At 70.0% G+C, this 54,125-nt stretch carries 61 protein-coding genes and 1 tRNA gene (2 of these 62 only partly in view); 41 read left to right on the forward strand and 21 right to left on the reverse strand.

Annotation, left to right across the window (positions count from 1 at the left end):
* The 11 genes from ACWD3O_RS09145 to ACWD3O_RS09195 all read right to left on the reverse strand — a co-directional run.
* A protein-coding gene (locus ACWD3O_RS09145; RefSeq protein ID WP_451415379.1) for a hypothetical protein crosses the window boundary here: on the reverse strand, positions 1 to 703 show its 5' portion. Its footprint begins 56 nt before the window's first position; only the first 703 of its 759 coding nucleotides appear in the window; it begins with the start codon at positions 701 to 703; its stop codon lies beyond the left edge, outside the window.
* Positions 704 to 940: 237 nt separating this feature from the next.
* A complete protein-coding gene (locus tag ACWD3O_RS09150; RefSeq protein ID WP_451415380.1) occupies positions 941 to 1,306 on the reverse strand; it encodes a hypothetical protein in 366 nt (121 codons plus the stop codon).
* Positions 1,307 to 1,336: 30 nt separating this feature from the next.
* Positions 1,337 to 1,624 (reverse strand): hypothetical protein, encoded by a 288-nt coding sequence (locus tag ACWD3O_RS09155; RefSeq protein ID WP_325747127.1) that lies wholly within the window; start codon positions 1,622 to 1,624, stop codon positions 1,337 to 1,339.
* Between the two features lie 77 nt (positions 1,625 to 1,701).
* Positions 1,702 to 1,827 (reverse strand): hypothetical protein, encoded by a 126-nt coding sequence (locus tag ACWD3O_RS09160; protein ID WP_451415381.1) that lies wholly within the window; start codon positions 1,825 to 1,827, stop codon positions 1,702 to 1,704.
* 82 nt (positions 1,828 to 1,909) lie between these two features.
* On the reverse strand, positions 1,910 to 2,266 hold the full coding sequence (locus tag ACWD3O_RS09165; protein WP_451415382.1) for a hypothetical protein: 357 nt from the start codon (positions 2,264 to 2,266) through the stop codon (positions 1,910 to 1,912).
* Between the two features lie 263 nt (positions 2,267 to 2,529).
* Entirely contained in the window at positions 2,530 to 3,273 is a 744-nt protein-coding gene (locus ACWD3O_RS09170; RefSeq protein WP_451415383.1) for a hypothetical protein, read from the reverse strand.
* A complete protein-coding gene (locus tag ACWD3O_RS09175) occupies positions 3,270 to 3,488 on the reverse strand; it encodes a hypothetical protein (protein ID WP_451415384.1) in 219 nt (72 codons plus the stop codon). The genes ACWD3O_RS09170 and ACWD3O_RS09175 overlap by 4 nt, the downstream gene beginning before the upstream one ends.
* A 574-nt stretch (positions 3,489 to 4,062) precedes the next feature.
* On the reverse strand, positions 4,063 to 4,860 hold the full coding sequence (locus ACWD3O_RS09180; RefSeq protein ID WP_451415385.1) for a hypothetical protein: 798 nt from the start codon (positions 4,858 to 4,860) through the stop codon (positions 4,063 to 4,065).
* Positions 4,861 to 4,868: 8 nt separating this feature from the next.
* Positions 4,869 to 6,389, reverse strand: a complete 1,521-nt coding sequence (locus ACWD3O_RS09185) for a hypothetical protein (protein ID WP_451415386.1) — start codon at positions 6,387 to 6,389, stop codon at positions 4,869 to 4,871.
* The gene (locus ACWD3O_RS09190; protein WP_451415387.1) at positions 6,382 to 7,140 is read right to left on the reverse strand and encodes an AAA family ATPase; all 759 of its coding nucleotides are present in this window, start codon (positions 7,138 to 7,140) and stop codon (positions 6,382 to 6,384) included. Before ACWD3O_RS09190 ends, ACWD3O_RS09185 begins: the two co-directional genes overlap by 8 nt.
* 2 nt (positions 7,141 to 7,142) lie before the next feature.
* The gene (locus ACWD3O_RS09195) at positions 7,143 to 8,717 is read right to left on the reverse strand and encodes a Mu transposase C-terminal domain-containing protein (RefSeq protein ID WP_451415388.1); all 1,575 of its coding nucleotides are present in this window, start codon (positions 8,715 to 8,717) and stop codon (positions 7,143 to 7,145) included.
* 152 nt (positions 8,718 to 8,869) lie between these two features.
* Between ACWD3O_RS09195 and ACWD3O_RS09200 the strand changes: the two genes are divergently transcribed.
* From ACWD3O_RS09200 to ACWD3O_RS09310, 23 genes are all read left to right on the forward strand, one after another.
* Positions 8,870 to 9,367, forward strand: a complete 498-nt coding sequence (locus ACWD3O_RS09200; protein ID WP_451415389.1) for a hypothetical protein — start codon at positions 8,870 to 8,872, stop codon at positions 9,365 to 9,367.
* Between the two features lie 194 nt (positions 9,368 to 9,561).
* Complete coding sequence (locus ACWD3O_RS09205) at positions 9,562 to 10,425, forward strand: recombinase family protein (RefSeq protein WP_451415390.1); 864 nt, start codon at positions 9,562 to 9,564, stop codon at positions 10,423 to 10,425.
* Between the two features lie 8 nt (positions 10,426 to 10,433).
* Positions 10,434 to 10,886, forward strand: coding sequence for a hypothetical protein (locus ACWD3O_RS09210; RefSeq protein WP_451415391.1), 453 nt, complete (start codon positions 10,434 to 10,436; stop codon positions 10,884 to 10,886).
* Positions 10,877 to 11,047: a hypothetical protein gene (locus tag ACWD3O_RS09215; RefSeq protein WP_451415392.1), complete on the forward strand. Its 171-nt coding sequence runs from the start codon at positions 10,877 to 10,879 to the stop codon at positions 11,045 to 11,047. The genes ACWD3O_RS09210 and ACWD3O_RS09215 overlap by 10 nt, the downstream gene beginning before the upstream one ends.
* Positions 11,044 to 11,277, forward strand: coding sequence for a hypothetical protein (locus ACWD3O_RS09220; RefSeq protein WP_451415393.1), 234 nt, complete (start codon positions 11,044 to 11,046; stop codon positions 11,275 to 11,277). The genes ACWD3O_RS09215 and ACWD3O_RS09220 overlap by 4 nt, the downstream gene beginning before the upstream one ends.
* Complete coding sequence (locus ACWD3O_RS09225; RefSeq protein ID WP_451415394.1) at positions 11,270 to 11,503, forward strand: hypothetical protein; 234 nt, start codon at positions 11,270 to 11,272, stop codon at positions 11,501 to 11,503. Before ACWD3O_RS09220 ends, ACWD3O_RS09225 begins: the two co-directional genes overlap by 8 nt.
* 409 nt (positions 11,504 to 11,912) lie before the next feature.
* Positions 11,913 to 12,305: a hypothetical protein gene (locus ACWD3O_RS09230; RefSeq protein WP_451415395.1), complete on the forward strand. Its 393-nt coding sequence runs from the start codon at positions 11,913 to 11,915 to the stop codon at positions 12,303 to 12,305.
* A gap of 360 nt (positions 12,306 to 12,665) precedes the next feature.
* Complete coding sequence (locus tag ACWD3O_RS09235; protein WP_451415396.1) at positions 12,666 to 13,016, forward strand: hypothetical protein; 351 nt, start codon at positions 12,666 to 12,668, stop codon at positions 13,014 to 13,016.
* Positions 13,017 to 13,142: 126 nt separating this feature from the next.
* Entirely contained in the window at positions 13,143 to 13,619 is a 477-nt protein-coding gene (locus tag ACWD3O_RS09240; protein ID WP_451415397.1) for a hypothetical protein, read from the forward strand.
* A gap of 164 nt (positions 13,620 to 13,783) precedes the next feature.
* Positions 13,784 to 14,203, forward strand: coding sequence for a hypothetical protein (locus ACWD3O_RS09245; protein ID WP_451415398.1), 420 nt, complete (start codon positions 13,784 to 13,786; stop codon positions 14,201 to 14,203).
* A 1,041-nt stretch (positions 14,204 to 15,244) separates the two neighbouring features.
* The gene (locus ACWD3O_RS09250) at positions 15,245 to 15,895 is read left to right on the forward strand and encodes a hypothetical protein (RefSeq protein ID WP_451415399.1); all 651 of its coding nucleotides are present in this window, start codon (positions 15,245 to 15,247) and stop codon (positions 15,893 to 15,895) included.
* A gap of 103 nt (positions 15,896 to 15,998) precedes the next feature.
* Complete coding sequence (locus tag ACWD3O_RS09255) at positions 15,999 to 16,994, forward strand: hypothetical protein (protein WP_451415400.1); 996 nt, start codon at positions 15,999 to 16,001, stop codon at positions 16,992 to 16,994.
* Positions 16,995 to 17,390: 396 nt separating this feature from the next.
* Positions 17,391 to 22,664, forward strand: coding sequence for a hypothetical protein (locus tag ACWD3O_RS09260; protein WP_451415401.1), 5,274 nt, complete (start codon positions 17,391 to 17,393; stop codon positions 22,662 to 22,664).
* A 407-nt stretch (positions 22,665 to 23,071) separates the two neighbouring features.
* Complete coding sequence (locus ACWD3O_RS09265) at positions 23,072 to 23,593, forward strand: hypothetical protein (RefSeq protein WP_451415402.1); 522 nt, start codon at positions 23,072 to 23,074, stop codon at positions 23,591 to 23,593.
* 323 nt (positions 23,594 to 23,916) lie between these two features.
* Positions 23,917 to 24,555: a hypothetical protein gene (locus tag ACWD3O_RS09270; protein WP_396318526.1), complete on the forward strand. Its 639-nt coding sequence runs from the start codon at positions 23,917 to 23,919 to the stop codon at positions 24,553 to 24,555.
* A gap of 167 nt (positions 24,556 to 24,722) precedes the next feature.
* The gene (locus ACWD3O_RS09275; RefSeq protein WP_451415403.1) at positions 24,723 to 25,544 is read left to right on the forward strand and encodes a hypothetical protein; all 822 of its coding nucleotides are present in this window, start codon (positions 24,723 to 24,725) and stop codon (positions 25,542 to 25,544) included.
* On the forward strand, positions 25,541 to 25,822 hold the full coding sequence (locus ACWD3O_RS09280; protein WP_451415404.1) for a hypothetical protein: 282 nt from the start codon (positions 25,541 to 25,543) through the stop codon (positions 25,820 to 25,822). The genes ACWD3O_RS09275 and ACWD3O_RS09280 overlap by 4 nt, the downstream gene beginning before the upstream one ends.
* Before the next feature lie 310 nt (positions 25,823 to 26,132).
* Positions 26,133 to 26,525, forward strand: a complete 393-nt coding sequence (locus ACWD3O_RS09285; protein WP_450916225.1) for a hypothetical protein — start codon at positions 26,133 to 26,135, stop codon at positions 26,523 to 26,525.
* 371 nt (positions 26,526 to 26,896) lie between these two features.
* On the forward strand, positions 26,897 to 27,922 hold the full coding sequence (locus ACWD3O_RS09290) for a hypothetical protein (protein WP_451415405.1): 1,026 nt from the start codon (positions 26,897 to 26,899) through the stop codon (positions 27,920 to 27,922).
* A gap of 35 nt (positions 27,923 to 27,957) precedes the next feature.
* Positions 27,958 to 28,389, forward strand: coding sequence for a hypothetical protein (locus tag ACWD3O_RS09295; protein WP_451415406.1), 432 nt, complete (start codon positions 27,958 to 27,960; stop codon positions 28,387 to 28,389).
* 135 nt (positions 28,390 to 28,524) lie between these two features.
* Positions 28,525 to 28,842: a hypothetical protein gene (locus ACWD3O_RS09300; protein ID WP_376620758.1), complete on the forward strand. Its 318-nt coding sequence runs from the start codon at positions 28,525 to 28,527 to the stop codon at positions 28,840 to 28,842.
* A gap of 724 nt (positions 28,843 to 29,566) precedes the next feature.
* Complete coding sequence (locus tag ACWD3O_RS09305; protein ID WP_351867204.1) at positions 29,567 to 29,965, forward strand: hypothetical protein; 399 nt, start codon at positions 29,567 to 29,569, stop codon at positions 29,963 to 29,965.
* Between the two features lie 86 nt (positions 29,966 to 30,051).
* Positions 30,052 to 30,282 carry a hypothetical protein gene (locus ACWD3O_RS09310; RefSeq protein ID WP_451415407.1) on the forward strand — a complete coding sequence of 77 codons (231 nt, stop codon included), beginning with the start codon at positions 30,052 to 30,054 and terminating at the stop codon, positions 30,280 to 30,282.
* 804 nt (positions 30,283 to 31,086) lie between these two features.
* Here the strand turns inward: ACWD3O_RS09310 and ACWD3O_RS09315 are convergent.
* Positions 31,087 to 31,761, reverse strand: coding sequence for an IclR family transcriptional regulator (locus tag ACWD3O_RS09315; protein ID WP_351867210.1), 675 nt, complete (start codon positions 31,759 to 31,761; stop codon positions 31,087 to 31,089).
* 391 nt (positions 31,762 to 32,152) lie between these two features.
* Here ACWD3O_RS09315 and ACWD3O_RS09320 point away from each other — a divergent pair, with 391 nt between their 5' ends.
* Positions 32,153 to 32,560, forward strand: coding sequence for a hypothetical protein (locus ACWD3O_RS09320; protein ID WP_351867212.1), 408 nt, complete (start codon positions 32,153 to 32,155; stop codon positions 32,558 to 32,560).
* A 92-nt stretch (positions 32,561 to 32,652) separates the two neighbouring features.
* Here ACWD3O_RS09320 and ACWD3O_RS09325 read toward each other — a convergent pair whose 3' ends face one another.
* Complete coding sequence (locus ACWD3O_RS09325; protein WP_351867215.1) at positions 32,653 to 33,033, reverse strand: hypothetical protein; 381 nt, start codon at positions 33,031 to 33,033, stop codon at positions 32,653 to 32,655.
* A 105-nt stretch (positions 33,034 to 33,138) separates the two neighbouring features.
* Here ACWD3O_RS09325 and ACWD3O_RS09330 point away from each other — a divergent pair, with 105 nt between their 5' ends.
* The 3 genes from ACWD3O_RS09330 (at position 33,139) to ACWD3O_RS09340 (ending at position 35,166) form a co-directional block, all read left to right on the forward strand.
* The gene (locus ACWD3O_RS09330; protein WP_351867218.1) at positions 33,139 to 33,603 is read left to right on the forward strand and encodes a DUF3592 domain-containing protein; all 465 of its coding nucleotides are present in this window, start codon (positions 33,139 to 33,141) and stop codon (positions 33,601 to 33,603) included.
* Positions 33,604 to 33,769: 166 nt separating this feature from the next.
* Positions 33,770 to 34,228, forward strand: a complete 459-nt coding sequence (locus ACWD3O_RS09335) for a hypothetical protein (protein WP_451415408.1) — start codon at positions 33,770 to 33,772, stop codon at positions 34,226 to 34,228.
* A 212-nt stretch (positions 34,229 to 34,440) separates the two neighbouring features.
* Positions 34,441 to 35,166 (forward strand): hypothetical protein, encoded by a 726-nt coding sequence (locus ACWD3O_RS09340; protein ID WP_451415409.1) that lies wholly within the window; start codon positions 34,441 to 34,443, stop codon positions 35,164 to 35,166.
* Positions 35,167 to 35,303: 137 nt separating this feature from the next.
* On the opposite strand, the gene ACWD3O_RS09345 is transcribed toward ACWD3O_RS09340, so the two are convergent.
* Entirely contained in the window at positions 35,304 to 35,906 is a 603-nt protein-coding gene (locus ACWD3O_RS09345) for a hypothetical protein (protein ID WP_451415410.1), read from the reverse strand.
* Positions 35,907 to 36,173: 267 nt separating this feature from the next.
* Between ACWD3O_RS09345 and ACWD3O_RS09350 the strand changes: the two genes are divergently transcribed.
* From ACWD3O_RS09350 to ACWD3O_RS09360, 3 genes are all read left to right on the forward strand, one after another.
* The gene (locus ACWD3O_RS09350) at positions 36,174 to 36,695 is read left to right on the forward strand and encodes a hypothetical protein (RefSeq protein ID WP_376620767.1); all 522 of its coding nucleotides are present in this window, start codon (positions 36,174 to 36,176) and stop codon (positions 36,693 to 36,695) included.
* 128 nt (positions 36,696 to 36,823) lie between these two features.
* Positions 36,824 to 37,615, forward strand: coding sequence for a hypothetical protein (locus ACWD3O_RS09355; RefSeq protein WP_451415411.1), 792 nt, complete (start codon positions 36,824 to 36,826; stop codon positions 37,613 to 37,615).
* A 28-nt stretch (positions 37,616 to 37,643) separates the two neighbouring features.
* Positions 37,644 to 37,826, forward strand: coding sequence for a hypothetical protein (locus ACWD3O_RS09360; RefSeq protein WP_351867234.1), 183 nt, complete (start codon positions 37,644 to 37,646; stop codon positions 37,824 to 37,826).
* 123 nt (positions 37,827 to 37,949) lie between these two features.
* Here ACWD3O_RS09360 and ACWD3O_RS09365 read toward each other — a convergent pair whose 3' ends face one another.
* A complete protein-coding gene (locus ACWD3O_RS09365) occupies positions 37,950 to 38,654 on the reverse strand; it encodes a RapZ C-terminal domain-containing protein (protein WP_351867237.1) in 705 nt (234 codons plus the stop codon).
* A 483-nt stretch (positions 38,655 to 39,137) separates the two neighbouring features.
* On the opposite strand from ACWD3O_RS09365, the gene ACWD3O_RS09370 reads away from it, so the two are divergent.
* Positions 39,138 to 39,494 (forward strand): hypothetical protein, encoded by a 357-nt coding sequence (locus ACWD3O_RS09370; protein ID WP_451415412.1) that lies wholly within the window; start codon positions 39,138 to 39,140, stop codon positions 39,492 to 39,494.
* 125 nt (positions 39,495 to 39,619) lie between these two features.
* Positions 39,620 to 39,820 (forward strand): helix-turn-helix domain-containing protein, encoded by a 201-nt coding sequence (locus tag ACWD3O_RS09375; RefSeq protein ID WP_351867241.1) that lies wholly within the window; start codon positions 39,620 to 39,622, stop codon positions 39,818 to 39,820.
* A 294-nt stretch (positions 39,821 to 40,114) separates the two neighbouring features.
* On the opposite strand, the gene ACWD3O_RS09380 is transcribed toward ACWD3O_RS09375, so the two are convergent.
* The 3 genes from ACWD3O_RS09380 to ACWD3O_RS09390 all read right to left on the reverse strand — a co-directional run bounded on the left by ACWD3O_RS09380 (position 40,115) and on the right by ACWD3O_RS09390 (position 42,113).
* On the reverse strand, positions 40,115 to 40,396 hold the full coding sequence (locus ACWD3O_RS09380) for an HU family DNA-binding protein (RefSeq protein ID WP_332758400.1): 282 nt from the start codon (positions 40,394 to 40,396) through the stop codon (positions 40,115 to 40,117).
* Between the two features lie 256 nt (positions 40,397 to 40,652).
* Positions 40,653 to 41,144: a hypothetical protein gene (locus ACWD3O_RS09385; protein WP_332758401.1), complete on the reverse strand. Its 492-nt coding sequence runs from the start codon at positions 41,142 to 41,144 to the stop codon at positions 40,653 to 40,655.
* A gap of 138 nt (positions 41,145 to 41,282) precedes the next feature.
* Positions 41,283 to 42,113 carry an SDR family oxidoreductase gene (locus tag ACWD3O_RS09390; protein ID WP_451415413.1) on the reverse strand — a complete coding sequence of 277 codons (831 nt, stop codon included), beginning with the start codon at positions 42,111 to 42,113 and terminating at the stop codon, positions 41,283 to 41,285.
* 284 nt (positions 42,114 to 42,397) lie between these two features.
* On the opposite strand from ACWD3O_RS09390, the gene lexA reads away from it, so the two are divergent.
* On the forward strand, positions 42,398 to 43,129 hold the full coding sequence (gene lexA / locus ACWD3O_RS09395; protein WP_451415414.1) for a transcriptional repressor LexA: 732 nt from the start codon (positions 42,398 to 42,400) through the stop codon (positions 43,127 to 43,129).
* An 818-nt stretch (positions 43,130 to 43,947) separates the two neighbouring features.
* Here the strand turns inward: lexA and ACWD3O_RS09400 are convergent.
* Entirely contained in the window at positions 43,948 to 44,304 is a 357-nt protein-coding gene (locus tag ACWD3O_RS09400; RefSeq protein ID WP_451415415.1) for a WhiB family transcriptional regulator, read from the reverse strand.
* Between the two features lie 237 nt (positions 44,305 to 44,541).
* On the opposite strand from ACWD3O_RS09400, the gene ACWD3O_RS09405 reads away from it, so the two are divergent.
* From ACWD3O_RS09405 to ACWD3O_RS09415, 3 genes are all read left to right on the forward strand, one after another.
* On the forward strand, positions 44,542 to 45,102 hold the full coding sequence (locus ACWD3O_RS09405; protein ID WP_451415416.1) for a hypothetical protein: 561 nt from the start codon (positions 44,542 to 44,544) through the stop codon (positions 45,100 to 45,102).
* A gap of 396 nt (positions 45,103 to 45,498) precedes the next feature.
* Complete coding sequence (locus ACWD3O_RS09410; protein ID WP_451415417.1) at positions 45,499 to 47,280, forward strand: hypothetical protein; 1,782 nt, start codon at positions 45,499 to 45,501, stop codon at positions 47,278 to 47,280.
* Between the two features lie 227 nt (positions 47,281 to 47,507).
* Positions 47,508 to 47,828, forward strand: a complete 321-nt coding sequence (locus ACWD3O_RS09415) for a DUF6087 family protein (RefSeq protein WP_451415418.1) — start codon at positions 47,508 to 47,510, stop codon at positions 47,826 to 47,828.
* 1,109 nt (positions 47,829 to 48,937) lie between these two features.
* Here ACWD3O_RS09415 and ACWD3O_RS09420 read toward each other — a convergent pair.
* Positions 48,938 to 50,134, reverse strand: coding sequence for a hypothetical protein (locus ACWD3O_RS09420; RefSeq protein ID WP_451415419.1), 1,197 nt, complete (start codon positions 50,132 to 50,134; stop codon positions 48,938 to 48,940).
* A 475-nt stretch (positions 50,135 to 50,609) separates the two neighbouring features.
* Here ACWD3O_RS09420 and ACWD3O_RS09425 point away from each other — a divergent pair, with 475 nt between their 5' ends.
* The 4 genes from ACWD3O_RS09425 to ACWD3O_RS09440 all read left to right on the forward strand — a co-directional run bounded on the left by ACWD3O_RS09425 (position 50,610) and on the right by ACWD3O_RS09440 (position 53,170).
* Complete coding sequence (locus ACWD3O_RS09425) at positions 50,610 to 51,440, forward strand: hypothetical protein (RefSeq protein WP_376620778.1); 831 nt, start codon at positions 50,610 to 50,612, stop codon at positions 51,438 to 51,440.
* Positions 51,441 to 51,587: 147 nt separating this feature from the next.
* Complete coding sequence (locus ACWD3O_RS09430; RefSeq protein WP_451415420.1) at positions 51,588 to 52,172, forward strand: DUF6245 family protein; 585 nt, start codon at positions 51,588 to 51,590, stop codon at positions 52,170 to 52,172.
* A 151-nt stretch (positions 52,173 to 52,323) separates the two neighbouring features.
* Complete coding sequence (locus ACWD3O_RS09435) at positions 52,324 to 52,602, forward strand: hypothetical protein (protein WP_332758412.1); 279 nt, start codon at positions 52,324 to 52,326, stop codon at positions 52,600 to 52,602.
* A 37-nt stretch (positions 52,603 to 52,639) separates the two neighbouring features.
* Positions 52,640 to 53,170, forward strand: coding sequence for a hypothetical protein (locus ACWD3O_RS09440; RefSeq protein ID WP_451415421.1), 531 nt, complete (start codon positions 52,640 to 52,642; stop codon positions 53,168 to 53,170).
* A gap of 82 nt (positions 53,171 to 53,252) precedes the next feature.
* Here the strand turns inward: ACWD3O_RS09440 and ACWD3O_RS09445 are convergent.
* Positions 53,253 to 53,329 (reverse strand) — tRNA-Met (locus tag ACWD3O_RS09445).
* Between the two features lie 165 nt (positions 53,330 to 53,494).
* On the opposite strand from ACWD3O_RS09445, the gene ACWD3O_RS09450 reads away from it, so the two are divergent.
* Positions 53,495 to 54,125 carry the 5' portion of a hypothetical protein gene (locus tag ACWD3O_RS09450; protein ID WP_451415422.1) on the forward strand. 83 nt of this gene lie beyond the right edge of the window, so 631 of the gene's 714 nt are visible here — the first part of the coding sequence; it begins with the start codon at positions 53,495 to 53,497; its stop codon lies beyond the right edge, outside the window.

The following is a 54,125-nucleotide window of genomic DNA, read 5'->3' on the forward strand; positions in this document are numbered from 1 at the left end:
GCTCCTGCAGGTTGTCGATGATCTTGCCGAGTTTGCGTTCCCGCTTGGAGCCGGCGCCGCTCTGGTGGGGGTCGATGTTCGTCTTGGCGAGGAAGCCGGCGAGGCGCCGGAGGGCCTCGGTGCCGAGCTTGAGGTGGCTGAGCGGTGCGAGGTCCTTCTCGGCGACGGGGCCGGTGAGGGTGGGGTAGCTGTCAGAGCGTCGTTCGATCACCCGGGTCTCGTCGAGGCGCAGCAGGGCGGCGAGGGCGCGGGCGATGTGGGTGCTCTGCGGCGGGACGGCGGCCGCGCCTGCGCTGGCGTGGGTGGGCGGGGTGTCGCCGGGGTAGCCGAGGACGCCGGGGCCGAGGAGGTCCAGGATCTGTTCGGTGCACCGGCGGGTGCGGGTGCGGTCGTGGTCGTCGAGGGTGAGCTGGTCGAAGATGTCCTCTCCGTTGATGGCGGGACCGGACCAGGCGGGGAAGTGGCGTATGACGGTCGTGTGCGGGCCGAAGCCGACGAGGACCGCGCGGAACAGGTACTCGGTGTTGGTGAGGAGTCGCGTGCCGAGGTCGGTGGCGATGACGAGGGGGCCGGGGTGGTCGCGGGTGGGCCAGACGCGCAGGCGTACGTGACGGCGACCGCCGGCGGACACGAGGAAGGGCCAGGCGTGGTCGTCGCGCACCGGGGCGGTGCGTGCGGGGGTGGGCAGGTGGGGCTCTGTCATCGGGTTCCTAATGTGTGGGCCGCCGACGGTAGGCGCGGTTGCGGACAGATGCCCGTCGTAAGGGGCGGCGCCCGGGCTGTCGGGCGACACGGGCGTGTCAGTGGTCGGCGACATGCGGTGTCAGTACGTACGGACGCCCCCGGCACGGGATTGCGCCGGGGGCGGTGTGTGACTACGTGTGGCAGTCTGCCGTGCGAAGCGGACACCGCGGTGCCCGCGTGCTGGACGGTCCGGCCGTCAGCTGCCCGAGGCGGCCGGCTGCTCCGGGTGGGTCGTTACCCAGCAGCGCACCAGGCGCATACGCGGGCGCATCAACGGCCATCGCTGCTGCTTACGCAGCTGCCGGAGTGCGGTCTCGCGTTCGTGGTCGGGCAGGTCTTCCAGGCTCAGGATGTCGCGGGAGACGCTGTCGAAGAGGCTGTCCTCTCCCCAGTTCACGCGGTGCTGGCGTTCCCGCCAGGCGCGGCCCTCCAGGTCCATGGCCGCCCGCCCGAGCACGTGATCAGGCACCTCGTGCCCGCTGACCTCACGCTTCGGAGCCCACTGGTAGGAGACGAGGACGTCGTCCCGGGTGTAGTCGGGCCCTGCGACGCTCAGGCTCATGTGCGCGTTCCTCTCGTGGTTGAGGGGCATTCAGTCGTCGCGGCCGTCGAGGATCTCGTGGGCGTTGTGCCTCAGAACCTCGGCGAGGTCGCGAAGGCCGGCCAGTCCGGCGTACTCGTCGCGGGCTCCGGCGTCGGGCACGTCGGCCTTGGTCTTCTCCCACAGGCCGTCGACGAAGTCGTACAGCTCGTCGCGGGCGGCGGCCTGTTCCCGCAGGTGTGCGGTACTCAGGGCCTCCAGTCCGGCCTTGTCGTGGGTGCTGATGTCGTCGCCCAGTTCCTGGGCGGCTTCCTGCAACGACTCGAACTCGACTGCCATGGTGGTGGTTCCTCCCCTTGGTGAAGCGGACGTGGTGCGGTTCATCGTGCCTGTCAGGTAGGACAGGCAGGGAGCGGTCAGGAGTGGGCGGCGGTGTTGCCGACGATCATCTCCAGGACCCAGGTCTCCGGGACCGTCGATGCGGCCCAGCGCCAGGCGCTCGAAGATGTCGGCTGCCACGAGAACGTCAGCTGCTCTGCCATGGGCAGTGTCAGTGCGCGGACAGGGGTGAGGGCGGGGGCCGTCACGCTCCCCGCCCTCACGTACGTGTCACCGGTTCCCCGGTTACGGCTCCAGCGGTTTCGCGGTGGCCAGCGGTTCGTGAAGGTCGTCGGGGAGCTCGGGGTGATCGCGCCAGCCGACGCACAGGCCGAGGATGTCGTCCCACCCCTGCCGCAGGATGTCCGGGTTCCCGTCGGGCCATTCGAGCTGCCGCAGGAGCGTCTTCTCGTAGTAGCCGATGGCCTGGATCAGGGCCTCGGGCACGCGCAGGATCAGTGCGGCGTCGGCGGGCTTCTCCACTCCGTCGGCGAGTTCCGGGACGCGCCGTTTGAGGGTGTCGGTGGTCTCCTGCACGCGGGCGGTGGCGAACGCGGCGAGGGCGCGGACCTGCTCGATGGTGGGCGGGGCGGTGGTGGTCATGACTCTGGAGCGTAGAGGCGGGTGGCCGGCGGGTTCAGCTGGATTGGTGAAGTGCTCGTACGGCCCGGTCGGCGCCTGCGCGGTCGACGACGTCGGCGAGGACCGTACGGGGTGCGACCGCTCGGCCGGCCTGTCGCCTTCTACTCCGGTGTCCGAGCCGTACGGCCCGAAGGGCCCGCTCTGTCCGGGCCGGTTGGCACCCAGGGCGAGGGCGCCGCCCTCCCTCCGGTGCGGGGCGGGGATCACGCGTCCTCCCCGGTCGCCTATGCGGGGAGGACGACGGTGTCGGCGGGGCGGAACTTGGCCAGGCACAGCCCGCACAGCACTGGCCCCTGCTCGTAGAAATACGGGGTGACTTGCTGGCGCCGGGGGACGGGGGTGCACTCGCAGACGATCGCGAACCGGGCGCCAGCGCGTCCGCCGCGCGGTGAGGCGACGGCCTGCACAGTGGCTTCGAGCTGGACGGCGGCCGCGGCGTCGAGTGCGGCGATCACCTCGGCCCACCGCTCGGCTTGGGCGTCGGACAGCGGGCAGCGGCCCGTGCCGATCGCGCGGGCGGCCCGGGCCGGCGGGGTGAGCCCGACTTCGCGGGCGAGCCGGCCGTAGCGCTTGTTGTGCCAGCGCCGGTCACCGTCGCTGACGTCGACGATGTCGCGGGTGAGGGCCAGGCCGTGCGCGGCGTGGTGCAGCAGGCCCTCCATCAGGGGCCGCCCGCCCAGGCCGAGGGTGCCGGAGGAGACCTGGAGCTCCATGGTCAGGTGCCCGTCGCGTTCGAAATGGCGCCCGGTGCGCAGGGCGGTGCAGTTGGTGGGGTCCAGGGCGCCGGCCGTGGGCGGCACAGTGAGGGAGATGTCGGGGACGTCGGTGTAGCGGCGTCGGATCTCGCGCCACGCGGTTTCCACCGCGCTGATGATGACCGCGCCGTGCACGACGGGCGCGGTCACCCCGGCCGCTGGCGGTGCCGCGGCGGGCGAGTTCGTGTCGGTGAAGAGGGTCAGGTCGGTCACGAGGCGCTGCCTTGGAGCTGAGCGGGGGTGCGGGGGGCCCGCAGCAACTGCTCGCGGACGGCGGTGGGCCGGCCGCCGACGCGGCCGCGGGCCAGGGCTGCGGCCAGGCCCGCGGCCGACATCCGGGCGTAGCCGATGCGGATCTCGCTCGGCCGCGCGGGGAAGGCGGCCAGGAGGTCGTCCTCCGTGTCGAACACGTCGGTCAGGGTCGTCACGTACGGCAGTGTGCCGTCAACTAGCCATCTTTTGGTGAGGAACGCCCCGAGACCCCTCGAACCGACCACGTCGCGTACAGCCTGCGGATGCTCTCCGAGCCGTCGCCTACTGACACGCTTCATGTCGCCGACCCACTGACGTACGTCGTTCGACACGGCACGCGCTCCGTCTCACGGGGGGCCGGTGTCCGCTCCCCCGCGTACGGTGCGCTCGTGCCTCACCGAACCGCCTCCCCCGTGTCTACGACCAGCGAAGGAACCCATAACGGCAAGAAGCGCTCCGCCCTCCTTTTAGCCCGCCTGCCCCACCCGCACCGTGCCCACCCGGCCGTGACGACTCGTCACGGGTCGTCACGTGTCGTTCCGAATCGTCACGTCCGAGCCCCCAAGAGGGCCGGGGGCCGGACAGCCACCCGTAGAGGAGGACTCCAGGCTTCTTGCCGTTATGGATTCGTGGGCTGGTCGCAGGCACAGGTGCTGTCCTCTCTCGTGAGCAGTGCCCGCACCGTACGGACCAGACCGGACAGCACCATGAGTGTCGTGCGCAGAGTGGATGTCAGTGGGATGCGCAGGGTTATGACAGCGGGATCGCAGAGTCCGTGTCAGTAGACGGTGGCGGCTCGGAGAGCATCCGCAGGCTGTAGAGCACGTTGTCGTGGAAGCGGTCGATTATGTCGCCGCGCGTGACCATGTCGGCGGCGGCGAGGTCTTCGAGGGCTTGACGCTGGGCGGCGTCGCCGGTGTCGATGCCACCGTCGACCCAGACGCGCAGGAGCACCTCGGCCTCGGCGGGCTGGATGGGGCCGCGGATGTCGGGGCGGGGGTTCTTCCGTCCTGAGAGCGCGTCGACCTGGTGCTGGGCGAGGACGTCGAGGCGCGGGGTGGCGGTGTACGCCTCAGGTGGGACGTGGCGGAGGGCGAGCGCGCCGCCGGCGTCGGGGTGGGTGCGGGCGTGGTCGAGGGCGGCGTCGGTGCGGTGGCGGGTCCAGGACAGAGCAGCGGCGAGGCCGTCGGCGGTGAGGGGACCGTCCGCGTACGCGAGGGCGGTGACGACGGTGCGCGCGTCGTGGTCGGCGCCGGCCGGGCGCCGGTCGAGGACTTGGCGCTGGCGGGGCAGCTCGAAGAGGTCGTCGGCGCCGGTCATCAGGTCGGCGGGGTGCATGTCGAGGCGGCGGGCGAGTTCGAGCAGGACGCGGACGGGCAGGTCGGGGAGTTCGTCGAGGTCGATCTGGTGCTCGTGGACGCCGAGGAGGTCGGCGAGCTGCCAGCCGGTCATGCCCGCGGCCAGGAGCCGGCGCTTGATGACGTGGGAGCGCTGTACCGATTCGCGGCGCCGCTGGGGGCCCTCGCGGCGAGGGGGCCGGTTGGACATCGCGGAGGTCACAGGCGGCTGCGGATGTCGTCGCTGAGCGGGACGAGGTCCAGGCCGCGGTAGTGCATCCACCCGGCGGCCGCCGCGTCGTGGCTGCCTTCGTCGCCGTGGCGGCAGTGGGAGCGGTGGAGCCAGGCCGGGTTGAAGTGGATGCGGTGGCAGGTGCGGATAACCGCCTCGCGCAGGTGGAGCTCCGGGCTCTTGTTGCCCGGGTCCTTGTCGTGGATGAACAGGGGGTCGGCGTCGGTGGCGCCCTGGCTGCGCCGGTAGGCGAGGTGGGCGGCCAGGAGCGGGGCGGCGTGCGCCGGCAGGAGCACGGGGTCGTCGGATTCGAGGTGGAGGACCTGGAGGGCGTTGAGCTCGTGCGGCAGGTGGTGGTGGGACTTCCACCGCCAGGGGGCGCGGAGGTAGCGGGCCTCCGGAGCTTCGTAGGGGCTGCCGGTGACGGGGAGGCGGACGCTGCTGCCGTCGGGGGCCGTGTTGCCGCAGGTGATCAGGCCGAATCCGGTGGGCCCGTGGGAGAGGTGGACGGACAGGGCGGTCGCCGCGGCGGCTTCGGGCGGAGCGACGGTACGGATCTTGTGGCAGAGGCGTTCGGTGAGCTGGGAGAGCAGGCGGGTGGTGGGTGCGGTACCGAGGGTCTCCATCTGCCAGCGCAGGAGGTAGCCGCGCAGGAACAGGGCGACCTGGACGGCGCGGAGCCGTACGAGGGCGTGGGCCTGATCGGAGGCAGGGCCGATGCGGTGGTCGCGCAGGTAGAAGGTGAGGCGGGCGCCGAAGGCGCGGGTGTGCCGGACGCTACCGGGCGGGTGGTGGTGTCCGGCGAGGCCGCGGCGGGTCAGCCACTGGTCGGCCAAGTGGATCTCGCGGCCGTAGACCTCGTTCAGCGCGGTGAAGGTGTTGCCCGGGAGCTTCGCGCGGCAGTGGGCCAGGAAGACGGGGAAGTCCTGCATGGGCAGGACGGGGCCGACGCCTTCGGCCCACGGGGTGGCCGCATCGGCGCGCAGGGGGCTGGTGAGGGAGCGGGGCGAGGGCGGCAGTTCGCGGGCGAAGGCGGTCAGGTCGATCGTCTGGAAGCGGTAGCCGGCGTGGTGGAAGGCGTGGACGGGCGGCTTCAGGTAGGCGTCGTTGTCGGTGTCGGGCCAGATGAGCCACACGGTGGCGTCCGCGCGGGTGCCGAGTTCGGCGAGCAGGTTGAGGGCGCCGTCGGGGAGCCGGTGGGCGCGGTCGACGACGAGGTGGCGTATCTGGTCGGTGGCGAGCCAGGCGGCGGCCTGGCGCCACGCGTCGGGGGCCGGGGTGCGGTCGGCGAGGAGGGTGGTGGGGCTGCGGCCGGTGGCGGTGAGGATGTCGAGGGCCAGATCGCTGGTGCGGCCGGCGGGGGTGGGGCGGACGACGAGCCGTCCGGGCCCTTCGACGGCGGCCAGGCGGCGCACGATGCGGTGGTCGTCGCCGGGGTTGCGGACCATCACCAGGCGGGGGCCGGGCGGCAGGTCGCGGTTGAGGACCGTAGGCGCGGGATCAGGCATACACGCCGCCGCCGAGGAGGGTCAGGGCGTTGTCGATGACCTCGATGTCGATGCGGTCCCGGCCGGCGGCCTGGCACAGTCCGGCGGCGGTGTGGGTGAAGGCGGCCCAGTCGCGCATGGTGCCCTGCCCGTACAGCTCGTCGATCTGCCGCAGCAGGGCGTCGTCCGCGCCCGCGTAGATGGGGTGGTAGTCGCGCATCAGGGCGGGGATCTCGTCGGTGGCCAGCGGGCGGAAGGGCAGACGCCGGAAGACCCGGGAGCGGAGCATCGGTTCGCGGGAGAGGACTTCCCAGCAGCCGTCACCGCCGACGTAGAGCAGGGCGAACTTCGTCTTCGGCTCGTCGTGCAGGTGCCGCAGCAGTTCGATGCAGTCGCTGTTGAGGCGCTGGGCCTCGTCCACGACGACCAGGCGCTTGGGGTGGGAGAGCAGGTCCAGGAGCCGGTTGGTGATGTGGAACCGGTTGCGGGACTTGGGGGCGACGGTGCCGGTGAGCGCGGCCAGGAGGTGGTCGGCGACCAGGCGCATGGTGGGGCGGGCGGTGAAGGACAGGGAGCAGACGGCGGGCCCGCCGCGGGTGGCCTGGTCCTCCAGGGCGGCCTCGACCGCGTACGTCTTGCCGGTGCCGGCCGGGCCGTGGATGACGCCGGTGGCGTTGTTCTTCACGAGGTCGTCCACGACGCGGTGGGCGAGCTGGAAGGTGCCGGTCGGCAGCGTCGCGGCGCCGGTCAGGTCGGCGAAGTGCCGGGGCATCGTCAGTTCTCCTCGTTCGTGGTGATCGGGGTGATGCCGAGCAGGGAGGTGGAGGCGCGGGCACGCAGGGCGGCGTCGAGCTGCTGGCGGGTGGAATCGCGGCCGACCTTGTCAGTGACGAGCCGGGATTCGGCGGCCGGGCTGTCGCCGGTCATCGGTGCGAGCTCGCGGCGGGCCCGCCGGGATGCCTTGCGGCGTTCGCGGCCGAGCCGGGCTGCCTCGTCGCGCTGCTGGAGGCGGAAGGCGTCGGTCTGTTCGGCGGTGAGCGTTCCGGTCGGCAGTGCGGTGCACAGGTGCTTGCCGCCCAGGTAGACCTCGACGGACCGGTCGTCGTGCGGCATGTAGCGGATCTGGACGACCTGGCCGACGCGGCCGTGGATCTCCGGGGCGACGTAGGCGTGCCCGTTCAGGTGGATGCCGTCCTTCTGGATGGTGCGCTCGTCGCCGGCCAGCAGCAGGTGGCGCAGCTTGTCCGCATCGATCCGGTGCAGGGGCGCCTCGTCCTCCTGCCAGGCGGCCAGCGGGGTGCGGCCGTCCAGCATCCGGTGCGGGCGTTCGGTGTTGTACCAGCGGGTCCAGGCGGCGAGCCGCTGCACGAAGTCGTCCAGGAGCATCGGCCCGCCGGTCTTCTCGGCGGCGCGCTTGGCGGCCGGGCTGTCGCCGACGGGCCCGTACAGGCGGCCCGACGCGTCGCGGGGCCCGCCGGTGAAGCCGGGCATCAGGGAGATGAGGGTCTGCTCGATGGTCAGGTTGACCCGCTCGACCTTGCCCTTGCGGTGCGGGGTGAACGCCGGCAGGCGGTGGACGGTGACGCACAGCGCGGCCATCACGTCCTTGATGGTGGCGGCGGCGAACTCCAGGCCGCGGTCGATCCGTACGCGGGCCGGGACCGCGCCGAACGGTGAGACGTCGGGGTCGTGGACCAGGGCCATGCGCATCGCGGTGAGCACGGTGCCCGCGTGCGGGCTCACCGCGAGCGACCAGCCGAGCAGGGCGCGGGTGCCGTCGTCGACGATCGTGGTCATCCACGGGGAGAGCGGCTTGCCCTTGGGCGGGTGCACGAGGATCGGCAGCTGCTTGTGGTCCATCTCCCACACCCGGCCCCTCGCCTCGTCCGGGCGCCGCAGATAGACCGACTTCGCCCGGCGCCCGGACTCGCCGACCTTCCACGCGGCCCGCTCGGCCGGGGTGAGCTCGCGATTGAAGGCGACCTGCATCGTGCGCAGCGCGAGCGGGGCGGCGTCCGCCCAGCCCTCGCGCAGGAAGTCGGGGACCGGCGCGCCGGCGGTGGTGCCGTCGCCGTCGACCACGGCCTGGCGGGCGCGGTGCACGGCGGAGACGTTCCCCCGGTACAGGGCGTACGCCTCCCGGTCGGTCTCGCTCAGCACGTACGGCTCGGGCCCGCGTCGTTCGGGCACGCGGGCGGGCGCGGACAGCCACCGCCACACCGTGCGCTCGCTGACGCCCAGGCCCTCGGCGGCCAGGCGCACATGGGCGGCCGACAGCTGCTCGGCGTCGCGCAGCTGGATCAGCCGGGCCACCGCCGCCGCCCGCTTCGACTCGTCCGCCCCCTCCATGATCGGCAGTCTCCGGCAGCGTCCCGAAACACGTTCGGGACACCCGCCCCGTTCACCCATACGAGTGAACGAGGGGTGATCGGCGTGCAGGCTTCCCCGCCACGTCCACGCTGATCACGGTGCGAAGGCCGCACAGCCGAAGGGAGACCGTGTTGGGGATCGAGTCGCTGTTCAAGAGGAAGCTGCCGTACGAGAACTGGCCCAAGGACTACGACCACGTGGCAAGCGACATGGCGAAGGCCGCCGGAGTGGGGGTGGCGCGCGTGCGGTGCCACCGCAACACCTGGGACTACCTGGCCCAGCAGGTCCCGCAGCACAAGAGGGGCGGCCCGTCAGCCGCCGTGGACGTCGTGGACAACGTCTTCCGCGCGCCGGCGGAGGAGGACATCACCACCGAGCCGGACGGCCTGGTCACCGTGCCGCTGTCGGGCAGCACCCTCGCCGCGGTACTGCACTTCTGCTCCAACATCCAGGACTGGCCCTACCGCCCGAACCACGCCTACAACCAGCTGGACAAGGCGATCGGGCGGCGGGTGGGTGCGGCGATCTCGCAAGCCATGCAGAACGTCGTCCCCGCAGCGGACGCCTCCGGGGCGACGGCGGTCGTCTACCTGGACGACAAGATCACCGCGAAGGACGCCACGGCGTGATCCGGGCGTAGATCCGTACGACAGGCGTTCACTCGCGCGTCCCGGAAACGGTCGTTTCCGGGACGGCCGACCGCCGGGGCCGACGGAGCACGGGAGGCGTCCCGAAAGGCGTCCCGAAACCGGCGGGCGCGGCAGAGAAGCGGGACGGGTATTCGGGACGGGCCGCATCGAGCGGCCGGGCGGGAGGGGAACACGTGGACGGCCACCTGGACGAGATCGCCCGCGCCGAGCTCATCGAGCGCGAACCGTGCCCGCGGTGCGGAGCGGCGCCCGGGTCGGTCTGCCGAGCGAACTCCGGTGTCGTCGCAGTCGACTACCACACCGGCCGCTACGCCAAGATCCCCGGACTGAAGTCCGGGCCCGCGATCCGCATCCCCGCCGCCCGCGGCCCCGGCCGCACCTGGCAGCCCGGCCCCGAACCCCACCTCAACCCCGAACTGCTCGCGCGGGCCGGCGACCGCATCGGCTACGCCCGCGTCTCCAGCAAGGGCCAGGACCTCGCCGGACAGGTCCGCCTCCTGAAGAAAGCCGGCTGCGTCCGGATCTACGTCGAGAAGATCGGCACCCGGGAGAAGATCCGCCCCGAGTACAACGACGCGCTCGCCGACCTCCGCCCGGCTGACACCCTCACCGTCACCATGCTCGACCGGCTCGGCCGCAACATGATCGAGCTCATCACCTCCGCGCAGGACCTCGCCGAACGCGACCACCGCCTGGAGATCCTCGGCGGCCCGCTCGCCGGGATGTACGACCCGCAGGGCGCGGGCAAGGTCCTCTTCGTGGTGTTCGCCGCGATGGCGGAGGTCGAGCGGGAGTTCATCCACGAGCGGACCCTCATCGGCCTGGACACCGCGGCGGCAAACGGCAACCACGGCGGCCGCCCGCCGGCCGTCGACGGCGACATGCTCGCCATCGCGCTCCGGCGCCGCGAGGCCAACGAGCCCGTCACCTCGATCGCCCGGCACCTCGGCGTCGGCCGCTCCACCCTGTACCGCACGCTCGCCGCGTACGACGAAGCCGTCGCCACCGGCCGCGAACCCGCTCCCGCCACACGATGAGGAACACCATGAGCGCCACCACCAACAGCACCTGCCCGGCGTGCACGAACTGGGCCTACGCGAGCAGCCAGCCCAACTACGACCACATCCACGCGGTCCGCGCCCTGCCCGACGAGGACCACGAGGACACCCACCTCGTCCTCCACGGCTTCGCGACCGGCTTCGCCTCGGAGAGCGTTCCCGGCCTCGCACAGACCTGGGTGTTCTTCGAGCACCTGGAGCCCGCCCTGGTCTTCGGCCGGGCCGGACGGATGTCCGTCCACGACATCACCAGCTACGGCGTCTACCGGGCCGCCCGTGAGATCCGCTTCGACGACGACACCGGCCGGCAGGTCACCAGCCTGTACGTCACCGGCCGCAAGCTTGACCGCGAGACGGGCGAGGAGAAGCACTTCACCCGCTGGACGCGGGGCGTGAAGCCCGACTCGGCGCACTTCGAGGACCCGGCGCGATGCCGTTGACCCCCGCACCGATCCCGGGCGCCATCCACTCCCTGCCCGACCCGCTGCCGCATAAGGTGACCGACGTGATTGTGCTGCCGCCGCACCGCACCAAGGACCACGGCGCCACCCCCGCGCTCGCCACAGCAGCGCCCGCCGCCCGCAGCGGGAGCGAGCAGTGACGCTGTGGCGGCAGGTCCTGGCCGCGCTCACCGACGACACCCTCGACGACGCGGAGCGCGAAGCCATCGTGGCTCGTGGCGCCGCCCAGCTCGCCGTACGGCGCGCGCCCGAGGGCCAGCAGCCCACCGCCGACGAGGTGATGGCGCTGGCATACGAAGAGTTCAACCTGCTTCTCGATGCCGATCAGGCACACGCCGCCCTGCGGGAAGCCGGCCGCGCACATGGGTGACCCGGACGACGACCACGGCGTTGAAGCCGGTGTGACCACCACCATGCGGCTCACGCCCCACGTCGCCGCCCAGCGCGGCGGGAGCGAAACGGTTCCGCGCCCCGAGCTGGAGCCGATCTTCACCGAACTCGCCGCACGGTGGGAAAGCTCCGGCCGGGCCGTACCCGGCCGGGCGGACGAGGAGTGGGCGGTCCTCGCCCGCCGCTACCCCTGGCCCGTACGCTGACCGCGCGGTGCGGGCACGGCCCCCACCGCCCCCGCACCGCACCCCCAAGGAACCGCAGGCGCCCCCGGCGCCGCGCTCCCGGGCTGCCGGACCGACACCGTGATTGGGCCCCGGTCCGGCAGCCCCACCAGTCCACCACCCCAGCCGGGGTCGCACGCAACAGCGCCCGGCAGCACGAAGCCCTGGTCCCGAGGGGGAGACCAGGGCTACCGGTCCCGGCCGAGGAACCGCAGAGCCGTTGACGCGACCCCGACGCCAGGCGCGGAAGTCGGGGTCGCGGACTGCACCGGCCCGACGTGGGGCGTCCAGACCAGTGCACGCGTCGCACGTCTCAACGCCACCGTGCCGACAAGGACACGATCGTCGTCAACACCGGCAGCGTGTCCGCCTCTGCTGAGACGATTCCCTCATGCAGCCACTGCCCGCCCCGTGCCCCGCCGAGCAGGTCCCCGACGCCACCGCGGTCGACGCCTTCAACGACGCCTACCGGCAGGCCAAGCACCAGCACGCGGTGTTCGTCGCCGTCGAGAACCAGGGCCGGCGCTGGACCGTGAAGGCCGACGCGCTCCCCGCCGGACCGGAACACACCGTCGCCGACGCCGCGTACGACGCGATCCGCGCCGCCGTCATCCGCCTGATCCGCGCACGGGAGATCCGCTCCGACTCCTCCGCCGGCCCGGTGTACTTCGTGCTGTACGACGTGGAGACCGAGCACCGGGCCCGCGAACTGGCCGCCGCCCTGCACGCCGCCCTCTACGGCGACCTCGAACCCCTCGCCCGGGCCGCGCCCGAAGCATCCTGACGCCGCTACCGGAGGCCGTACCGGCTCCCCGAGGCAGCGAGGCCGGAGCGGGCGGGCCCGGGTAAGATCACCAGCTCCGGCTCCACACCAACGCCCCCGCGCCCCGCAAGGTCACGCGACCGCGCGTACGACCGCGCCCGCCACCGGCCGTGCTCCGAAAGCCCTACCGGCGAAGAGGCGGCGCACTGACAAAACCTTGCGCCACACTGACATCTACTCTGCGCACGACAATGAGGGCAGCCGCGCGGCCGCCGGCACCCGGGATTCGCCAGACGTCGCCACCACCGGCGGCGCCCCCGTTCACTGAAGGCCATCCCGGCAGGGCCCCAGCACCTGCCCTACGCCAAGGAGCCCGACCCGATGCCCAGCAACGGCACTCCCCTCAACCCCCTCGCGCTCATCACCGCGCTCGAAGCCGAATGCGTGGCCATCGACGGCGAAGGCCGCTACCTCCCCTTCGAGGACCTCATCAACTACGTCCGCACCCACCTGAGCGACGAGGAACTGGCCCAGCTCGCCAAGAAGCCCACCGACCCCCACCTCAAGGAGGGCGACGTCATCCTCCACAACGGCCACCCCGCCACCGTCCGCAGCATCAACTTCCACGCCCCCAACAGGCACCCCCGCTCCGGTCTCCCCCGCCACCGGCCCGCCACCGAGATCACCACCAGCCAGGGCAGCCTCTACTTCACCCTCGTCCCCGACGCCTGAACCCACCGACGAGCCCCGCCCAGCAGACCGCCAGCCCTGCACCGAGAAAGCGGTCACCAGCGGGCGTGCCCGCTGGGCACCACGCCCCTCACCCACGATCCCGCCAGCAGCAGAGGACGGCCGCCCATGAGTGCACAGGAGAGCCGAACCAGGTTCGTCTGGTCCGACAGCCCCTCGATGGCATGGGGCCTGGTCCTCCTGGCCGAATCCTCCGACAGCGACATCACCCGGATGTTCAGCCCCCACGCCCACCGCAGCCGCGAAGACGCCGAAGCGGCCGGGCCGGGCCCCTGGCCCGGGCCCACGCTGTACCGGATCACGCGCACCAGTGCGCCAGCGGACGCCGGCACCCTCGCACCCGGCGGGCCCGACTGCGCCTTCGTCTCCAGCACCCCCTCCTGGAACAGCAGGTGGAGCAGCATCGACTTCGACGCGCACCGCAACGGGGGCCACAACCGGCTGTCGGCGTTTCCCGATGCGGCTGAAGCCATCCAGCGCGCCCGGTGGGCGACGGAAGAGGACCGCAGCAGGTACGAGGGCATCGTGTTCCGGGCGTACCTGCTCACGTGGTCGGTTCAGGCCGTCGAGCAGTCACAGCCGTGAGCGGGCTCTGAGTCGACAAGCCGCATGAGCGAGGCGCTCTTGCCCCGCCCCCCCCAGGCTGCCCGATCGGCCCTCATCACGATCACCATCCCGCTGCGCAATCCATGCCTGGAGCCCAGGACCAGCAGCTCCCCGAGCACGACCCCGTAGAAGAGAGACATCCGATGCCCCAGCCGACAACGAACGATCTGATCGTCGCCTCCGTCCTGGAGGAGACGCGAGTGGCCCGCAAGGCCCACCACCAGGCCATCGCCCTCCTGGTCAACACCGCTGAAGCCGAAGACCCCGTCCCTGGCATGCAGCTGGAGACCTTTGTACGGGCGCAGGCTCTGCACCAGTTGTGGGCCCGCGCCCACTCCTGGACGGGCGCGTCGGCGCTGTCCGAAGCGGACCAGCGCCTGAATGTGCCGCGCTCCCCCGAGCCCGCCATGCGGCAGTTGCTCAACACCAAGGCGCCGTTCGTCCTCGGCCAGGACGCGTCAGAGATGGCCCGGCTCGTCCATGAGCACCGTATGGCCAGGTACCACCGCTGGCACCGCGACCTGGCGGCCATCCTCGAACGCCACACCGGGAACGGCTGGTAGCCGGCTTTCCGCCGGCCCCTGCCCATCCTTCGCCTCCGGAGCGCCCGTGGAACAGTCCCACACCGCCACAGCCAGGAACCGCCGCGCCCCCGCGCCCTCGGCCGCGAGCACCGGGGGCCCTGCGGCCGTCGTAGTCCGCACCCCCGCCGGTGTCCTGCACCTCCTGGCCCCCGGCGCCGCGCCTCCCCCACTGCCGGTGTTCACTGTCCCTCTGTTGTGCTGCACCGACCCGGAACAGGCCCCCGCAGTCCGCGCGTACGACGGTCCCTGGAATGGCCCGAAGACATGCCGGGCGTGTCTGCGTGTGTGGCGGGGCGATCCGGCCCCGCAGCAGGCTGTCCTCGAGGCGCTGCCCGGCGCCGAGCCGATCGAGCCCGTCGAGCGGCGGGTCCCTGCGCTGCCACGTGAACACCGGGGTCGGCCACTCGTCTGGTGCGACTGGCAGCCACAGCTCGTCCTGTCGCACTACTCGACGGCGTGCGAGAACTGTGAGGATTCGGGGCCCGGACTGATGGCATCCGGGCGCGGCAGTGAACCCCCGGGCCGCTACGTGGCGTTCCGGTGTCCGGCCTGCCAGCACATGACGGTGTACGAGCACCGCGGGTCCTGGGACCTGGACCTGATCTACGAGAGCCGAGTGCCAGGTCGCCGCCGCTGACGTTGCCGCACCCCAGCCGGCGAGTGCCCGCCGAACCGAACAGGTCGGCAGGCTGGGGCCCCGGCCCAGTCGGTGCGCGGGATTCGCGAGATCGCGACGGTGACGGTGCTCTGCCTCTTCAGTGGCCGAGCCGCGCAGCCGCCGGCAGTCCTCTCTCAGGAAGGCGCCCGATGAACGCCGACTCGCGTACCGCAGCTCCCCACCCGCAGTCCTCCCCCGCCGCCGCCCGCGGCGGCGTACACGACGATGCCTGCGGTCCCGCCGGGGAGGAAACTGCAGCCGAGTCGTGCCCGGCGTGCCAGCGCAGGGAGGTCCGCTCTGGGCGCTGCGGCGGATGTGCCGCTGCCCTCGGGGCCGACGCGGCGGCCGCCGCGCTGGAAGGCATGCCCAAGAACGCGGGCTCCCTGGTGCGTGAAGCCGAACAGCTGGGCTGGGACGTGCGCGTGGAGCGCCGCTGGACCGGCCGCCTGTGGGTGCGCGCCGCGGTGCTCTCCGGGCTCGTGATGGTGCGCGCCGGGGTGGAGGAGACCGAGCACGTGTGCGCATGGAACGAGGCGACGGCCAAGTTCGTGGCGTCCGCTTCGACCGGCGGGTTCAAGGCCGTGCGCGAGGCCGTCAAGGCTGTACGCGTCGTCTCGCGTGAGCAGGAGGCCACGGGCCGGACGGTGTGGGGGCGTGACGCCGCGGAGTGGGTCCGGCAGATGGACGACGCCGTGGCGAAGGTGAGTGCTGCCCTGAGTGACGCTCGGGACGCGTTCAACGCCCTCGACGGTTCCACGCCCTCCGGCGCGCGGGCGGTGGAGCTGGGCTCCGCCGCCTACGCGGAGGCCAAGACGGCGGAGCGGTCGGCCACCGACGCTGTGAAGGCGGCGCGGGCGTGGCTGGCCGAGACGAACGGCGAGGATGCGCGGGGGTGCGCGTCGTGGCGTCGTGCGATCGTGCTGGCCGGGCAGCACGTGAAGGAAGCCGAAGGATGCGATCGCGGACGCTGCGGCGCGCGCGGAGCGGGAGGCGCTCGCCGCTCCGATCATTGAGGAGGCACAGGAGCGGCTGATCGCCCAGGAAGCCCAGTGGCGCAAGCAGCTGGCCGACGCAGGCCGCGAACCGTCGGCGCGCGGGTACGCCGGGCTGATCGTGATGTTCGAGGACTCCTCGCGCGCCTGGTGTGCGTGGTTCGACGGCCACACCGACTACGACGGTGTCACGCACGCCGGGCACGGCGATCCCTCGCTGTCGTTCGTGGCGCAGTACGACGCCTGGGCAAAGTCCAAGCGCTCCAGCCGGTCGGTGTATTACCCCTCGCGGTACACCTCCGCCGCCCTGATCGCCGGGGACCGGGTCGACGCCGCTGCCGTGGCGTTCACGCTGGCCGTGGCTGACCGTATCGAGGGACGCGGCGCTGAAAACCTGCGAAAGGCGGCGGCCGCCGTCCGCAAGAACCCCCGGGGATTCGGTACGGGAAACGATCGGAAGCACTTGGCCGACTGGGCCAAGTACCCGCACAACAGCTACGGGGAGCCGACCCGGCTCGCCGTGCACGCCGTCGCCGAGTGGGCGGCGCTCGAGACCGCCCAGGCCGCGTACAACGGCGTTCGGGACTTCGAGAAGGCCCTGCACTGGGACGCGCACTACGCCGGCGAGCGGGCGGAGGCGCGTGTGAAAGCCGACCGTGCCGGGCTGACCGGACGTGAGCAGGCCCGGGCCGAGCGCGCGGCGTCCGGCCGAACGGCGGCCGCGTGGGAGGCGGCGGTGGAGCGGCTGACGATGGCCCGCATGCGTGTGCACGCGGCGGGGGTGCTCGCCGCCGGGGACGTGGAGCGAGCGCGGGCGTGCGGAAACCGGGTCCAGGAAGGCGATGCGCTCGCTGAAGACGTGTGGTCGGCCGTCCGGTCCTGTGAAGAGGCGTACGACGACGTGAGCCGTGCGAAGCGGGACGCCGGCCACTACGAGGAGTCGGCCGAGACCTACCGCGCAGCGGGTGCCCTGTCTGACTTCGTGGCCGAGTGCGCGCGCATGGAGGATGCCGCCGTCCGTGCCGAGTCTGGGCGTGAAGAGACGCTGGCTTTGTACGGGTGTGCCTTCGCGGCATCCGCGAAGGCGGAGGAGGACCGGCGCGAGGACGTGCTCCGGTAGGGGCCAAGACGGGTGCGGTGCGCTGCCCCGGGTGAGCGTGCCGGTCTCGGACTCCTCGTTGCAGGCCGCCGCACGTCCGGCGGGGGCAAGGCCCCCGCCGGACGTGAGGACGCCTCAGGGCGCGGGGCAGGCCCTCCCCTCGCGATGTCGCAGCCCCACTTCATCCGGACCGCGGTCATGCGCGGTCACCAACCGGCCCGGGTCGCTCCCCTCGACCCGGGCCGGCCGCTGTCCGTCGTCGAGGACGCCCTCATTACCTGCCAGCACGCGGTCGAGAACCCGCTGGTGCGAGCGCCGATGCCGGAATTCGCGAGAAGGCGACGCCGCTGGCGTACGCCGCTTCAGTGGCCCCGGCCGCGCATCCGCGTGGCCTCTCCCGGCCCACGAAGGAATCCCGTGAACACCGTCCCCAGCAGCTCCGTCGACAGCCAGCACAAGTCCGTCGTCAACGGCGATGCCGGACTGCCCGAGCCTGCAGCCGGGAACATTGCCGCCGGTCAGCTCGCGGCTGCGCTGCAGGAAGGCGAGTCGATCGCGGCTGTGTCGTTCTTGGACGGGCGACAGCCTTCCCCTGGGTGGGTGCTGACGACCGCAGCCGGACACACGTTCCGGATCCGGCCTGTCGCCTACTGCCGTCCGGAGGAGGGCCAGTGGGAGGCAGGACACGACGCTGACGGGTCGTACTGGTGGGCCGCCAACATCGAGGACCGCCCTCTTGCCAAGGTGCTCGCCCGGATCCGCACCGACTCCACCACCCGCAGCCGGTTCGCCGCATTGTGGGCCAAGTACGGGCAGCGCACGGCACAGGCTCCGGCGTTCGGTTGCACGCCGGAGCGTATGGAGCTCGAGCCCGGTGTGTTCCTCATCCGCCGCTTCGGCGCCGTGGGCCTGATCGCCGAGGCCCGCTGGGGCTTCGAGCACCTGACCGCCGCAGACGGCCGCGAAGGCTGCACGGGGGAGGACTGGGCGCGCAAGGGGCCTGACCACCGGCGCTACGTGGCTGAGTGGAAGGTGTGGAACTCCGCCCTGGAAAGTGTGGCGAACTCCCGTCTCCGCGTTGTCTCCCTCTGTGCCGACGACGACAAGGAAGCCGACATCGACGCGTACTGTGCGATGTCCGCTCCTTACGTCGGCAAGTGCAGCTCGAAGCGTTCCGGCGCCCGCTACTGGGTGGCGGTCGTCGACGACCAGGACTGCGAGCTCGGCCGGTTCGTCGCCTGCGCTCGCTGCCTCTCCCGCCGGATCCTGGACGACGCTCACGGCGGCGACCGGTCCGCCGGGCGGGATGTGGTCGACCTCGCCCGCGACTTGGCCAAGGGCGATCCCAAGACGTGCGCTCTGCACTGGCAGCAGTGGGGTGATCGTGCGGCGGAGCTGTGCGGGCAGATGCTCGCTCAGGCTCTGGAAAACGGCGAGCGGTCGCCGTGGCCGTCCAAGGCGTTGGCCGATGCGCTCATAGCTCAGGGCGCGGCCGACGGTGACGAGCGTGCGAAGCGGGAAGCCCGCGCGGCTGTGCGCGAGCGGGGCGGCAGCAAGAAGGCGCAGGACGAGGCCGCCGCGCTTTCCGCTGAGGCGCGCGCCGACCGGGCCGCCCTGGTCGCCGCGGTCCGGGCGAGCCGGGCCGCCTTCTCCGCCCGGCTCAACGCCGCGTCCACTACCAAGGATGAGGAGCGCTCCGGCGAGGCCGACTCCGGCCAGACCGCCGAGCAACGCCTCGGAAGCACGTCCCCCCACATAGCGGTGGCTTCCACGACGGACTTCTCGACGGCTGACGCCGCGTACGGTCCGGACGACACCAACGCCCCGGAGCGGGCCCACGACGCCAGCCGAACGGCTGGCACCACGCTTGCCGCACCCGCTGACTCAGAGATGGAGAACAGCGGCGCGGACCGGTGGCTCGATGAGAGCAACGCCCGAACCGAACTGCCGCGTATGGGCTGGTGCGCGGGGCTGGCCGACGTCCTGGCTGCCGTGTACGCGGGAGACCTGCACGCGGACACGTCCGGGATCGTCCGCCGACGTGAGGGTCAGGGACGCCGGGTACGGGCCGCCCTGGTCGAGCTGCTGGCGTCCGGCGGCTACATCGCGGTCCCCCGCAGCGGCCGGCGCGGTCCTGTCACGGTCACCCCCGACGGCGTCATCGCGCACCGTTGGTGCACCGCCGCCCCCGACCTGCTGCACGCAGACCACCGGGCCGCCTACTGGGCGCGGGTGCGTGTTCACCACACCGGCCGGACGAGCAAGCAGTCGGCCAGGGACCGGGCCCGGCGTCTTACTCCCCTGCCGTACGGACAGGAGGAGGAGCGCCGCCGCGCCGCGCAGATGCGGCAGGTCGAGCAGTGGGCCAAGGAGATGGAGGCCACGCGGGAGCGTCTTGCGGCGGAGCAGGCGGAGCGGGATGCGCAGGCCAAGCAGGAGCAGGCGGCCGCATGGGCGCGGAGCGAGCAGGAGGCCGAGGAGCGGCAGGCGGTGAAGGATGACCGCCGCGATGACGGTCTCGTCATGTCGCAGCACGGTCCGCAGGAGATCGTCATGGGCACGGGTAGGCGGCGCGTCACGGTGACGCGGGTCAGCCCGAGTATCTGGGAAGCGGTGGTCCGCGGAGCGGTATACGTGGTGTCGAAGGAGGGTGGCGAGGACTGGCCCTGGCTGGTCATCGCGCCGGACGGCACGCGCATCGACGTCTGCTCGGTGATCAACGACGCGCCGTACGCGGCCAGCGTCCGGGACATCGTTCGCGCCCACGCCGACGCCACGGAGCGCGGCGAGACGTTTCCCGAACGGACGCCGCCCGGTGCCGCCGTCGCTACGCCCAAGGAGACCGGCCAGGGCCGGGCGGCCGCGGGCGACGATCTGCCCAAGGTCGGGGAGGCGTACAGCACCCCCGCCCCCGCGCGGGCGGTCGCTCTCGACCTGATCGGCTCCCAGTGGGTGGCCGAGTGCGACCGGCATGGCCCTGTCTCCAGGGGGCTGAACAAGTTCGGTGACGCGGTCGCCGACATCGCGGCTGCCTACGTCTACGACACCGAGCAGGATGCCGCCGACGCCGCCCGCGCCCACCTGGACGCGCACGCCCGGGAAGACGCCGACGTGATGACGCCGGAGGACATCGATGCTGCCCAAGCACTGAACTTCTCCCGCAACCAGTGGCGCACGCTGGGGTGGATACGTGACGGCAAGGTGCGCGAGACTGCCGACGGATTCAGCGCCTACGACATCAGCCCCGACCGCGCCGACGTCTCCAAGAAGATCAGGAAGACCCTGGTTCCACGCCTGTGGGCAGCCGGGTTCGTGAAGGTGCTCGCCATCGCCCCCGGGGCCCGCGCGTTCGGTCTCACCGACGAGGGAGACCGCGCGCTTCGTCTGTGGTCGAACGCGATGCGCATCAACGCAGTCACGGAGCCGGAGAAGGACACCCGGCCCGCCGCGGTAAGGAGCTCCCGCTACCGGTGGCTGTCCGCCGGAGAAACCTGGCCCGGGGAGCAGGAGAAGGCCCAAGCCTCAGCAGAGGCGGAGCAGGCCGCCAACGAGCGGGCCGCCGCGCTGCGCGCCGCGGAGGAGAAGGCCGCGGCCGAACGGGCCGCCACCCCCACGGTTGACGAGCTGGCCGTGCTGGAAGCGCTGAACGCTGACGGTTTGGACGCGGAGGCGGCCGCGACGCTGTCGGCCGCGTACATCGGCCACGTGGTCACCCGTCACCGTCCCGGGGCCACCTCGGCGCTCCTTGATGCGGGCACCGGCAAGGGCGACCGGCGTGTGACGCGTACCTACAACGTCAACGGCGTCGAGAAGCTGATCACGCCAGCGGCTGGCAATGCGCTGTCTGCGGCCGCCGCGAATCTCACCGATGCTACGGCCGAGACCTGGCACGTGCTGTGCACGACGGTAAATGAGCGGTACGGGGTGTACCAGCTCGACCTGGCCGCCGCCATCCAGGCAGGCACGACGACGCTCGCCCTGCTTGATCAGGCCGACCAAGGGCCGGAGGAACCGGCAGAGCTGTGGGCCTCGCGCGAGTTCGTGCAGACCGCCAAGCCGGGCACGGAGGCCGAGGTGATCGAGTGGGCCGGGGCGGGCCTGCTGTGGCAGAACGGTGACGGCTTCCGCCACGCCGGCCGCAAGGTCAACGTCTCCCGGGTGCTGCCGCTGATCGAGGCCGGAACCCTCCACCGCAGCGCTGACGGCCGGGTGTACCCCACCCAGCCCCCGCAGCCCGACGACGGGGCTACCGCCCCGCAGGCCCAGGAGCCGGGTGGCCCGGTGCGGGTGCCGGACACCTTCGCCGCCTCGGGCCGGACTCCGCTCACGTACGACGACTTGGACGGCTGGACGTACGCCGACTTCGTCGCCGCGCACCCGTCCGAAGAGGACACCGCCGACCTAGTGAGGCTGGCCGGGCCAGGCCCGGTGCGATGGTTGTTCGCCCCCGCCGAGGGCGACGCGCCCAGAGCTGTGAACCTGTTTGGTGGCTGCGGGGGCTGGTGCGTCGGGATCCGCCGCATCCTCGGGGTCAAGGTCGACATGCTGTGCATAGACGCAAGCCGCGACGCCACGGCCACAGCGACGCGGGCCGGCTGCCACGCCATTTGCGCGGACGTGCGCAGCATCGACCCCGAACACTTCGTGTTCCGGCACACCCAGATCCTGATCGGGTCCTCGCCGTGTATCGACTTCACCAATGCCGGGAAGCGCGCTGGACGGCTGCCTGAGAACGTGGCCGCTCTGGCCGACGCCATCGAGCAGGCTGGGGCGGCCGTTGGGAACTACATCGTGGACGGCCCGGGTTGCACGTGCGTCACCGATGAGGAATGCGAGTGCGGGCCGGAGGCCTACGACCACTTCGGTCCGCGCTCGGGCGCCACCTGGGACGAGATCCGCTCACTCGTCGAGAACCTGCCCGGCGCCGAGACGGCCGGGCTCATGCTCGAACCGATGATCTGGGCCCTCGCACTCAAGCACGGTGGGGCGCCGCTGCACACGATCCTCTTCGAGCAGTCCAACCAGCTGCCCCAAGAGATCCGTGACGTGATCAAGGAAGAGTTGTACTGCGCCGGGGAGAGTGCACTCGGTGCGGCGGTTTCGGTGACGTGGGAAGAGATCGACGCCGCCGCGTACGGGTCACCCTCGACACGCCGCCGGGCGTTCATGATGGCGACGTTCGGGCGGTACAACTCCGGACCGGTAGCACCTGAGATCACGATCACCGCCGACCAGGCGACAGGGCTTCCCGCTGAGCTGCAGGTGATCACCCGAGGTGCGCGCAAGACCAGCGGGGGCAACGCGTTCATCATGGGCCGCGTGATCCCCGGTGTCACCTCGCGGATCCGGTCGGTGGATGTCGGGCACAAGGGCGGCCGGTTCACCCTCGAACAGGTAGCAGCGCTGGTCACCCTCCCCAAGGACTACGCGACCCTCGCCGAGGGCTCACGGACGAGCATCTGCCAGCAGTTCGCAGACATCGTGGCCCCCGTCGTCTCCGCTGCCGTGTTCGGGGCAACCATCGGTCACCTCTTCGGGATCAAGCGGAGCCGAGGCGGGTGGCTGCCGTTCCTGCTTGCCTACCTCCGCGAGCAGTATCCGGGCGCCCTGGCGGTCCCGGGACCGGAGCCGTCGACCGAACGGGAGCGCGGGGCCGAAGAAGCCGCCAGCACTCAGGGCGGCGGGCCCTGAAGCCACGGCTTGATCATCCCTGGGCCCTCAGCTGAAGCAGCCCGCGTCGCGCCGACAGGGACCCCAGCGGCAACACGATGACGCGATGACGCATCGACGGCCGCCTGCCGCGGCCCACGATTCTGCTGCACGTCGCGCAGCGCGACCACGGCGTTCATGGGGCGGCCAGGCAGGACGTCGATGGCCCGAAAGCGGGCCGGCGATGCGAGCGGCTCCAGAGCCACGACGCTGTCCGCTCTTGGGGTCGCCCTGCTCGCGCGCATGGCCTGTGGCCACCGACTCGAGACGGTGGCCACAGGTGATCGCCCTCCGTAACCTGCTCCAGATTCGCCGTTGAGTGCCGCACCGTACGGCCTGTTGTTGCCTTCGCACCAGCAGTCAATCCCCTCTACGCCAAGGAGCCCCTCATGACCGCTGTACCCATGCGCCCCGGCGCTGCTGACGGCCTGGCGCCGGATGTCGAACTCCTCACGGTCGAGGCGAGCGCTTACGGCCCGTACGTCGCGCAGCCGGTCTCAGCACTTCCTGGCCCGTACGACGCCCGCCTGTTCACCCGCAGGACCGCCGAGCTGATCGTGGCGGACCTGCACCGCGACAGGTGCGGAATGCGCGGAGAGTTCGACAAGGAGGGCGGCGCTCTCAAGTTCACGTGGACTGCCGACCACGACGGAACCGGCGGCACTCAGGTGATCCGGCCCGACGCCGCCGGCCGTTACCTGATCGGAGGGCTGTGGCCGTGGGATCAGTGGAGCGACGAGGTGCCTGCCACGGAGGGGCAGCACACGTTCGCCCAGGGGGCGGACGAGTTCCGCCAGGACGATGCCTCCGGGACGTTTCCTGAGCCTCTGATTCCGCTCTACCGCGCTGGCCGTGAGGAGGCGCAGCAGGTCAGCGTCCATGTGGCTCCGAACCCGGTGGTGGGAGCGTAGCCGGGCACCGGTCTCAGACCGCGGGAACAAGCGGTGCCGCCCGCTGCGAGTGGGGGCAGGGGCCGGGCACCGCCCTTCGTCCTGTCCTGCGCCCTCAGACTCCCCGGGTTTAGCCCGCGGAGTAGAACTCCTTTCAACTGCGGTCCGCTTACACGATTCGCGGGCACGAGCGTCCAGCGGCGCACCACGGCACAGTCCAGCCCGTCGCCCCTCCAGCGCCAGGCTCACGCAGGCGCCTTCCAAGCTCGTCCCTCTGTCGCTCCCCCGCTGTAGGCGGCGCTTTTTCCAACACCCTGAAGCACCTTGTGAGAGGACCAACTGTCGTGCCACGCCTGATCAATACCGGAAGCCACGCCCGCCAACTGCTGAGTCAGGACGCCCGCGTCACCATCGGAAACGCCCTAGTCGTGCTCGAACACAACTTTCACGAGTCCATCGCCTGGGGCAGCCTGCCTGTCACCTGGATGCAGATCCGCCTCCCGCACCCGGAGATGATCGCCCCGCAGCCCGGTAGCCAGGCCGTCGCGGTTGAGGAGATGGACGTCCCTGATTGGGCCCATGACGGAGGGCCGGGCTTTCCGGGCCGCATGGAGGAGTACGGGCAGGCGCTGCTCGACGACTCCGCAGGTCTGGGTCCCGACTCCCGGGCCGATTCGATGGGCGCGGTCGTAGGACTGCTCGCCCTCGCCGAGCGGTGGGCACTCGACCAAGGTGAAGTCATCGAAGGCGTCGATACCGAGGACACTCCCGGGGCCAGGCAGCAGCGCAGTCTGACGGCGGTGCTGGCCGACGGCACGGTCCTGGCCGTCACCCGCACGGCAGGAGTTCCGAAGACCCACCGCGCCCAGAACCACATCTCCCGGATCGCCTCGGGCCGCACTCTGGCCCCCGCCCTGTGGCTGATAGGTCAGGGGACGGGCGTCTTCCCGCTGGAGATGCCACCGCTGACGGAGCGCCTGTGACGGCCCGCCGGAGCAGACGATCACCGCGATAACGCCACGGTTCTGCGCCCCCCGGCCAGGGGGCGCAGAACCGTGGCGGCAGCACGGAAATTCGCCGCACTACTGCCCGCATCCCCAGCTCCCAGTTAGCTGATCACGTCACCCGCACACTCTGAGAGGAACAGCCCGTGACCGACCAGCCGACTCTGGCCACGCTCACTGAGGAGCAGCTAGCCGATCTCATCGCCGAGGCCACGGCGTTTCGCAACCAGCCGTCTCTCCGCCAGTGCCTGTACCCGGGATGTCTTCGGGAGTTCGACATGGCGGCCCGCATGGACGGGCGGGAGCCATCCCGTCCTTCCTGGTCCGGTGCCGGCTGGCGTCAGGTCACCCGTGGTCCCTCGACCGGCTCCCTCTGCCCCGATCATGTCGGCGTCGTCACCGAGCACCTGCCCCGCACCGTCGACGTGCCCAACGGCCGCTGGATGGTGGCCTGCGCATGCGGCTGGATGTCCCGCTCCCAGAGCTACGGTGGTCTTCTGCGGCCGCTGTGGGAGGAACACCTCCTGCTCGCAGCCGGGGAGCTCGCTGCGCCTGTAGCGCTCGCTGAAACACCCGGTCGGCTGTCGCTGGACGAGCACACGGAGGCCAGCCTGGCGGAGCTTTACGAAGACCTGGAGGACACCGAGCACGACCGAGCCGAGACCCGCGAGGCGGCGCAGGCCATGTACAAGGCCTGGGACTGGCACCGGAATACCTTCGGCGGGATCGCACGGGCCGTCAACGCCGTCTGCAACATGATGCGCGCGGGCGTCGGCGACACCCGTGACTGGTCCGCCGACCGGCACGACGCCTATCTGTGGGCCGTCCTCATCGGCTGGGACGACGACACGCTCAAGAACGTCGCGGCACGGCACCGGTGGAACGACCACCGCATCCACTACGTGCGCGAAATGCGCGCCCTCCTCTCCCCCATTACCGACCCCCAGAAGCAGGAAGCCGCCGAATGAGCCCCCTGACTACCGGAGCCGCAGCTCCCACGACCGGACCCGCCCTCTCCACGGCAAAGCGTCAGTGCGGGCGCACGTCCTCTGGGACCGCGGAGGAGGGCAAGCCGCTCGAGGAGATGCCGCCCTGGGCCCAGGAGGTCGTGTTCAGGGATGCCCTCGGGCTGTTGAGGGACGAGGACGCAACCTGGGTTCCGTACACCTCGCCGCGCGGGACCGAGTTCGTCATCATCTCGGCCTGCGGCTTCCGCTACACGGTCTCCAAGAACGGAATCGCGTAACCCGCCCGCAGCAGTCTCACGAATGTGGCGCATGGCCTATTGCGGCCATCTGGCGGTCGGGACGTACATCCGCATCACCAGCGCGCCAAGGGAGATCACCGCCGCCTTCGCGGCGCTCTCCCCCCGGGCTACTGGTGGAACGTCGGGGTGCAGCGTCACCAGCTGACCCCGATCCTGCACGCGGCAGACCAGCCCGCCGGCGGATTCGCCGATCGTCGCCCTTTCCGCAGCCGCCCTGTTCACTGCGGCCGTCCTGCCGGCGCTGCACCAAGGCTCCGCCGGCGCTCACCACCCGCGGAGCGGAGACACGATGAATGAAGTGCCCCACCAGAGCGTGCCCACCGAAGGCGAACTGCTGCGCGCAGCTCTGGCTGCCGTCGGCCGCTACGCCTTCCCTGGTACTGAGGGAGGGATGACCTTCCTGATCATGGCCGCACTTCCCGGCGCCCCGGACGACGAGGATGCCGCCTATGACGGCCCGCATGTCCTGATGTACGCCGGCGAGCGTGCCGACCGCCCCGCCTCCGAGCACCGTGAACCCTGGTCCGCGCACCTGCACGACGCCACCGGCGACTACCTCGCCACCCTGGTCGACGGCGCATCGGGCGACCTCGACGCAGTGGCCGACGCCGTCCGGTGCGCCCGCGAGGTAACCGACAAGCTCGCCCGCCGCTACGGCACCGCCCCGACGCCCTCGCTGTAGTCCTCTACAACTCGGCGCTCCAGGTCCTCCAGAGTCCACGTCCGGGGCCCTGGAGCGCCCACCGTCCGCACGCAATCCCAAATTCACCGCGGCGGCTGTCGACTGGCCACGTCTCCTTGTCGAGGCGACACAAGGTGTCACACGGCCCTGCCCCCACTCAGGGACGGCTGTCCGTTCCCTGCAGCAGGCTCACGGCGGCCACCCAACGTCCCTGACACAGTGCCGCGCCGACAGGGCCGCACCCGCTGCTGCTGCCCCGCCGCCGACCGCACCCGGCCGACCAGATTCGCGGCCAGGCGACGCTGCGGCTGCGGTCGGCTTCAGTGACCACGGCCGCAGCAACCGTCGGCCTCTCTTCAAGGAAGGCGTACATGAGCACCGCCCCGTACACCGATGACGACCTCCGCGCCGAGGCTGCCCGCCAGCGCGGCACTCTCACCCAGGATCCCGACTTCATGGGTGTCGGCGAGCAGATGGAGGGCAACCTCCGCTGGGCGGAGCTCAACCAGGAGCAGTTCCGCCAGGCGCAGCAGAAGATCTACGACCTGATCAACAACGCTCCCGACCTCTCCCAGTGGTCCGTCGTTCTCGGCGCCGACGGCCTGGAACCGCTCTCCAAGACGCTGAACGGCCCCGGCGTCCGCATCCTCATTGCCGTCCGCCCCGACGTGCCCCAGGAACTGCGCGGCACCTTGGTAGAGAGCATCGGTGCCGAGGTCGCGCGGCTCGACGCGTCTCAGTCATCCGCGCACACCGTGAAGGAGCTAGAGGACGAGCTAGCGGCGGCTCGCGCTCGGCTGGTCGTCGCTGAGCAGCGTAAGAGCCGCCGCCAGGCGGAAGTCGAGCTGCTGGAGGAGCGGATTGTTCACCGGCAGCTAGCCGACGCACTGGCTGAGGACGGCTTTGCCGGCGTCCTTCGCTGGTGGATACGCGGTCACGACCACCCTTCCAAGCGGTACGCCCGGGAAGTCATGACCGCATGGCTCCAGAGCCTTTCTTCTCAGCTGTGGTGCCCCGACCACCCTCCGACCACCAACCCTCGCCGTCCCGTCCGCACCTGCAACATCGCGTGGAACGTCTCGCTGACCACGCAGGAAGGGACCGCGGCCCTGGCCAGGTCCTTCAACTCCATAGGCAGTGCCGTACGGCCAGCGTCCCGCACGGACCGCATGCTCCCCGACATGAACATCCAGGTCATACCGCCCTGCACCGAGCTGCGCTTCGGGGCTCGCCGCGAGCCCTGCTTGATCCTCCGGCCCACCCGTGAGGGGTGGGAGCTGGTCACAGCAGTTGGCGCTCCGATCACTGTCGGCTCCAGCGGCGAAGACTGCCGCGCCCTGCTGGTACAGGCGCAAACCATCGCCCTCAGCAGCCTCGACGGCAGCCAAGGCCGATGAAGCAGCAGTCCGCGCATGAGAAGGAAGGCTTCCCCGTGGACCACACCGACGGCTCCCCTACCGGCCGAAGGCCGTTCCTTGCACTGCTCACCGCCAGCCCATACGTCGACTGGCTCGTCCGCGTACTACTGGAGGCCGCCGACGAGGAACGCTCCGCACTGCAAGCGGCCCGCCTTCCGACTGCCGTGACCCTCCCGGTCACCGTCGTACGCCACCAGTGCCCGCACTGCCGCCGTACCTGGGCCAAGAAGCCCGCCGCCGCCGCGCACGTCGCCCGCTGCTGGAGCAATCCCGAGGTGCGGTCCTGCAAGACGTGCGAGCACCACGAGCCGGGTGAGGCTGCGGGCGGCTGCTGGGGTGATCCGTACTGCAACTGTCCAGAAGTCCCCGAGGGCTGTGCCGTCGGAGCCGCCACGCCGATGATCACCGACTGTCCGCTGTGGCGGCTGGCTGACGACGCCGAGTGATCCCGCAGAGGCGGGGCCGGTGGACCTAGTACGGCTGCATGAACCCAGGATTCGCCAGCGCGTGACGTACCCAGGCCGCACCAGGTCTCCTCGGACCTCTCAGCCCGCCATGAGTCAAGGAGACACCCACACCCCATGAAGCGCATCGCGTCTGTCGCCCGCAGCGAGGAGGCGATCCTCGACCGGATTCGGGCTCTCGCCATCGAACGAGCGTCCCAAGGACGCCCGCTCCAGTATGAGGAGCTGCCGGCCTTGTACGACGGCACGCTCACGCCCAGCACGACCGACCTCGCCTGTATCGCCGAGGAGGCCGGGGTCACGATGGAATTCCTTCTCGGCATCCACGGCCCGGCTCGGCTTGCGCGGACGGTGAGGATGCGGGTGGGACGCCTGTACTGGGGGTGGTGGCGCGGCATTGGCCGTCACCGCTGCGGGCCGGGGTGCGGCTCGTGAGCCGCACGGAGCAGGAGTTCGCCGTTCCCCAGAGGCCGCCTGTGATGACCGAACGTCCGCAGGAACGCAAAGACCCTGAGACGGACGGCGTGACCGCGGCGCTTGATCCCCTCGGTTTGGCCGAGCACCTGGACAGGCTGGGGCAGACGTCTGCCGCTGATCTAGTCCGGGCGATGACGGAGGAGCTAGCTCTGGTCCCGCGTGAGCGCGACACCTTGGCCGAGCATGCCCGCCGGATCGCAGGCCTACCGGGCCATGAGCTCAGCCACAACTGTCGGCTGATGGGGCCCGCGATGGAAGCGCTTGACGTTCTGCGCGTCACTCGCCGCTGCCCAAGCACCAGCAACGGCCGACACTGGCCCCTCCGACATCTGAGTGCCACTCGCTGCGCATGGTGCCACGCTCGCCTGCCCGACCGGACCCGCTGATGACCGCAGCGTCCCATGCCTGCTGCGTACGCCGGCTGCCAGCACCGGCGCGGCAGGGTTTGTCTCTGGTCCGGCCTACTCCAAGCCGGACCCACAGCCCGGGCCGCGGCGCCATGGACCAGCGGCTCATCCGCTCCCTGTCCTGACGGTACGGCGGCTGACACAGGTCTCCGCCGCCGCCATCCGCACGAACTCGCGGATCCTCGCTGCTCACCGGCCTGGAGCGGTTCACTGCGGCCACCGAGGAGGGAAGACTCCAGCGCTTCCCCGGCCCGCACAGCAGGGAGTACGTACCGATGAACCGCCCCAAGCCCGGCAGCACCGTCGACATCAGCCAGCTCGTCGAGAAGCTGGACTCGGCGCGCGGCACCGTCGCCTACGACGCCGATAAGGACTACTTCGAGCGCCACCACTCGGAGCGCAGCGAGATCGACACCGTCTTCGACGACCTGATCGACTGGGTCCGCGCCCACCAGGCGGAGGCCGAGCTGGCCAAGCTCGTCAAGCCCGCCTCCGACCCGGACCTGCAGCCCGGTGACCTGATCGTCGTCCACGGCAAGCCCGTCACCGTGCGAGAGATGCGCGTCCACCGACCGCATAGCCATGGCGACTCCGGTCTTCCGCAGCATCGGGCGGCCATGGAGATCGTCACCGGTGTCGGCAGTGAGTGGTTCTCTCTCACGCCCCAGGCGTGACGACCCGGCTCGTGGTGACAGCCCAAGGCAGGGCCGGTCACCACGAGCCGGTACCGCCCGTCCCAAGGACTCCGAGAGGCAGCGAGATGCAAGACCAGCCGCACACACAGATAGTCGTCAACCACACGACCCGGACCGCGTTCGTCGGAGGCTCCTACACGCGTAAGAGCAGTGCGCTGCGCGGAGCGCAGCGGGTCGTGCGCTGCCAGGGAACCGACATCGTCTCGGTGCTGGTCTGCCCTGTTCATCAGCGAGATGACTACCTGAGCATGGCGGACGTCCACGCAGACGTCATGGTCTTCGTCGACCCGTCGTGATCGGAGCAACCTCGAGCGGGGTACCACCGTGAGGAGGGCGAGTGGTCCGCCGGTCTGAACAGGAATACGCCCGCAGCCACATGGCTGCGGGCGTATCTCGTCGTGAGCTGCGCCTGGTGATCAGTCGATGTACTTGCTTAGCAGGGCAGCGGTGGCCCCGGCGGCCAGCTTGGTCGTACGGCTGAGCTTCTGCGTCAGTTTCACAAGGCCCTCTCATCGCGAAGTACCTACGGCTGAGCAGGGAGTCCTGTACCGGTCCGAGCTGTCCTGTCGGAGGCTTCGACAGGCCGGCTGGCCCCCCGGCTGGTGTTCCCTTCATCTGGAGTGGGGGGCTGGCCTTCCCGGTCGGTGTGGTCGGGCTGCAGACCTCGGCGACGGTTCGAGTCGGGCCAGGGCAGATTCAGAAACTTCGACGTCACGGTTCCTCCTTCGACACTGTGGGAGTCGGCCTACGCAGGCTGGACGGTGCGTTTGGGCTCACGGTGGGCACTGGGGCCCGCTCGGGAGCGAGGTGGACGAAACGGCACGGGAGGGACACGCGAAGGCGGCCGGACCTGGAGAGGTCCGGCCGCCTTCATCACGGCGTGTGCCGATGGGTCAGACCGGTCGGGAGAACCGGCAGGGACGACGGACCGAGGTCTTACGGATGGAGCGCATGCGACACCTCCTGTTGGCGGGCCCTCTGGATGAGGGTGGCGCCACAGTAGAAAGCGGAAGGCGGGCGTGCGGCTGCAATTCCCGCCCTGGAGATTCACGTCTCGCGGCGTTGTCTCCGGTACGGGGAATCGGACGTGTCCCGGTTGGTCAGGCGGCACGTGACTGACTGCTGCGCGCGGCGGCGCGGCGTAGGAGAACCGCGTGTTCCTGGACGATGAGGTCGTCGGTGAATTGGTCAGGGGTGCCGGTGACGGTGAGGGTAGCGACCAGAGCGTCGCCGCGAAGGACCGCGGTTGCCAGGCTGTGGGTGGAGCTCGTGCGACTGGCAGCGATTCTGCTGCTCGTCACAGTTCGCGCGAGGTCCTCGCACAAGCGCAGGGGCCGGCCGTCGGCGGTGCTGGTCATCTGCGGCGGCAGGAAGGCCAGGGCGATCCGGCCGGCGGCTGTCCGGGAAAGGTCTCCATCCTGCTGGGCCGCGTCGAGGCGCAGCGCCAGCCGGGGGCTGACCACGTCGACCAGGTCGAGGTGCAGGCCGGCCCCAGGACGCCAGCCTGGGACGTGCCACGCCGTCGCCAGGTTCGTGTCCCTGTGCAGGGCGCGTAGCGTCTCGGTGATCTCTGGAGTGCTGGTCCGTACTGGGGCAGGGCCGAGTAGGACTGCGGCGTCGCAGGTCAACCGGTAGGTGCCGTAGCGCTCGCCGGGTTCGGCAAAGCCTTCTTCGACAGCAGTCAGCAGCAGGCGGGAGGCATGGCCGGGGCGCAGCCCGGCAGAGTGTGCGACGTCGGCGACCTGGTGCTCAAGGTCGGCGCCCAGCTGTGCCAAGGCACGCAAGACTCGACCGAACGCCCTGGCGGACCGATTGGGTTGTGTGGTGGCCGCCGCTGCGGTCACAGGCTGTTGAGCTGCAAGAACAGGCATGGGGCACCAACTCGATTCGCACGGTGACGCGACTGGTTGAAGGTCGTGACCCGAGAGTGCCAACGAGACCGGACACTGGCTTCTACCGTCCTGAGCAGCTGCTCTGTGGGTGGTGTCGTACACGCCGGCCGGCGGGACCGACGGAGGCCTGGGAGCCGAGTAGATGCCGGAGCAACGCTCTCATCGGCGGCAAAGGACAGGCGCTGGGCAGAGGGATCTCGCACGGTGATGGTATGTGCGGCATCGCCCGTTCTACTCAGGCTTGCCCAGCCTTCCCCAGCGCACAGGAGCCCCGATGACCAACGTGAATCCCGGACCAATTCCCACTTCCGGAGGGACGGCAGCCGAAGCCACCCTGCCCTCCGCCGCCGCGCGGCACACGCTCCTGGAGGACTGGCACGCTGCGGGTATCGCCGCCGAGCGTGCTCACCAGGACTACCTCGCCCAGTGGGCGGCGGAGAAGGTCCCGGCCGTGTGCACGGTGGTCTTCCAGGCGGAGGACAGCAAGAACGGCCCCCAGTGGTCCGATCAGAAGGTGACCTTCCTGGGCAGCAGTTCCGACGGAGAGGACGTCCCCCTCGCGTCCTACGACTCCAGGAACGACCCGGAGCTGGTGAAATCGCTGGACGCACTCACTGAGCTCACGCCGCCAGCCCATGAAGACGACGAGCTCCACATAGTCGTCACGAGGGCACGGGCTTGAAGCAGCGGCCGGGGCACGGCCAGGGCCGTGCCCCGGCCGCTGTGTGGGTCAGCTCTCCACCTCGGCGGGCCCGAGGCCCAGCAGGCCGACGCTCAGACGCTGAACTCGTGCGCGGGACTGCAGTTCACAGGGCGCGCGCCGCTCTTCTGAACGCAGACACGGATCTTGTGGCGGCCCTCGAACAGGGTGGGGGTCCGCCAGGAGCAGCTGCCGTTGTTGTAGGAATCGGTGACGGTGGTGATCACCGAGCCGTCCATCCTCAGGATCTGGACGGCCGCCTTGTAGCCGTCGGTCTTGATGTCGCAGGCCGTCACCCTGCCGTTGACGTGGTTGTAGTAGCCCGAGGCGCCGTTACCGCTGGAGTACCACCAGCCGGAGCTTGCGGACGCGGGCGTGGCGGAGATCGCGGCAACCGCGAGCGCGCTTCCCAGAGCGACAGGGAGGGAGCGCTTGATGAAGTGGGGCACTGGCACGGCTTGCTCCTGTTCACAGCGGGACGACTGTCGCCAAGACTGTGCCGGCGAAAGCGGACACCATCGCCCGCTGTCCTGTCCGCTCGGTGCGCGATCATGAAGCCTATGTCTCCTTCCCAGGGCCTATTCCTCGCCGCACTGCTTTTCACGACCGCGGGGGCTGTTGTCGGCGTCGTTGCGTCCCTCAAGATTCGACGCACTCGGCGCCTGCTTCGGGAAGGCTCGGCAGCGCGGGGTGTGGTGACCCGCCATGAGCAGGCTCGTATCGCACCAGGCGCGGACTCCATGAGTACCAGCCGCAGCTCCGGGACCGCCGTGTACTACCCAGTCATCGCATGGAGCACGGGCGATGGCGAAGCGATGGAGACCAGGGCGGACATAGCTCGCCCCAAGAAGAAGACCCTCCCCGTCGGTGCTCGCGTCGAGCTCCGCTACGACCCGAAGGATCCGTCACGCTGGATGCTCCCTGCTGAGGGCAACGGCTTCTGGTGGCTCTTCGTCGCCCAGGGTGTGCTATTCGTCGTGATCGGCTTGGGGTTCTTGCTCGGGGCCTGGTCAAACAGGCTCTGAACCGGAGGGCTGGAGAGAGGGCGACCCTCCGGGATTTCGCAACATCTCCCCTTTGAGCCACTGGCCGGATTGACTGTCACGATCGCACTAGGCACTCGCCTGTCGCCTCCGACTCTGGCTGGCACGTTCCGCCGGGCAGCCACATCTGAAGGACCTCCACAACCGCATGTTCGATTACAGGGCCCACTTGTTCCCCGCTGATGAAGCTGACCTCGGCTCCCAACCGCACGAGTTGTCACCAGCCCGTGCCCTCGCCGAGCTTCGCGATGCCCTGGCCGGATGGATCGCCGAGACTGTCGAGCCGTTCACTGATCACGCGTTCAACCCTGACCGGGAGCACGGCGGGCACATCGCCATGAGCCTGTTCGAGGCAGTGAGACACCTGCGTACTACCAGCGATTCAGCGGCGTTGCGGACCGCCACGATTCTGGAGCACGCAGCCGTCAACACCCTCTACGCAGCGAACCTGGCTCGCCGCCACGGCTCGGACCAGGCGCCGTACGGGCCCACGGACCTGAGCACATATGTCCGGTCGTCGTACGCCGCTGCGGTTTCCGCCGTTCGTCAGGCTCACGCCGCCGCTGCCACAAACCCCTGCTCCTGCGGTCACTGCCCGGCACGCTGAACCTCTCCACCATGTCGGCGCGGGCGTGGTTAACCGGTAGCGCTCCAGGCTGACGCCGTCAGGATTCGCAGTTCCTCGCACCGCACCCCCTTGACGCCGTGGGATGCGCAGACGTCGATCAGGAACCGGTAGCTCTTCTACGGGACCGACCGGTCGGCGGCTGCCCGGCCACCTCAGGACGGGCAGATTCACACTGCACCGACTGGAGAACCATGCGCGAGAGCCATCCCGTCGAACTTCTTCCTCTGCTCGCCGGCGAACAGGTAGAGGCGTACGCACGTGCCATATGGCGGCAGGCGTGCACTGATGTGGCTGAGATCCTGGCCCGCGACGGCCTGCCCCTTTCGGCCGGCATCGTAGAGGCACATCGTGACCTGACCGAACTCGATCACCCTGCGCCCACACGGCCGGAACAGACCACCCACAAGCCCGGCTGCCGGGCTTTCGACTGCCGATGCGGCTGCCCCCGGGCTCAGGACTGCTCAGACTGCCAGCGATGCATGTGCTGGCGGTCGGAGTGCTGTGCTGAAGTCGCCCTGCAAGCGGCACGGCGCGCGGAGCACACCAGGGCAGTCCGCGCCCTACTCCCCCTTCTCGACCCGCAGACGCTCACCGCAATCCGCGAGAGCGCTGCAGAAGCGGAAGAGAGCGCGTGGCGCCGGGTAGCCGCCCGTCGGGTACGCACCCTCGTGCCGGGCAGAGACCGCTACACGATCGCCATTTTCGAGGCTATGGAGACGAAGCTGGGAATGCGCCACGCCGGCTTCGTCGGCCAGGACGTAGAGCTCTACGCCGAGGGGCAGAGCGATCCGAACGAGGCCGTCGACCTGGACGACGGGGAACTGGCCCGGGCGCTGGGTGCACTCAGTGCACTTCTCCGTCCAGTGGAAGGCCATCGTCTCGTCGTGGACCTGCATCTGGGCCAAGAGCAGTCGTAGCTCGATGCCTGATGTCGTGTCGAGATGCGGCCACGCTGAGCCGCTGGCCCTCGTCAGCTGTCTGAGTCCGTGGGACTCAGACAGCTGCACGCCCAAGCCCCTGCGACAACGGTCGTAGTTGTAGGCGAGGGAGGGTGTCAGGTGCCTTCCAGGCACCGGCTGTAGAGGTCGGTGAGCGTCCGCAGCTGGGAGGAGCCGTCGTCACCAAGAGGGTGCTGCTCCCACCAAACCCGGATCTGCGCAGTCTGCTCCAAGCCACGTTCGAGGGTGATGCCGGCCCGTTCGAGCCAGGCACTCCGCGCGTCTTCCAGCTCGACAAGGAGTTCGCGCCCAGGCCGCCGCCCTAGCTTGTTGTTCACCAGGGCGGCGGCTTCGTCCTCCGGCTGGGCCTCGGCGGCCGGGGAGGTCACCCGCAAGACGTCGCGCACTTCGGTGACGCGAAGCCCGGTCTCCTCCAAGGCTTCGACCGTTTCCCACAGTGCCTGAGCGATGTCTTCCTCGGTCTGCATGGAGACGAGTACGGCGCCGCCCGGTGCGCCGGGCCAGCGAGCAGCGCCGGTCAGCCACTCCCAGGTGGCCGTGCCGGATCGCTCGAGGTTGCCGGGGAGCGCTGCGATGTCCGGGGCACCGAGGAAGTGGACGTACGCCTCGTACGACCATCCGCCGTCCGGCATCTCATCAGCAGCTGGCAGGTCGAACAGCGAGCTTTGGCCCTCGCAGGTGTCCAGGTCATCTTGCATGCGATCACCCTAGGTCCGGCACGCCCGCGCCTTGGACCCGAGCGTGGTCAGGGTGCCGGCGGGGCCGGCCCCCGGTCCACCGGGTCGGAGCTCAAGAGGCAGCCGGGTCAGGCGCCGCAGGCGTGATTCGCGACGGCACAACATCCTCGCGACTTCTCGTGTCTCGTGGTGGGCGGCAAGAGCGTCGGGCGGATGCGCCTGAGTACGCCGACCGCGCGTGCAGCTTCCTTGTCACCCAAGCCGCACCAGCTTTCACAAGGAGTACCCGTGAACCATCTCCCCTTGGCTGAGTCCGAGGTCAACGCGTTGGCGTTGAGCATGATCGATCTGCGCATGATGCACATCGTCAACGGCGTCCCCCAGCAGCCGGCACCCATCAAGGGCCGCGAGCATGAGTGCGTCGCCGCGGAGCTGGGGTTGCCGGTCGTTGCGCTCGACGACGCCCTGCGTGCCTACGTCGACGAGCACCGCCGCTTCCTCTCATGGCATCCCGCAGCGCCTCTGGGCATCAGCGCTCACAAGCTCGCGTCAACCGGGTGGGTTGTCAGTGCTCTGGAGACGAGGGCGGCGCTGGCCGTGCTCAACAGGAGCAGTAGCAAGTCCGTACGCACGGTCGTGGAGGGCCGTTTCGGCGCCGTTGGCGCGGACCTTGGGACATGGGACGACTGGACGAAGATGCTGCGGGGCAGCGCGGACTCCGGTTCCCCGCTCCTCTTCGGTCCGCCGACATACGACGGCCCCTGGGCCGAGGCCGAGCTCCTCCTCGACAGCGACTGGCGTTCGGCCTAGTTCTCGCCGTCGTTCCCTGCGCCCCGGCCAGATAGAGCAGAGTGGTCTCGCGGACGGGGAGGGACTCCGCCCGTGAGGAGGGGGCCCAACCCATGAGGGACCGAGAGCAGGGAGAGTCTCGCGCCAGCATGCTGGTTGCCGTCGACGAGCGTGATCTCGCCTTCGTACCGGAAGCCCGCGGCAGCGGTCAGTCGTTCACCCTGTACTGGCGCCGCGTGCATGCCCGGGCGGAGGAAGCTCTGACGAAAGGCGAACAGCCGCTGCTGGCGCCCTTGGTCGACTTTGCCTACATCCGCGCATGTAACGACGTGGGGCTCGACCCTCGCTCGAAGGCTGGCTTCGACGCGTACGCGGGCCGCTTGCACCCGGTGGATGAGCTGTGGCCGTTCGCTGGGGAGTCTCCAGAGGAGATGCTGCGGCAGATGCGCAGGGAGCAGTCGGCGTGGGCCATGATGATCCGCTGTCGGAAGGTGTTCGGTGCGGCACAGTCTCGCTTTGGTCCTCAAGCGGAGGCTTGGGCCAGGGGCTGTTCTGCCCGCGTCCTGCAAGCCCTCGTCGATGAGGTGCTCGGCGGTGCGCCATCGACCGCTGCGTATGGCCTGGTCACCCTGGTGGCCAAGGCCGCTGGTTTCGAACTCGGCGCATACTCGCTCGCGGTGGAGGCTGGTCCGAAGCCGGGGGTTCACGACCGGGACCGGGAGCGTTTCACCGCGGCGTTGGGGGCCTCCCTCATCGCGGGCGCCAAGGGAGTTCTGACCCTGGAAATCGGGGATGCGCGGCGTGTGCAGGTCTGGGAGCTGGCTGATCAACGTCTTACACCCAGCGAGCACGGGCAGCTCCTTCTGGAGCCGGACGGCCACCACGCGTCCCAGCAGCAGCCGGCGTACGTGCCCGGTCCGCCGCTCCCCCAGCCTGTCTGACCGATTGCTGTTCGAAAGGATGAACCGCATGAACACCATTCCGGGGCACCCTCACGGAAGGCACTTCCAGCACTGCTTCGTCTACGAGGGGAGCTTCTGCTCCTGCGGAGGTCAGTACACCGGAGACGACGCTGGCCCGCGCCTGGACCTGCCTCCCACTCCCTTCAACCTGCTCGTCCCCCGCCGCCCGCCGCAGGACGAACTGCGGTGACCAACGCTGTCGTCTCCGCACGGGCCAGGGCTCGATCGCACCGGCACCCCGTGGGCCGTCCACGGTGAGATCCGACACCCACGTCGTCGGCGCCCGACACAGCCAGTGTTCCGCACTGGAGCCCTACTCACATCCGCTTCTGTCGCTCGTTGACCGCCGCAAGGCCCCCGCGTGAGGTCGAGCCGGCAGCAGCTCGGTCTCGTAGCCGACGGCGACGGCCTGCGCGGCGGTCCGGGCTCGAAGTACTCCCCGGAGCCTGGCGACGAGGAGGCCGACAGTCTGGGAGCGCACCCGGAGCGCGGTAGCGATCTCGGTGTACGAGTACCCCCGTGCCAGCAGGTGAAGGACCGCGGCCTCATGCTCCGTCAGCTTAGGAACCCATCGGTTCAGGACGGGCCGATCGATGTGGCGGTGTTCGACCTCACACCCGATGCCCACGGCCTGCAGCTGGGTGGAGATCTCCTCGGCCAGCGCAACGGATCGGTGCCGGCCGCCGACACACAGGACATGAACATCGACGCGGTGCAGCTGTCCGCGGGGCGGAGCTGGGAGCCGGAGGAGAGCCAGTGCGCGTTGCACGCTGCGGTCGACGAGCTGTTCTGCTCCGTGCGTGGACATGACGTAGTGGCGTACCTCAGGGTCCAGGCCGGTGGAGTGGAGCATGCGCTCACGGACGGCAGGGTCGTCAGGCGGGTTGCGGAGCGGGCGGGCGTCTACGCGAAGGGCGTTGCCACTCGGAGCGTCGTGATGACCTTCTCCGTACGAGGTGATCACCGACTGAATGAACCCGGAGGGACGGGCGTGGCCGCGTAAGGCGTGCTGAGTCATGAGCTCAGTGTTCCGACGCTTCACGGGCCGGGGATGGAGTTGTCCTTGTTGCCTGTTGCCACTCTCGTCTACGGCTCTGCCCGGTCGGCCACGGAAGGGGCTGGCGCCCGAAAAGGGCTGTCGCTTATTGGCCGGTTAGGCGTAGTCTGCGAGCAGAGGCCGAGACCATCTGCGCAACCCCCCGCGCTGGTGCTCGGCCTCTCATGCTGTCGATATCGTGAGGCTGCGCCGGATTCGGGTGGACGTGCCAAGTTGCTCGTATCTTCCTCGGCGCCGTGAAGCCCGATGTTCCCGTTATACGAAGCCATCCAGGTCGGACCCGCCCCCGGCGCCGTGCCTCAGCCGCACCTTGGATTCGCGGTCGTTGGGAGTCTGGCCACCTCAAGCGTGACGATCGACTGCATGTCCACAACCCCCGATCAACAGACACCTACCCCAGCCCCGCAAGAGCGCCGGCCCGTCGTCCGGCCGACACGGTTCTCCGTGAACCTGCTTCCCGAGGACGTCCCCGACCGCGAGGCTTTCACCATCACCGTCGAGTACAACGGATCCGGACGCTATCGAGTCATTCGCAACGAACTGTGCTCCCTCGGATCCGACGGGAAGTGGTCCTGGGGGTACCAGTGGCCTGGAGGCGACCGAGAGCCGGTTACCGACGCCGAATGGGACGACTACCACGCAGGACGTGGCGCCTGGGTTGCCAGCCACCAGTTCGATCTTGAGACTGCGCTGCACCTGGCCGAGCAGGCTGCTCCAGACGTTCGGGTCATGCGCACCACCGCCGCCCAGGCGCTCGCCGACTACCTCGCGGAAATGGAGCGCACCGGCCGCTCAGACTGAGGTGAACACGCGCCCGTGTCCCCTTCTCCACGCAGAATTCGCAGACCGTCGCTTCCCCTGGGCTCCAGGGCGATGCTCGTCGGGCAACGACGACGTAACACCGTGAACGAAGAGAGCCTCCGATCATGCCGAAGAAGATTCAGATCACTGGCGACGCGCGACGTAAGCTCGCCGCCGACTTCAAGAAGAAGTACGACGCTGGCGCCTCGGTCCGGGCTATCTCGGACGAGCAGGGGAAGTCGTACGGATTCGTCCATACTCTGCTCGGCGAAGCCGAGACGACCATGCGCGGCCGAGGTGGAGCTCTCCGGAAGAAGAACGCCTAGTGGGACTACAGACGCTAGATGGCACCAGCCCGGAATCTAGTTGGCACCGGGCTTAGCCGAAGAGCAAAGCACCAGGTCACAGTCTTGCGGCTTTGCACCCCGGTGCCAACAAGAATCTGAAATCGCCCTGGGCGACGCAGTCGCTAGTTGGCACATGCGCAGGTCAGCGCGTTACCGCAGTGCCAACTACCGCCTGCCGTCGCACCTAGCGGGCCGAAAAGGAAGCCCGCCTGAATCCAGTCCGCAGGAAGCGGGGCCCCCACCATCTGGTGGGGGCCCCGCTTCGATGACCCGCTACTTGCCCTTGGCGGCTTCCTTCAGCTTGGAACCGGCCGAGACCTTCACGCTGTAGCCGGCCGGGATGTTGATCGGGTCGCCGGTCTGCGGGTTACGGGCGGTGCGAGCGGCACGGTGAGTGCGCTCGAAGGCGAGGAATCCGGGGATGGTGACCTTCTCGTCGCCCTTGGAGACGATGTCGCCGACGACATCGGCGAAGGCGGCCAGAACGGCGTCAGCGTCCTTACGGGTCACCTCGGCCCGGTCTGCGAGCGCTGCCACCAGCTCACTGCGGTTCATGCGGTTACTCCAAAGTCTCTGAGCGTCCCCAGTCGGCAGGTGCTTCGGCCGGGGTGTCGCCATCCTCGCATCCGGCACTGACAACGGAACGTAGTCGACGTGCCGAGCCGAACCGGCCGCCCAGCTGAGAACCGCGAGACGAAGACCAAGACGCCGGCAGGCAGGGTAACCGTGGTCGCCACAAGGGCGGTTTCTCTGTGAAGGTGGATCTGCCCTCACGTCATGGCTAGCGGATAGCTGTCCGTCGACGAGGCCATCAGGTGCGCTCAGGGGGGTTCCGCCGGAACTCCGCTGCATGCAGGCAGTGCGCCCAGTGTGCGAGCCCTTCCTCGATACGCGCGAGCGCCGAGTAAGGGGTGTGCTGGAGTACCTGGGTGGCTTGGTTCAGCTCACCAGCGGCGATGGCCTCGGCAGCCTTCTGCCAAGAGGTCTGGAACTGTTGCTGCGTTGCTCTGTCGAAGTGGTCCTCGGGTAGCCCGGCCGTCAGGTCCTGCGGCAGTTTCAGCAGCGCTCGGGACAAGAGCGCGTCCAGGGCGCGCTCGCTCTCACTGAGGGACTCGGCCGTGCCGGTCATCTCCGGAACCTCCTCGACGGGTATGGAGATGCCGTCGGCGATGGCCTGGTCCATGTCGTCGAACACGTCGGCAATGTCGGGGAGGTCTTTGGCGAGGTAGCGGATGCGGCCCAGAGCGCGGGCCATGGCCGGCAGCAGGATCTCTGCACGCTCGTGCTCGGGAGGGGAAGGCACACGGGCTCCGTCGGGTCGGATCGGCGTTTCGGGGAAGTAGGGAGCACCATATGCAGACCGAGCGGCTGGTGGTTCTGGGGGCGGAGTCGCATCGGCCGCCGAGCGCTGTTTCGCGCCACGGAGACGCACGGTCGGCGCTCAGACGCTGGTGGCAAGGAAGTCGTGGGCGCCGCGGAGGGTGGTGCGGAGCTTGCGTTGGGTGCTGCGGCTGTCGAGGCGGACATCGAGTGCCCCGGGAAGCGTTGTGTCCGCCCGCAGGCCCTGGGTCAGTCGGGAGGGGTCTAGCCGGTCGCGGCGGGCGATGAGCACGCCGAGCTCATGGCGGCTAACGGCATGGACGCCCGCAAGGTGGTGTACGCCGTGCGCGTCGGTGGCGGCGAGTTCCAGCAGGGCGGTAGCGAGATCGGTGACGTGCACGGGGCAGCGGATGTCGTCGGTGAACAGCGCTCCATCTCGGCGGCCGGCTGCGAGGTCGTGGACGATGCGCACATGTGCGGATTCGGTGCCGCCGATGATGAGTGAGGTGCGGGCGATGACGGCAGCCGGGTACAGGAGGCGTACTCCTGTCTCCGCCGCAGCCTTTGCGGCACCGTACGGGGTCAGCGGGTCAGGATCACAGGCTTCGTCATAATGAACGCGGCCCAGGCCGGAGAACACCGCGTCGCTGGAAACGTGGACCAGGCGGCTGTCGTGCTGGGCCGCAGCCATGGCTAAGCGGATGGGGCCCTCAGCTGTGACTGTCCAGTCAGCGTCACTGCTGGTGGCGTTGATCACGACGCTGGGCCTCGCCTCCGCCATCACAGCTTCGAGGCGGTCAGGGTTCCGAAGATCCAGCTCGTACCACGTTGCAGCCGGGGCGCTGCCGGGCCTGGACGCGAAGGTCGCGGCAGTCGTGTGCCCTGCTGTTGTCGATTGGCGGACAAGCTCAGCCCCGAGGAATCCACTGCCGCCGACGATCAGAACAGTCATGGCGCGACCGTAGAGGATCCATCGCCGCCCCGACCCGGAATCGTGTAGAGCCGTCAGGCTCCGTCTCTCCTCCCGGGGTGTGCAGGCTTTCTGCCGCGGTGAGGAGCCCGCTGCAGATCGATGCCGGACTGCCTCACCCGTGGCACGTCTCGGAGGGGTGTTCGCCAAGAGGCGCCTACGCGGTTCGGGGCGGGGCCGTAGCCAGAGCTCGCATCGAAATAATGTTCCCTTTCTGGATACATGCGGTTACGTTCGGTTCCACGCAAGATCGTGAGGGGGTTTCCATGCACGCCGATACTGCTCTTCCCGGCCGACCGCCGGGCATCCGAGAGGACGCTGACGGCCTGACGTCGCGCCAGCGCGCCGTCCTGACCTGCATCCTGAACTCCGTCCGAGAGCGCGGATACCCGCCCTCGATGCGTGAGATCGGGCAAGCGGTGAAGCTCTCCAGCACCAGCTCGGTCGCTCACCAGCTCCAGGCACTCGAGCGCAAGAGCTTCCTGCGCCGTGACCCTCAGCGCCCCCGGGCGTATGCCCTCGCCCCCCACGCCCAGGACCTGGTCGACGCCCACCAGCTGCCTACCCCCTTTGAGCAGGACGTGGCCGTGCGGGCCGCCCAGGCAGCGCGAGCGGCCGCCGTGGCGCATGTCCCTCTCGTAGGACGCATCGCCGCCGGACCGCCGATCCTGGCCGAGCAGGATGTCCAAGACGTGCTCCCAATGCCTCGCGCGGTAGTTGGTCACGGTGACCTGTTTGCGCTCCTGGTCGCTGGCCAGAGCATGATCGATGCCGGCATCCGTGATGGCGATGTGGTGACCGTGCGCCGTCAGAGCAACGCCGAGCCCGGCGATATCGTGGCCGCTCTCCTGAGCGACGGTGAGGCGACCGTGAAGAAGCTCCGTATCGCGGACGACGGCGCCTGGTTGATGCCGTGCAACCTGGCCTACCAACCGATCAAGCTGGGAGAAGACGGGGTGATCCTGGGCAAGGTCGTTGCCGTCATGCGATCCCTGTGACCCCCTACTGTCCGACTGGGGCACGAGCTGCCGGACCTACCGCTCCTCTTCCTCAACGGCCCGGCGCGCAGTCAGTCGCCCAAGGCGATCAGACGGGCGGCGCAACACGCCTACCCCTCCGGCAGTTCGCCATCCTGCAGAGGCAGCAAGGCCCCCCGGCCCTGCATTGCCCCCGTGCGGCTGGCGCCGCCTGACGCGGCTCCCAGAGGCTGCTACGCTCGGCGCGCCCCAGAGTCTCGTGGGGCGGGCCGTGCGCAGGCCCGCGTTGTCGGCCCGGCTGACGCGCTACGGAAAGGTGCTCTGCACCAGCGCATTCAGACCTTCTGAATGCCCACGGAGCTGCCATGCCTGCTGATCACGCCCGTAAGAGCCTTGTACGCCGCCGCGGAGAGGACACCGGCGAGTCGTACACCGATGCCGCCAAGGCCGTGCGACGCGAGCGCAGTGCGTACTACCGCGCCGTCTGGGACCCGTGGATCGCTCCCCGCTGCGAAGTGACTGACCCGATCCCAGGGCATGACCCGTGGCTGTCCGGTCCGTGTCCGGAGGGCTGCCCGACGCGGGAGAACCCGGTCTACCGCGCCTACCTGGAGACCCTCCCTCCAAGGGAGCGTCTGCCGCGCCCGGCGCCCGGGCGGGACCCGTACATGTGCCCTGGCGCTGCCTCATGCACCGACGACGGCTGCAGCTGCAACTACGTTCATCTGGCGGTTTGCCAGGACTGCGACGCCGTCTACAGCCCCGGGCTTGAATCCCCGTGTCCGAATTGCGGCCGGCGGCCGGAGTAGCAAGCATCGCCAGCGGGTCTCCTCCGCTGGTCAAGCAACGGACGAGCCGGCGCTCTTCGTCGAGGACTCCTGCCGAACGCTCCAAGCGCTCTCGGCGACGGAGCGTCGGTCGTGCTCCGTACGGGCTGCGGTGAGCAGGCCCCGCCACGACGTGACGGTCGGACGCCTGCGCAAGAGAGCGCGGCGCTCACGTTCGGTCATTCCACCCCAAACACCATGCTCTTCCCTGTGATCGAGGGCGTATGCGAGGCATTCGGTCCGCACCGGGCAGCCAGTGCAAATAGCTTTTGCTCTGCTCTGAGCCGAGCCTTGAACGAAAAGCTCTTCCGGGTCTCCCGTCCGGCATGATCCTCGTGCACGCCAGGCTTCCTGGACCCCCTTGCTCACCGACCCCGCCCTCTCACCTCGTCATCCGCTCCCCCGCCAAACTCAGCAGGCAAGTGCCGCGACGCTACGCCAACCGTTTCTGCGACGAAATAGCGGCCGCGTACAGTGACCCGATCGAGTGAACAGCTGTCCGAATACCTACGACTTGAGGCTGGAACTCCGCAGCTCAGGAGTCCCTGGGCCCGGGCCGCGCCAAATGACGTAAGGATCTTTCGAAGGACCGAGGGGAAGAGCACGATGCCGAAGGCACAAGATCGCAGGACCGCCAGCAGTCTTGCGTGCGGGGCTGCGGTATGCGCCTTCCTGACGCTCGTCACCGGCACACTCTTCCTGGCTGTCACAGCCAGTGGCCTGCTGGTCGGAGCGCTTCTGGCGCATCGCGGGACCCTTGAGCCTCGCCCGTACTGGTACTGGCCTGCGTGGCTGACCGGCGCGACAGTGGCTGCTCTCCTCGCCACAGCCGCCGACGAGGCGGCCCGCCTTCTGCTCCTGCCTCTGGCCGCTGCCGAGGCCATCATCGGCCTCGTTCTCCTCGCTCTGTGGAGCCACCGTCGGCACGGCCGCGGCGACTGGATCGTCTGGCTGCCCGAGACTGGCGTGACCCTGCGCCGCGAGTGGAGCCGCCGGGCGGCGATCCACTGGGCGCAGACCGAGTGGCCCGGCCCGCCCTGTGCGATCAGCCCTGCCGAGTCGTTCCCCGAGGCGGCAGCCGCCACTCCTCTCTACCCGTACCGCGACCGGCCAGGGATCACGGGTGTGCGGTCACCCGAGCTCGGCTGGACACGACCCATCGGTTGAGAGGAGCTTGGGACGCGCGGGCACCCTGGTGGGTTCCGACCGCCGTTCGTAACCCGGGAGACGAGCGCGTCCCAAGCCGCGGTCCGGCCCTTCCCTGACCTGTCCTGAACGAGCGATGCCGCACGGCTGTACGACTGGTTCGTTACGGCCTCTCACCACGGAGCCCACGGCGCCGGCGGCCGAGGAGTACCGACGCGTCTTGTGCGGACGGCGCCGGGCGGCTTCAACTGCTCCTGACCCCCTCATCTGGAGCCCAGGCGCGGACGTCCACTCGGTACGTTCCGGCCCGCCGGTTGCCCTGCCGGCCTACTGGTGGGTCCGCTGTCGGTGGAACTCCCTCGCGTCTGTATCCAGCGATCTATCGTTTGCTGCAGAGAGTTCAGTGGGGGCGACGTGGTGCGGGACACGAGACTGGTGCAGACCGCGGTCATCGGTGATGAACACTCCGATGTCCCGATCATCCTGCCGACCGAGGCGATCGAGCTCGACGTCTTCCGGCACGCCCACCAGCAAGACACGTTCTGGTGCGGGCTGCTCCTGGGCGGCTGCGGGGGCCAGCTCGCCACCAAGCTCTACGTGGATCGCCAGTGTCACTTCCAGCACAATCCGCTGCCGAACGGCGCCCCGAACACCTGCCGTCGACCGTCCGTCGGCGAGTCCAGCGCGGATCACCTGTACGTGAAGTCGGCGATGTCGCGCTCGCTGCTCGAGTTCGGCCGAGCCGCCCGGTTCGCCTTTCCGCCGCCGATCGGCTCCCTCGTCGACGTCGACCTGGAGGACGGCCTTCCCCTGCGCATCCACATGGACGCCGCCGTGGAGCCGGACTGGGAGCGTCAGGGCGCCGTGATCCTCGGCCCCGGCGTGGTGCCGGCTCCGGACGTGCTCGCAGGCTGCCCCTACGTCTACCGCGTCAGGTGCGACAGCGACGGCGCGAGTCGCCGCGTGTGGGTCGGAACCCAGAGCCTAGCCCGCCCCACCGAGTGGGTCCCGTTCAGCGAGTGCACGTGGACGGACGAGGGCCTGCTCACCCCTGCCGCCTCCCGCATCCTGCGCGACCGTGCCCCCGCCGGAAGCCGGTCAGCCGTACCGGGGCCGTCTGCCGGCCGAGGAGCTCTGCCGGAGAGTGTGGTCACGTTCGTCCGCGGCCTGGAGGCGGCGCAGCGGACGGGGACGGTGGACCACGTGCGCCGGCTCTGCAACGGCAGCAGCGCCTTCCTGGACGGCCTGTCCTCCACGGCGCGGGCCGAGGCTGAGAGGGCCTTGGCGGAGGCCAAGGCGTGGCTGGCCACCCACGAGGAGTACCAGCGCCGCATCTTCAAGGAACTGGAGGGCTCGGTCCGCGAACGGCGGGCGTGGGATGTCCGCGCGGGGATTCAGCAGGCCGCGTCCCTGACCCGGCGGGGTGCCAGCGCCGAGGAGCACCGCATCCTGGCCGCGGCCCGCGCCTATCTGCGCGAGCACGACTACGCCGATCAGTCCCCAGCCAAGGCGGCCTTGCGCAGGCCGTTGCACCACCGGGCGGCCCCCGCCGCGAAGAGACCGGCGCCGGCCAAGAGCAAGAGGCCGAACCGGGCGAAGGAGTCGGCAGCACGAGCGCGTGCCCTGCTGGAGCGGCTCGACCGTGAGAGCGACCTCCTGGCCGACGATGAGCTGGCGCAGCTGGTGGAGGAGTTGACGAGGGCCGCGAACATCGCAGGCCCCAACCTCAGGGACCCCGAACGCAAGCGGGTCGCCAGCTGGGGTCGCAAGGCGCGACAGCGACACCCGGCGCGCACCCCGGCCACTGAGCCCCGTGCCCGCACGAAGCCCACGGCGGCCGGGAAGCCGGAGAGCCCCGCGCGGGTGAAGCTCGACGCGCTGGCCGCCGCGGTCAAGACCATCCTGCAGAAGGCGGCAGCAACCGGCACGACGCTCACCTGGGCGCAGATTCGCGCCCAGCTCCCGCCGGGTCTGCCCGCCCTCGAGCGGAGCCAGCAAACCAGCGTGCTCATCGAGGTGGACCGGAGCCGCGCGGGGACCGCGCCGTTGCTGTCCGCTCTGGTCACCGGGGCCGATCACGACATGCATCCGGCCTACCCCCGGATCGCGGCCGCGGCCGGCCGGCCGCGGCCGCGGGGAGACCTTGAAGCGGTGGCGCAGTGGGCCGTGGAGGTCTCCCGGTTCCAACGGGTGAAGTAGGAGCATCAGCGGCGCCCGCCGCGCCGTCCCCGTGCGGCGGGCGGTTCGCCGGCCTGCGGGAGCCGGCCGGGCGCGGTGCCGGTTCAGGCCGCGATGCTCGGTTCGGTGCGGGCGCGGTGGAGGGAGTCGTAGATGGCTGGCTCCCGGCGCCGCTGTCCCGAGAGACGCCGGGCGGGCTTGACGTGCGAGGGTGGCCGGGCCGAGCGCGCTTGCGCCACGATGCTCCGATGAACGAGGAACCGCTGGAAGAGTGGGCACGGCGGCGCGAGGAGCGCCGGGCCGCCTCGAAAGGCCGACTGCGGGCGGTGCCACTCACCGAGGACCGGCATCGAGCGGCGCACGTCGAGCCGGACGCTCCTCGGGTCATTCAGGAGTGGAACGGCACCGAGTGGGAGACGATCGGCGTCGTCGAGAACCTGGACGCCGCGAAGGCGCTGCTGTATCCGCCGCAGCCGGTGAAGGAGAAGCCGACCGAGTGGGATCGCCCCGCGCTCGGCCCGGGGAAAGGGCGGCATCGCCGTACGGCCCCGAAAGAGGAAGGCCGCTGAGAGCCTGAGACGGAGCGGCGCCGGCCGGAAAATCAACGCCCATGGGCGTGCGGGGTCTCCCTGCGGTGCGGTGCGGTGCGGTGGGGCTGTACTCACCCTCCTCGCCCAGCGACCTCCGCAGCGGGATCGGCGCCGAGTCAACGCAGGGTGGCGAGGCGCGGTTGCGCCGCGGCCGCGATACGGAGGCCGTCTTCTTCGGAGCTCATGGACGCGGGCGGGATTCGCCGGAGCTGTGTCGGCCCCGAACGGTTCGGGCTCAATAAGGCCGACGCCCCGGCCTCTCCGAAGGAGCCCCTCGACTATGACCGCCTCTCACACCACCGCGATCGCCGTTTCCCGCCCGGGATGCTTCAAGGCCGTCGGCCTGATCGCTCCGATCTCAGCCTTCTCGCCTGCCCCGGTAGCGGTAGTTCCGGCCGGTGCTCGGTGTCCCCGCTGTGAACGTGATGCGCTGTACGGCCTGGAGTGCGCGCACTGCGGCCGTGTCATCATCACCGGCCTGATCGGAGGTCCGCGCCTGTGCCCAGCAGAGGAGCGCGCGCAGACTACCGGACGTCCGTACTGCCCGAAGTGCTACACAACCGACGCCCAGCTGTACGTCACGGGAGCCGGAGACATGTGCGGTCCGTGTGCGGTCCGAATCCTGGGGCGCCGAGTATCGGACCTCACGCCGGTTGCGGAGACGCCCACGGCGTGACCCGTGGGGTAGGGAGCTGCACACTCTGAACAGCGGATGGCCGTCGGTGGCCCGCCCGGGACGACGTGCGAAGGGCCTCCGGGCGGGCTCCGCTGTCAACGATGCCAGTTGGCATCGAGTGACTGAGCGAGGCGCGACCGAAGTCGGGCTTGAGCTGGGGTGCCGTTGAACGGCAAACTCGGTCCCGGAGAGCAGCCGGCCTCCCACTGGTTCCTGCGGCAGCGGGGATGCAGCCCGCCCCCGGCGCGGGCTCTGCCCGTGCACCTCCAGTCTGTGAGCGCGCCTTGCGATTCTGGTAGGAACCGCCATGCACCGGAAGTCGTGAGCTGCTCCTGTCACGCTGCGTCCAGCTCTGGCCCTCTCCCCGCAGGGAGAGGGCCAGAGCTGGACCGGTGTCGGTGGGCGCGAGCTGTCAGTGCTCGTAATCCGGCTTCAAGCCGAGGACGTTGGAGATGAGCGGCACACCGATCGTCAGAGTGAGCATCGACCGGAAGGACTGGGGGATCAGGGTGCTGCCGATCTGGTGGAAGTGGTCGGCCAGAGTGCCCTCTTCGAAGCCGTCGGTGAGGAGGTCCCATGGTGATTGGCGGTGCGGTCGTTCCCTGAACTGGGTAGCCGTGGTGACGGCGTAGCAGATGACAGCCGGCCACAGCTGTTCGACCAGGTAGTCCTGCGCTGCTGGAGGGCTGTCCTTCTCGTCCTCTTCCAGGATGCCGGCCATTTCGGCGTGGAAGCGGTCGCGCAGGTCGGGGTGGGCGGCCTCGACCGCCATGACAAGGGTGTTCAGGCTTGTGCCTGGTCCCAGTCCCTGCAGGGCCGGCGGCAAGTCGCCGGGCGGAAGCCACACCCAGACCTGGCCCGGGTCGAACCAGTGCGGTAGCGGTAGCCGCAGAACGCCGTCGTCGCCTTCGAGTCGTTCGCGGAAGTCCGGGCCGGCGGCGCAGGCCAAGAGGGCGGTCACTGCTGACCAGCCTGCTGGCGCGGCGGCATCCTCGTCGGTCAGCGCGTCGATGAGGTAGGCCAGGCGCAGCGGGTGACCGCCGAGGGTGTCGCCGTCGAATACGCAGAAGGGGCAGTGGAGAAGCCGGTCGTGCTCGGTGGCCGGCAGCAGGTGGGCGGCCGGGTACCTGTCGCCACACAGGGAGCATTGCGCGTTATTGACCAGTTCGTCGACCTTGGATGCACGGGCGCGTCCGAGCTCTTCTCCTACCGTGTGCACGATGTCCGTGAGTGGTGTGGTGCCAGGCAGGGTGAGCACCATCGCTTCCCCGGAGTTGATGGGGATCTTGGGCGTGATGAGGGTCAGCTCAGGGACGGTGGTGAGGTCGTAATGATCCGGGTCGTCGGGATCTGCCTCGGTGTCCGTTCCACCCGGCCGGGAGAGCATGGACCAGACCGGCCCAAGCCAGCTGGTCCAGATGCCGCCTTCGGGAAACCCGTCGGTCTCTACAGGCCAGCCCTCGACTTGGAACGCGTTGATCAGGCGGTCATGGAGGTCGGCCGTCAGGATTTCCTTGGGGGCGGGGGTGTGAAGTCGGGCGGCACGGGCGTGGCTGCCGCCATCGGCCTCGGCTCGGATGGCCAACTTCTTCTTGCGGTTGCGCGTCACGCGTGCTCGTCATCCCGTGCGGTCCCACGTCCCGCACTTCGGCATTTCAAGCACAGGTGATCGGTGAGTGAGATTCGACAGAACCTTGTCCGCCGGCGCTGCTGGTCACGTGGGGACGCGCAGCATCGGAGTCGGGCGATCACTACCGCCGCGTTGACGGTAGCGCGGCGGCCCCTACGCGGGCAATCGGCTCGGTGAGGCACCCACGATCGCGCTCTCGTGGGCAGAAGCCGGTGAAGCCCTGACGGACGGCGCGCGGCGGCGCAGGTAGAGATGTCTGCCCGTTCATCCTGCCGCTGCCGAGCCGGTATGGTGCCCGGCAGGCGGCCACGACCGCCGACCGCTGAAGGGGGCCTTCCGCCCACGCCGGAGACCTCGTTGGTAGGCCAAGCCGTACTTCGACGCATCGTGCACCTGACCATGCCTGTCTTCAGAGCGGCGTGTGCGTGGGGCACGCCGCTGCATGGAGTCAGACATGCCTACCAATCCGCCCCGAAAGTCGCGGAAGCGCACGCGAGAACTGCGAGAGCTGAGCCGAGCCGCCGGCCTGCGGTTCACCGAGGCGATGCGGGCGAACGATCGCACCCGAGCTGGCGACCGGCCCCTACCGCTGCGCCCCTCCCCCACCCGCACCATGCTGTTGCCGCTCGTACCGGACGCCCTGGCCGGCCTGTACGAACTGGATGGCCTGCTCCTGAGGCTCCGCATGGACATGGTTCTGAATCATGAGGGGGAGCTTGTGGGCTATCGGGACAGCGGAGGTGTGCCGATCCCCGGCGCGCCGATTGAGGACGTCACCGAGGCGTACTGGCAGGTCCGCCATGCTCTACCCGAGGGGACGGAGGAGCTGGTGGACGGGACAGAGGAGTACCCGCCCAACATGCTGCTGCTGGTGGGGCCCGACGGCGGGAACGTGGTGCACCTGGCGTCGATTGAGGTAGCCGAAGCGGATCTCGCCCTGCTCACCACGTTCGCCGACGCCCTCGATCGCGCGGCCCGTCCGCGTCCCGGCTCGGAGTTCCAGGCCCTGAGAGAGGCGCTGGGTGAGCTTGGACGAGTGCCCTACTACTCATGGATGCCCAAGGGGGACGAGGCCGTCGTCGCCAACTGGGTGCGGCAAGCGCTGTCACCGGTCCTGGTCTCGCCTTTCGACGGCCCTCACGGATCCGACGACTACGAGACGCTGTCCGGTGTGCTGCGGTACGCCGAGGGCCTGGGCTGGGAGAGCGTCGAAGTGAACCAGGATGAAGAGGAGGCGGCCGAGCGAGCGTCGTTCAGCATGATGCGCGCGGCGGGGTGGACCTGACAGCCCGCTCCGGGGCCTGGGGTCATCCGTGATGGCCAGAAGGCTGTGCAGCACCGATAGGAAGGGGCCTACCACTGGCCTGGTGGCGGTGGGCGTCTTTAGGCGGACGCGGTTCCGCGCCATCCTGCGTCTACTACCTTCAGACCCATGACGATTCCGCCCCAGCCCTCCTCCGCCAGCCCCGCCCCCACCGCTTCGGAGATCTCCGCTGCGCTGTCGGCGCTCGGTGTGTACGCCAGCGTCCCCTCAGAGGTCGAACTCGCGCAGCAGGCCGCTGCTGTCGGCGGCGAGCAGGTCCTGGCCGCCATCCTCGCGAACGCCCTGTACGGGGCGTCGATCGGCACCGGGATGGTCACCGAGGGCCGGATGCTCGAAGGCGGTGCCGGCGGCCGCGAGCTCGGCCTGGCCCGCGAGCAGGTCCTCAAGGCGTCCGGCGCGGACGGCGTGGGCGTCATGGGCGTCCTGCACTGGCAGGCGGGCCAGGTACGTCAGCTGCTGAATGCGATGAATGAGGGCGGCGCCGGGCCCATCGTGGAAGCCGCTGGGCACGCGTCCAACGCGCTGCTGGACCTCCTGGCCTGCACGACCGTGACCGCCGTCGACGACGTGCGCGCCGCCGAGATCCCCGAGCAGCTCGTCCGTGCCCGCCGGGCGCTCGAGGCTGGCATCGCCGCGATCGACGCGCTGCCCGGCGCTGTCGCCGAGATGTTTCTCGGGTCCGTCACTGACTGACGCAGCGCAACGAATGCCTCGTGCCCGCGGGCATGTTCTCCCCGGGCATACCGGCTGGCCAGCGCTCTGCAGCCGGTACAGGGATCCGTCACGGTGGCGTACTCATCACGGCTTTGCGTACCTGCTCGGCGCGGCGGCGAGCCCGATGACCATGAGCAGCGAGAGCACGTACGAGTGGCCGCGTGGGGCGACACCGTCGGACATGATCCAGCTGGAGGCGTGGCTCGCCCAGCACGGATGGGAAGTCGACCCCACCGTCTACATGGCCGGCGCGGGCGGTGCGGCCGTCCAGGTGCGGCGTACCGGCGCGGCCTGGCAGGACGGGGAGGCTGGACTGCTCATCCTGCCCGCGGAGACGGTGCTCTGGAACGGCACCCGGATGCAGATCGCACCCCCGGCTGCTGTACCGGCCCGCTGTGCAACCTCGTAGGGTCAGGGTTCGAAGATCACGAGGGGTAGGGGTTCGGGTGGACATCAACGAGCAGATCGAGGCGTCGCGGACGTGGGAGCACGGCGACCCGGGGCCGCGCCCCTACCACCCGGACTCCGCCGCGCTGGTGCGCATGGCCGCGTTCCTGGAGCGGATCGCCACCTTCATCAAGGAAGACCCGGAAGCCTCGGCCCTGGTCCACGCCGGCAACGACCCGGCCGTACTGCTCCCGTTGGCGGAAACGGCCCCGGGCCGGGAGCGGCTGCGCCTCGCGTTCGACGAAGACCCCGGCATGGTGATGTGGCTGGAGTCCAGCGCCGCCGGCCGGGACGTCCTCGCCCGGGTCCAGATGTCCGTGGACACCCCGGACCCGGGGGTGGCCGCGGAAGCGATACGCACCGCGCCGTCACCGCGGGTCGCCGAGCAGCGGCGCCGACGGCACGAGGAGAGAGTGCGGGACCACGAGGAGCACCTGCGCTACCTGGCAAGCCCTGAGCACGCGGCCCGCAGGCAGCAGACGTACGAGGTGATGATGTCGGCCCTCGAGGCGCAGCGCGGCGCGGAGTAGAGGCATCACACGGCTGGCGGTGGGCGAGCGCCTACATGCTTCCGGCCCCCTCCGAACTTCATGTCGGAGGGGGCCGGTGCGTTGGTAGCGGGGACAGGATTTGAACCTGCGACCTCTGGGTTATGAGCCCAGCGAGCTACCGAGCTGCTCCACCCCGCGTCGGTAGGACCACCCTACGCTACTGGCCCTCGGCCCCGGACCGCATTTCCCCTGGCGGCGCCACTTCTGCCCCACCAGCCTCAATTTCGGTATCCAACGCACTCTTCTGTCCCGGCGGGCCTGTAGGGGAGGGGCCACGCCGGCCCCGGGATGAAGGAGGACGTGGTGAAGGAAGCAACCAGGGGCACAGTGATCGCGGTGGGTCTGGCGCAGCGGCCGGGCACGGAGCCCCCCTGCGCAGACGGAGTCGACGTGCAGCGGCGCGGGGAGACGGTGTGCGCGGCCGTGGTGGACGGGGCCGGGCACCACCCGGACACCGTGCGGTACGCCGCGCTCACCCCGCCGGTGATCACACACATCGGGATGGAGCTGGGCGGGCTGCCGGGGCTGATGACGGCCGGACAGATGGCCGCGGCCTACAACCGGCCGCCGCACGCGTCCGCGGTGTTCGCCTGCGCGCAGCCGGGGCAGCCGACGTCCGTCCATTGGATTGGGGACTGCCGGGCGTACGGCTGGCGGGAGGACACCGGGCTCACCCTCTGGTCCGACGACCAAACCATGGGGAACTGGTTGCGGTGGAACGGTGGTGCGGCTGTGCAATTGGAGGCCGCGAAGCACGACAACTGGGCCCGCCTGGGGCTGGCGCAGTCCAGCGCGGCGACGTGCCGGCAGGTGCAGATCCCCGAGGCGGGGGCCCGCCTCGTGCTGGTGATGTCCGACGGAGTGTCCGACCAGGTGAGGGCGGAGACGATCACCCGGCTGTGCAGCGAGCACTCGGACGGGCCGCAGGCCCTCG

This window comes from Streptomyces sp. NPDC002640 (assembly GCF_053592575.1).

What these genes read in the sequence shown, in the direction of transcription:
- ACWD3O_RS09150 (WP_451415380.1), bottom strand. Translation starts at nt 1,306, where the DNA reads ATGAGCCTGAGCGTCGCAGGGCCCGACTACACCCGGGACGACGTCCTC.
- ACWD3O_RS09155 (WP_325747127.1), bottom strand. Translation starts at nt 1,624, where the DNA reads ATGGCAGTCGAGTTCGAGTCGTTGCAGGAAGCCGCCCAGGAACTGGGC.
- ACWD3O_RS09160 (WP_451415381.1), bottom strand. Translation starts at nt 1,827, where the DNA reads ATGGCAGAGCAGCTGACGTTCTCGTGGCAGCCGACATCTTCGAGCGCC.
- ACWD3O_RS09165 (WP_451415382.1), bottom strand. Translation starts at nt 2,266, where the DNA reads ATGACCACCACCGCCCCGCCCACCATCGAGCAGGTCCGCGCCCTCGCC.
- ACWD3O_RS09180 (WP_451415385.1), bottom strand. Translation starts at nt 4,860, where the DNA reads ATGTCCAACCGGCCCCCTCGCCGCGAGGGCCCCCAGCGGCGCCGCGAA.
- ACWD3O_RS09185 (WP_451415386.1), bottom strand. Translation starts at nt 6,389, where the DNA reads ATGCCTGATCCCGCGCCTACGGTCCTCAACCGCGACCTGCCGCCCGGC.
- ACWD3O_RS09190 (WP_451415387.1), bottom strand. Translation starts at nt 7,140, where the DNA reads ATGCCCCGGCACTTCGCCGACCTGACCGGCGCCGCGACGCTGCCGACC.
- ACWD3O_RS09195 (WP_451415388.1), bottom strand. Translation starts at nt 8,717, where the DNA reads ATGGAGGGGGCGGACGAGTCGAAGCGGGCGGCGGCGGTGGCCCGGCTG.
- ACWD3O_RS09210 (WP_451415391.1), top strand. Translation starts at nt 10,434, where the DNA reads ATGAGCGCCACCACCAACAGCACCTGCCCGGCGTGCACGAACTGGGCC.
- ACWD3O_RS09215 (WP_451415392.1), top strand. Translation starts at nt 10,877, where the DNA reads ATGCCGTTGACCCCCGCACCGATCCCGGGCGCCATCCACTCCCTGCCC.
- ACWD3O_RS09225 (WP_451415394.1), top strand. Translation starts at nt 11,270, where the DNA reads ATGGGTGACCCGGACGACGACCACGGCGTTGAAGCCGGTGTGACCACC.
- ACWD3O_RS09230 (WP_451415395.1), top strand. Translation starts at nt 11,913, where the DNA reads ATGCAGCCACTGCCCGCCCCGTGCCCCGCCGAGCAGGTCCCCGACGCC.
- ACWD3O_RS09235 (WP_451415396.1), top strand. Translation starts at nt 12,666, where the DNA reads ATGCCCAGCAACGGCACTCCCCTCAACCCCCTCGCGCTCATCACCGCG.
- ACWD3O_RS09240 (WP_451415397.1), top strand. Translation starts at nt 13,143, where the DNA reads ATGAGTGCACAGGAGAGCCGAACCAGGTTCGTCTGGTCCGACAGCCCC.
- ACWD3O_RS09245 (WP_451415398.1), top strand. Translation starts at nt 13,784, where the DNA reads ATGCCCCAGCCGACAACGAACGATCTGATCGTCGCCTCCGTCCTGGAG.
- ACWD3O_RS09250 (WP_451415399.1), top strand. Translation starts at nt 15,245, where the DNA reads ATGCCCAAGAACGCGGGCTCCCTGGTGCGTGAAGCCGAACAGCTGGGC.
- ACWD3O_RS09255 (WP_451415400.1), top strand. Translation starts at nt 15,999, where the DNA reads ATGTTCGAGGACTCCTCGCGCGCCTGGTGTGCGTGGTTCGACGGCCAC.
- ACWD3O_RS09265 (WP_451415402.1), top strand. Translation starts at nt 23,072, where the DNA reads ATGACCGCTGTACCCATGCGCCCCGGCGCTGCTGACGGCCTGGCGCCG.
- ACWD3O_RS09280 (WP_451415404.1), top strand. Translation starts at nt 25,541, where the DNA reads ATGAGCCCCCTGACTACCGGAGCCGCAGCTCCCACGACCGGACCCGCC.
- ACWD3O_RS09285 (WP_450916225.1), top strand. Translation starts at nt 26,133, where the DNA reads ATGAATGAAGTGCCCCACCAGAGCGTGCCCACCGAAGGCGAACTGCTG.
- ACWD3O_RS09290 (WP_451415405.1), top strand. Translation starts at nt 26,897, where the DNA reads ATGAGCACCGCCCCGTACACCGATGACGACCTCCGCGCCGAGGCTGCC.
- ACWD3O_RS09300 (WP_376620758.1), top strand. Translation starts at nt 28,525, where the DNA reads ATGAAGCGCATCGCGTCTGTCGCCCGCAGCGAGGAGGCGATCCTCGAC.
- ACWD3O_RS09305 (WP_351867204.1), top strand. Translation starts at nt 29,567, where the DNA reads ATGAACCGCCCCAAGCCCGGCAGCACCGTCGACATCAGCCAGCTCGTC.
- ACWD3O_RS09310 (WP_451415407.1), top strand. Translation starts at nt 30,052, where the DNA reads ATGCAAGACCAGCCGCACACACAGATAGTCGTCAACCACACGACCCGG.
- ACWD3O_RS09320 (WP_351867212.1), top strand. Translation starts at nt 32,153, where the DNA reads ATGACCAACGTGAATCCCGGACCAATTCCCACTTCCGGAGGGACGGCA.
- ACWD3O_RS09330 (WP_351867218.1), top strand. Translation starts at nt 33,139, where the DNA reads ATGTCTCCTTCCCAGGGCCTATTCCTCGCCGCACTGCTTTTCACGACC.
- ACWD3O_RS09335 (WP_451415408.1), top strand. Translation starts at nt 33,770, where the DNA reads ATGTTCGATTACAGGGCCCACTTGTTCCCCGCTGATGAAGCTGACCTC.
- ACWD3O_RS09340 (WP_451415409.1), top strand. Translation starts at nt 34,441, where the DNA reads ATGCGCGAGAGCCATCCCGTCGAACTTCTTCCTCTGCTCGCCGGCGAA.
- ACWD3O_RS09345 (WP_451415410.1), bottom strand. Translation starts at nt 35,906, where the DNA reads ATGCAAGATGACCTGGACACCTGCGAGGGCCAAAGCTCGCTGTTCGAC.
- ACWD3O_RS09355 (WP_451415411.1), top strand. Translation starts at nt 36,824, where the DNA reads ATGCTGGTTGCCGTCGACGAGCGTGATCTCGCCTTCGTACCGGAAGCC.
- ACWD3O_RS09360 (WP_351867234.1), top strand. Translation starts at nt 37,644, where the DNA reads ATGAACACCATTCCGGGGCACCCTCACGGAAGGCACTTCCAGCACTGC.
- ACWD3O_RS09365 (WP_351867237.1), bottom strand. Translation starts at nt 38,654, where the DNA reads ATGACTCAGCACGCCTTACGCGGCCACGCCCGTCCCTCCGGGTTCATT.
- ACWD3O_RS09375 (WP_351867241.1), top strand. Translation starts at nt 39,620, where the DNA reads ATGCCGAAGAAGATTCAGATCACTGGCGACGCGCGACGTAAGCTCGCC.
- ACWD3O_RS09380 (WP_332758400.1), bottom strand. Translation starts at nt 40,396, where the DNA reads ATGAACCGCAGTGAGCTGGTGGCAGCGCTCGCAGACCGGGCCGAGGTG.
- ACWD3O_RS09390 (WP_451415413.1), bottom strand. Translation starts at nt 42,113, where the DNA reads ATGACTGTTCTGATCGTCGGCGGCAGTGGATTCCTCGGGGCTGAGCTT.
- lexA (WP_451415414.1), top strand. Translation starts at nt 42,398, where the DNA reads ATGCACGCCGATACTGCTCTTCCCGGCCGACCGCCGGGCATCCGAGAG.
- ACWD3O_RS09405 (WP_451415416.1), top strand. Translation starts at nt 44,542, where the DNA reads ATGCCGAAGGCACAAGATCGCAGGACCGCCAGCAGTCTTGCGTGCGGG.
- ACWD3O_RS09415 (WP_451415418.1), top strand. Translation starts at nt 47,508, where the DNA reads ATGAACGAGGAACCGCTGGAAGAGTGGGCACGGCGGCGCGAGGAGCGC.
- ACWD3O_RS09425 (WP_376620778.1), top strand. Translation starts at nt 50,610, where the DNA reads ATGCCTACCAATCCGCCCCGAAAGTCGCGGAAGCGCACGCGAGAACTG.
- ACWD3O_RS09430 (WP_451415420.1), top strand. Translation starts at nt 51,588, where the DNA reads ATGACGATTCCGCCCCAGCCCTCCTCCGCCAGCCCCGCCCCCACCGCT.
- ACWD3O_RS09435 (WP_332758412.1), top strand. Translation starts at nt 52,324, where the DNA reads ATGAGCAGCGAGAGCACGTACGAGTGGCCGCGTGGGGCGACACCGTCG.